Below are 48,788 nucleotides of genomic sequence, written 5' to 3'. Positions count from 1 at the left end.
GATCAAATAAAGCTCTATTTTTTGCACAACTTCCTCTCCTATAGAGCCTGTCCCGATTAATATCGGGAAGAGGATTGAGGTGAGGTGATATGGTAAAGAAAACACTTTATTCTAACTTGTCTTCAAGCCAGACGGGCTCTTACTTTTTATTCATTTATAATTTTCACGGGCATTCATGAGCTCCCTTCGGTCGGTTCCATTGATGAGAAAGTAAGCCAAGAATCTACGGCGCATCTCCTCAGTGACCCATCACGGCTCAAAAGCGAATAGAAATAGATAGTCTCACTCATTCTTCGTTCGACAGCATTTCTATTTGCCGCTTTCTCTGCCTATGGGGCCCCACTTGCGTAGCTGATGCCGATCGCTACAAATATTGAGGTTGGGAGTTTTGCCTGAAGGGCAAAGATCATTCTAGCCCAGGTGAAGTGAGTGCAAGAGACTACTGCCTTGACTTAATGGGTTTTTAGCCTAATTGTGGCATGTGGGATAGTTATTGGTATCCCTAAAATGCTTGACTTGTTGGCTTGTGATTTGTTAACATATGCTTGTCTTTTTGAGGATGTGTTTATGTTGCATCAATAGTGATACAGCCATAGCGAAGGAGAAGTATAGGAGGAGTATAGGAGGAGTATAGGAGAAGTATAGGTGTAAATGGGATGATTTACATGGTATTATTGTTTAGTTTGTTTGCTGTTTTTAGATCTGAATTTTCATCAAGAACTTTATTCTGTGCTTGTGCCTGTTTGTGATGTAAATGGGAATTTAATTATGATTGGTTTTCGATTTTCCGGGAAATGTAAGGGAAAAGGAGTTTGTACTGAAGTAATATTAGCATTGGTTTAAAATTGGATGCAGTAGGGAAACCAGTAATGGCTTACAAACCGTAGCGAATTTTACTTTTTTTATTGTATTGAGTCTTCAGGCGATTAGAGGCTTTTGTATTTTCAATCAATATCTATAATGGATTGATAAATTCTATTGATCTTTATTGGGATAAATATTTTGTTTGGTAATAATTGTTGTTAAATTCGGAATTGCATTTTACAAGAGATATGAACTTGTATGAGTGAAAAATTTCTTGCAAAAATTAAAAGTCCTTTAGATATTATGTTGCAATAACTAGAGCTCGACATAGCGTTGCTATTGTTTATGATTATTCAGATACTGAAGAAATAGAGGGAATTAAAAAATGGAAGTCAATTGATCAATTGTGTCTCATGTTTTAATACCTAGATAGGGTAAGCTTGCAGCTACTGCTCTGCAAATGTTGAAGCCCCACTGCTAGTGCGAGATTTTATTGCTATCAATTTCTAAAAAGAATCGCACGAGAATATTCTTGAGGTATGAGAGAAATAAAGAGAGAATACCAAAGGGATAACAATTAGTGCCAACAAGTTATAAAGAGATAACAATTAATAAACTATTAATATGAGAGAAGTAAAAGTAACATGTAGTAAATGCAATGGTTCAGGAACATCATTATATGGGTATTGTTTGGAATGTAATGGCGTTGGGTTTAGTATAGAATATGTATACAGTGATGATGATAGACGCTATGGAATAAAGCCTACCTACAAATACGAATGTCCATGTTGTTATGGATCTGGAAAATTAAATAACGGAGCGACCTGTCACTTTTGTAAAGGAAGAGGTGGGCATAATTAATATTTGTAGGGCTATTACAAGTTTTCAAATCAATACCAATGAAATGTTTTCTATTTATTTTCCTTTTTTCGTTTGCCATTTTGGGTGAGGTTCTGAAGCAAGAACCTGAAGCTAGAGAACCAGATATAAGATGGAAGAGAATTGAACTCGGATCTTATAAAGATTCGATATCATCTAATATTGTGGAATATAAATTCTTTGATGGATTAACACATAATGGTGGAACTCTTTTGGAACTTCTTGATCAGGATTATCTGTTATCTCATTATTCAAATGATTTTAAACACTTAATAGTGCTTGAAGAACTGTTTTCCAATGGAGATGGAACAAATAAATCAAAAATCATTGATATGATTGAGATCAATGGTTTAGAAAAGAATCAGTATATCTCATACGGCTTTTGTAGCATTGATAATGTTAATGATTCAGGTGTGTTTGCTGTGTATGAATATGAAAATACAGAGGAGTTTACAAAGATTTATAAAGCCTGGAAAGCCATTCCTAAAGAGCGAATGATAAAAGAAATTAATACAAAAGGAGTAAGTTGTATTAATGAAGGATATAGTGTTTAAATCCTCTAGTATAAAAGGCTATAATTAATGGCTAATGATGCTTATAACTTGATAATGCAACAAAAACAATAAACGCATACGGTTTTGATAAGGTAGCGGTAATAAATAGCCCACAAAATTTTAGCAAAACCGTTACCATTAATTAAAACACGTAAATGAAAATTTTATTAAAAATGAAAAAATATGTATTTGTAATTGCTTTATCTTTAATTAGTTCACTGGGTTCTATTGCTCAGGAATATAACTATGGAGTTATGTTTGGTGTTAATTCATCTAACAAAAGATTATCCAAAAAAGAATTGGGTAAAGAAATATACGACTCAAAAACAACATTAAATCTAAATGCATTTATTGAATATAAAAGTAAAGGTTTTTGGGGGATTTCAATTGAACCAGGTTTTATACAAAAAGGAAGTAAAGAAAGTTTTTATTCTTTGGAAGAAGGTGAATTTGACTATTCACAACTTAATTACATTCAAGTTCCTCTTTTAGCTGAGCTATTTGCTACTGAAAAGTTATATTTTTCTATCGGTCCTGAATTTTCATACCTTTTGAGTGCAAAAATGAAATCAGATGATTCAAAAATAGACATAACAGACATTTACGACAAACGGTTTGAATTATCTGGAATTATCGGGCTGAATTACAAAATTCTTAAAAAGTTTGACATTGGAATTCGTTATAGTCACGGCTTGACTCGCATTTTAGAATTAGGCTCTACACATAATGGCCGAGTTAAAGAATATAACAAATATTTTCAATTCTTAATCAAGTACAGAATTTGAAAAACTAATGGTAACATCTAAGTGTCCGTGAGGCAAGAACTGCCCAACATGTACCCCTGCTGCAGCACGAAACGAAGTTTGATAAATCAATCCTTTCGTGTGGCTTTGTAGTTTGTTAAATGGGTTGGAATTACCTGTAATTTAGGGTAAAACAAATAATTACAATGAAAAAGTACAGATGTTGTTTAAACACACTTGTGTTAATGTTTTATTTTTGGTGAGAAGAGCGTGTATTGCATGATAGTGTAAGCATAAAGGAAAATGCCTAATTTTACCACCAATTATAACAGTTTAGTTTTAGTAGGGTTGTAATATATTACAGAAGAAAACAGATATCACATGAACGAAATAATTTGCCCCAATTGTAAGAAAGCCTTTAAAGTAGATGAAGCCGGATTTGCGGATATTCTAAAGCAAGTTCGAGACAGTCAGTTTGAGGAGGAGTTGAAGAAGAGGTTGTTGTTGGCAGATCAGGAAAAAGAGAATGCCATAAAGTTGGCGGAGGCAAACATTAAGAATGCCTTGCAAAAAGAGCTGGCCGAAAAGGATAGGAAGTTAGCCGAACTGAAGGCGCAAAGCGATTCGCAACTTTCGGAGAAGTTGGCTGAGAAGGAGAGTGAAATTTCTGCAATGAAATCGAAGATTGAAAAGGCAGAAAGTGAGAAGATGTTGGCGGTATCGGAGGCTACCAAGCAAATTGAAAAAGAACGGGATGATTTGGCTGGCAGCTTAAAAAGCAAGGAAGCTGAAAAGGAAAATGCGGTGAAACTGGCTGAGGCGAATGTGAAAAGTCTGTTGGAAAAAGAGTTGGCAGAAAAGGACAGGAAACTGACAGAGCAAAAGGCCCAAAGTGAAACGGAATTATCCCAGAAATTGGCTACCAAAGAAGGTGAAATTGCTGAGATGAAATCGAAGATAGAGCAGGCAGAGACGGAGAAGAAATTGGCCGTAACAGAGGCAACCAGGTTGATTGAAAAGCAGAGAGATGATTTGGTGAATGATCTGAAAATAAAGGAGACTGAAAAGGAACTGCTTGAAAAATCGATAAAGGAACAATTTACCAACCAGTTGATTGCCAAGGATGAAACCATTAAAATGAAGGATGATGAGATTGTTCGTTTGAAGGACTTTAAGCAGAAGCTTTCTACCAAGATGGTGGGTGAAACTTTGGAGCAGCATTGCGAATCGGAATTTAACAAGTTGCGTGCAACCGCTTTCCAGCGTGCTTATTTCGAGAAGGATAACGATGCACGAGGGGGAAGTAAAGGTGACTTTATTTACCGCGAAACGGATGAGGCAGGAAATGAGGTGATCTCTATCATGTTCGAAATGAAGAATGAGAACGATGAAACAGCTACCAAAAAGAGAAATGAGGATTTCTTTGCCAAGCTGGATAAGGATCGTAAGGATAAGGAGTGTGAATATGCTGTACTGGTCTCGCTTTTGGAGTCGGATAATGAGTTCTACAATACGGGTATTGTTGATGTATCGCACAAGTACGAAAAAATGTATGTGGTGCGTCCGCAATTTTTCATTCCTATGATTACTTTGCTTCGAAATGCTGCCATGAATTCAATGCAATACAAGGCGGAGCTGAATATGATGAGGAATCAGAATGTGGATATCACCAAGTTCGAAGAAAAGATTGATGCTTTTAGAAAAGGTTTTGCCTACAATTACGAACTGGCCAGCAGGAAATTTAAAACGGCAATTGACGAGATTGATAAAACCATTACTCATCTTCAGAAAACAAAGGATGCGCTTTTGTCATCAGAGAATAATTTGCGTTTGGCCAATAACAAGGCCGATGATTTGACCATTAAAAAGTTGACCTATGGTAATCCTACCATGAAGGCGAAGTTTGATGATTTGAAATAAACCATAGAACACATCTGTTTAAACCACAGATTGCACAAATTTTCACGAATTGTTGTGTTATGCATTGTGAGGTGAAAGTTTTGACCACAGAGGTCACAGAGTGGCACAGAGATGAGAAATGCTTGTTCCTCAGTGCGTCTTCGTGTTCTCTGTGGTTAATTTTTATGGTTTTGTTTGTTAAACGACTCAGGTGGAAAGTGAATGATAAAAGAAATAAATACAAAAGGAGTAAGTTGTATTAATGAAGGATATGGTGTTTAAATCACCGTCAAAATATCGCAAGAACCTTGGTTCACTCCCGACAAGAGCAGTAATTAATAATATCATCTATAGCAATATTATAATTTGGGAATGAAGAGAATAAGTAATAATATTAAATACTAGTTGATTTTTCCATTTTTTCAAAACGCTGATAATGTGTGGATTGATTTTGAGTGTCGTGTAAATGTCGTGCTTTTGTAGTTGGAAAGTTACCTTAATCAGTCAGACATTTGACTCAAAATCAAAAACGAAATGAAAATGGAAACAGGAAAACTTATCAAAGAACTAAGGGTAAAAAAAGGTTTAACTCAGGAAGACTTGGCTGAGAAGACTGAGCTTAGTGCAAGAACCATACAGCGAATTGAGAATGGTGAGGTTGACCCACGGGCTTATACACTTCAGATGATTGCAAAAGCATTGGATGTTGATTTCAGCTTATTTTTAGAGGAGACGAATGATGATAAGAAGGATCAGGAAGTAAATCACAGCACTTGGCTTGGATTTTTGCATTTAAGTGGATTGTTGCCTCTCTTCTTTCCAAGCTTGATTCTTTGGCGTCAGAGAAAAGATAAAACGAAAGATATGACACACCATTTTCATGCTGTCCTTAGTATGCAGGTGTGTATTTTGGGAATCAGTTTGGGAGGCTTGTGGGTTTATTGGAAAGTGAATCAGTTGACTCCATTTATGATAGGATTACTTATTGGTGCTTTGGTGTCAATCTTTAATGCAATTAATGTAATGAATGGAAAAGGCTTTATCAATCCATTTGTCAAGAGCGAAGAAAGATCATTCATGTGAAATACTGTTGACTAGAATATGAGAACATACCTAATATTAATTTTTGCACTAATGCTAGTTGGTTGTAAAAATGAATCTGGAAAGAACACGAATAATGTTGAAAGAGGTTTAAACTACAGCGAGAACATTGGTGTCGATTCAACTTTAATAAAAAAAAGACAAATTGATTCTTTGGCGAATTTGATGTCTGTTAAATCAAATTTAAGAATCAAATCTTTTGAAATAATTGAATATAAAAAGGTGCCGTATGCTTTTAAAAAGATTGTGGTAACACTTGATTCGGTATCTGTTATAGAAAAACCTTCTAGATTGTTAGATTCATTGAAAGGTTTAGTTTACAAGGTAAGTGATCCTTATTTGTTATCAAGTGTATCTGCTATTATTGAAAATAAATTTGAGGAAAGTATAGATTTTTGTGAAGAGCAAAGTTATTATTCTGAAAGTCGATCTTCGTTTATGAGGCTGAATGTTGATTTTAAAAATGGTCTTAAAACCAAATTGTCATTTGAAAATTGTAAGACTAAATCGCTTAAGGAAGTTGTGGACATCATAAATGGTGTCTTACCTAAAAAGCATGCCATAAAATTACCTGTTAAGACGATTGTTGACCTGACATTGCCTCCTGATAGTTTGAAGACATGGAATAAGTTAAAAGAAGTTGCTAGGTATAATGATAAGACTAGCTTTAAGTTATCTGAATTTGATAGAAGTAAATTAATTCGATTGGATTCTACCATATTTGGGAAGAAAATACACGAAACATATGCTTTAAAATCTAGCTATGTTATAGCTGTAAAACCTAATATAGGTGTGTTTTATCCTTGTGTTATTTATGGGCAACAATATGATTGTGGTGAAATAACAAATTTTATTGCAATATGTACTTTAGATTCTCTATTGGAGAAAAGAGGTGCATTTGAATTTATGGCAGGAGGTTGGTCTGACTATGAAGGAGATTGTTATTATTCGGGAGAATTTTCTGATTCGATTGTAAATATAAGTTCTTCGTATTCTTTTGAAAATTTGAATGAAGAGTTTGCAAGGCCAGATAGCTTAAAGTCGTTTGAAATTGCGAAGAAAATGTTGGTTCGAAAAAATGGAGATATCGTAACGGTTAAGAAGGATACTTTGAATTTAAAGTACTTTGCTAAGCCGTGATGATAGTTCTCTGCTTAAGGCCGCTGTTGCAAGAACAGAATTTCTAAGAATTAAAATCTTTCGTATCATATTGGTTTTGAAACATAGAATTATTCCAAATAGATATCTGAAAACTAAATCTTTAAGGAAAGTGTAAAGGAAAGGGAAAATATATCATAAATTTATAAGACGGTAAAATACTACTTGGTGTAAGGGAAAGTATATATTTTGTAGGATGTGTAGAAGGAATAGGGGTGTAAATGTATTTATCCGTATTGGGCCTGAATACTAACTACAAAAACTATAAGAATGAAGAAAAGATTATTCCTAAGCATTTTCCTAATGGTAGCTGTGTTTCTCTCAGCTCATGCACAATCCGACAATCTCCCTTTTTTTAAGGCAGCCAAGACCAATGACATTGGCACACTTGCCAAGTTGATTGAAGAGGGCACCGATGTAAATACAAAATCGAAATATGGAGCCACGGCCTTAACTTTTGCGGTGGAGAAAAATAGCCTTGAGGCAGTAAAGTTCTTGTTGGAACATGGTGCTGATCCAAACAACAGGGATCGTTTTTATCAATCTACTCCCTTTGAATGGGCTTTTTATGAAACCAACTTCGAAATGATAAAGCTGATGGTGGAGCATGGTGCTGATTTGAGTACCAAATGGTTGTTGCCTTTTAGTGTAAGAGAGGGGAAGCTTGAAATCGTGAAGCTATTGCTGGATAAAAACGTAGCTGGTGCCAATGATGCCATTGTGCTTGCCGTGCGCAATGAACATGTTGAGATTGTAAAACTATTGTTGGATAAAGCGAAAATTGAGAGCGATAAATTGAATTCAGCCCTGGTAACGGCTACCGGGATGAATCATACCGAGCTGTGTAAATTGCTGAAGGATGCAGGGGCTGTATTGCCTAAGATTAAGAATAATAATCCGGATAAAGACATCAAATTTGTTGGTTTGTATTCTGATAATGAAGGTCAGTTGAGAATCAAAAATAAGGAGAATAAGCTGCTGGCCAGTTTTGATGATGATAAGTTTTACGAATTGCAATACGATTCGATTAATATTTTTTCGTTTGTGAAGTATCAGAATATCAAGTTGACTTTTAAAACGGTTGAAAATATAGCTGTATCCGTACTGTTTCGCAATGGCGATTACCAAAATGAATTTGCAAGAATAGAGGAAGAAAAGAAAGAGGAAGTAAAAGCGGAGTATACCGAAGAAACGGGCGAAGTGAAGGAAGTGCTGAACTGGACTGCTTTTAGAGGTGTAAACTGCCAGGGAAATGGCGATGGTCAGTATCCACCGGTTAGATGGGATGCCGAAAAGGGTTTAAATCTGAAATGGAAAACCAGGATTCCGGGGCTTTCTCATGCCTGTCCGGTAGTTTGGGAGGACAAGATATATGTGATAACGGCCATAGGTGAAGATCCAACGGCAGAATATCGAGTGGGTTTATATGGTGATGTAAAGCCTGTTAATGACAATTCGAATCATGTATGGAAAATCTTTTGTTTGAATAAGAGCAAGGGGGAAATTCTTTGGGAACATACCGCCTATAAGGGTGTGCCTAAGGTGAAGCGACATCCAAAAGCTACACAGGCCAATTCCACTCCGGTTACCAACGGGAAATACCTGGTAGCCCTTTATGGATCTGAGGGATTGGTATGTTACGATATGGATGGAAATGAGATTTGGCGAAAGGATATGGGAATTCTTGACGCGGGTTGGTTTTTCGAGTCGGAAACCCAGTGGGGGCATGCTGCTTCTCCATTGATCTACAAGAATACCGTGATCATTCAGGCTGACAGATCCAAGGATTCTTATGTTGCTGCTTTTGATTTGGCAACGGGCAAGGAGGTTTGGAAAAACAATCGGGAAGAGATCTCTTCCTGGGGAACTCCGGTTGTGTATTACGGCAAAGATCATAATGAGCTGATTACAAATGGAACCGAATACATAAAGGCCTATAATCCGGATACTGGTGAGGAGCTGTGGAAACTGGGACCAAATTCGGAGGTTACCGTGGGTACACCTGTTGTGTATAATGATTTGATTTACGTAACGGGAGGATATCCACCTGTTCGTCCGGTTTATGCCATCATTCCCGGAGGGCATGGGGATATTTCTATTCCGGATAGTTTGTCTTCAGGAGAATTTATCAAGTGGCGATACTTAAAAGGAGGGACTTATATGCCATCACCAATTGCCTATGATGGTTATTTGTATACCATGGCCAATAACGGATTGCTTACTTGTTATGATGCCCAAACGGGAGAGAAGATCTACCGAAAAAACTTAAAATGTAGTGCGGTAACAGCATCGCTGGTGGCGGCTGATGGAAAGTTGTATTGTACCAGTGAAAGCAAAGGTGTGGTCGTGGTGAAGGCAGGACCTGAATTTGAAATCATCGCACGAAATCCAGTAGGGGAAACCTGTATGGCTACTCCTGCCATTTCTGACAAGTTGTTCATCATCCGTGCCCAGGATTACATATACAGTTTTGGGAAAAACTAGTGTGAGTAATTCTAATGGATGATTCTGCATAGAGCAGAAGAATTGTTTTTGGGAATCATCATGATAATGAATTAATAATCAATAAGCTATGTTTAAGAGTTGTATAATGTTTATGTTCCTGCTTGGAATGGTATCTGCAGGGCTTGCACAAAATGATAATAAATTAAAAGGCATTGAAAAAGAGTTCGAAAAAATACTGGAAGTAACACAGGCACCTGGTTTTGCTGTAGCCGTTGTGCATGGAGACAAAACCATTTATGCCAAAGGCTTTGGCTATCAGGATTTGGAAAATAAAATTCCCATGAATGAAAATACACTCTTGGCCATTGGTTCTACATCAAAGGCTTTTACCTGTGCACTTTTAGGACAATTAAAAGATGAGGGGAAGTTATCGTTCGAAGATAGTCCCATTAAGTATGTTAAAGAACTAAAATTCTACAACAATGAATTGGATCATGGGATTAATATACGTGACCTCATGAGTCATCAAACAGGAATTCCAAGGCATGATGTTTCATGGTATTTATTTCCAAGCTATAGCAAGGATAGTTTAATTCAAAGAATTCAGTATCATGAACCTTTTACTGGTTTACGACAAAAATGGCATTACAACAATTTCATGTTTCTTCTTCAAGGGGTGATTGCCGAGCGCATTACGGGAAAAAGCTGGGAAGAGAATGTTAGGGAGCGTTTTTTTAATCCCCTGGGAATGGAACGATCCAATTTATCGATTGAGGAGCTGGAGCAAAGTACGAATAAAGCAATTGGTTATGAGCTTTACAAGGACAGTGTAAATCGTAAAATGGATTATTATCGTATTGCAGGTATGGCTCCTGCAGGAAGCATTAACAGTAGTGTACATGAGATGGCAAACTGGTTGAAGCTTTGGATAAATAATGGAAAATTTAATGGAGAACAAATTTTGCCAGAGTCATATGTTAAGGCAGCAATGAGTTCGCAGGCAGTAATTTCCGGTGGTTTACCTGATAAAGAAAATCCTGATCTTCATATGTCTAATTATGGGTATGGCTGGATGATATCTTCCTATAGAGGTCATTACAGGGTAGAGCATGGAGGGAATATAGATGGTTTTTCGGCCAATGTAGCATTTTTCCCTTCGGATAGCATTGGAATTGTTGTACTGGCAAATCAAAATGCTTCATTTGTTCCAAGAATGGTTCGAAATATGATTTCGGATTATTTGTTGGCTGAGAAAAAGTTTGACTGGCTTGCTCACTACTCCGAAATAAAAGAGAAACGAAAAGAAGCCAGGGAAAAAAAGGAATCCAACTCGCAAAGAGCACAAAACACCAAGCCATCGCATAAGAACATTTCTTACAAGGGAGATTACTTTCATCCTGGCTACGGAACAATCAATGTATCGGTAAAAGGAGATTCACTCTTCGCCAATGTTAAAAGGAATAGTTATTACCTAAAACATCATCACTATGATGTATTTGATCCAATTGAAGTAACAGAGCATGGTATTGATACAAGCGAAACTGGACCCTTGAAGTTTAATTTTAGTACGAATGATGCTGGTGAAATCTCAGCCTTGAATTTAAAGCTAGAAGCAAGCCTGGATCCTATTGAGTTTATTCATAAACCGGAAGTCATAGATGTAGATATATCGAAACTTAAGGCATATGAAGGAGAATATGAAGTTGCCGGTATGCTTATAAAGGTTTATACAAAAAAAGATAAGGGATTGTATCTATTTGTTACGGGGCAACCGGAATATCAATTGTTGGCATCAGATAAGAATTTGTTTCTTCTGAAGGGGGTGGATGGTTATAAGGTGAAATTTGCTGAAGACAATACAGAACTTAGCCTGATTCAACCCAATGGAACTTTTAAAGCAATAAAGAAATAATTGTAGTGGTAAATCTCAGCTAGCCATGTAGAGGCCATTCTTAATGTGAGCTCTTCATGTGGAAAATTATACTTTAAATGGTAAAATAGAAAGTCTCCGAGTAATTGGGGACTTTTTTTCTGAAAGACTTGAAATGGTAAAAATGTAGAAAAGTTGATAAATTCTATGTTAATTTATTAGGATATAGATTTTGTTTAAAATGTATTCTTGTTAAATTGGGGTTCGCTAATATATTAGATGTGTAATTATTAATTTTTATAAAATCGAGCTAATAAATTACTCTTAAAATGAAAAGTAGAATCTTCGTAAGTATATTGATTACGCTTATGCTAGTTGGTTGTAATCTGAATTCAAAAGAAAGATATCAAAATCAATATGATATAGATATCAATTACAATCATTACAAAAAAGTCAAGCGGTATGCACGTAAATATATGGATGAAAGATATCAAAGAAATGGTAATGTATACCTGTTTTTTGAAACAAGCTTTGAAAATGATACAGTTCGTGTTACGGTAAATAATAAATTAAAGTATCAAGATGTTATAGCTACAGAGGCATCAACAGGAATTGCAAACTCTTATGAAATAGAGAATATTAATGAAGTTTTTAATATTGGTATTAGGGTAAATAATGGAAAGGAGGCTCTTATCGAAATTGACACGATGAATTTGTTCACAATTGAATTTAGAGATAGTATACTTAGAGTTGATGTTTTAAACCATGTGCCGGTTTATGATTAAAAATCCTTTATAAAAAGAGTAGCGAATAAAATATAACACAATGAAAATACCTAAGGTTTTAATATTTAATTTTTTTACGAAACAATCATTTGATAAACTAAACTCTTTGAATTTTTTTGGACGTCGATTAAATTCAGTTTTACTTGACTTTTCTTTTATGTTAGGCCTTGTATTTCCAATATTTATTGTCCTTTTTATTCCTATGTTTTTGCTTATTACGAATGCAAATGAAGTAAATATTTTATTGCCAATGTGGATTGGGTTTATCCCTTTTTCATTTATTACATTTCTAATATTAAATAAGGATTTTTTTAAAGGTAAAAGTATTGCCAAACGATATTTTGGATATCAGGTAGTTGATTCAAGAACAAATGAACCTGCTAGTGAATTGCAATGTGTAATTCGAAATTCCACAATAATAATCTGGCCTCTTGAGGTAATTATTTCAATGTTTAATGTTACAAGAAGATTAGGAGATATAATTGCTGGAACAAAATTGGTTGATTCTAAAAAAGAAGATCCTGAATTGATTGTGGATGAAATTAATGAGAAGAAAGAGGTTGAGAACAGGGCAAAACTTATATTGATTTCTGTTTTGATTGCATTAACATTAAATATATTATCTATTTTGCCAACCTTAGTAATAATGTTGTAGATAGATATAAAAAAGACTAGTTGTGGTACGAAACAAAGTTTGATAAAATCATCCTTTGGTTTGACAGTACAGGAAACATTATTCCAACAGAAAATAAATGAATCACTAAAACCCAAAAACTAAAACCCAAAATCATGAATCTATTTAAATCTAAAACCATCTTATTCGCCTTTGAAGCCCCGGAAGGATCAAAAGTTGAAATAGCGGGGGATTTCACCAATTGGTTAGAGGCTCCTTTGAAGCTACATGATAAGGGCGATGGAGTTTACGAGCGAAAAATTAGTTTTAAGCGATCGGGTACATTCCAGTACAAGTATCGGATAAATGAGGAGTGGGTGGAAACAATGGAGGAGTTGCAACCTCAAAGCAATAGCATACCCAATGCTTTTGGCACAAGGAATTTTTTCATTGATATTGACTTATCGAAACGAGAAGGTGCTGAAATGCCTGCAGCAAAAAAAGATAAAATTGATGCCAAAGTAGATAAGAAAGCCTACGAATTGCTGATTGCTTGTAGCGATAAGGGTGATTTTGGAGAATGGGATAGATGGAGAGAGCAGAATCATTACGAGAGAATCTATTTACAGGGCGTTAATTTTAGCAGCAGGAACTTTGAAAAGGTAAATCTGAGTAATATAAATTTTTATTGTGCTGATTTTAGTTATGCTTTTCTTTCGCTGGTAAATTTTGATGCTTGTGATTTACGCGATACGGATTTTCGAAAGGCATGGTTTAGCAATGGATCAGCAAAAAAGACAAACTTTACTATGGCCGACATGAGAGGTGCTACCATTAATGGTACAGAATTTTTGAAAAGCCGAATGATTGGTACCGATTTGAGAGGGGCAAGTGCAAAATATGTACACATTGAGGGAACTGACCTGCATCACGCGAAAATTGAAAGTGCCAATTTTTCCTTTGCAATTGTAGATGGTGAAACCTTGATTGATACCATTGATGTAGACAAGCGTACGCTTTTTACAAGTGTAGGTTTGAGCTCGGCACGATTACGATCGGGTCTTATGGATACCTTAAATTACAACATTAGAAGAAACCGATGGGAAGAGTGGTTTAAAACAGGCAGCTTCATGAAAAGGTTGTATAAGAATATGTTTATTCATCTGTTTTGGAAGATTTCGGATTATGGACGCTCTACAAGGAGAATCTTGTACATTTTTACGACACTAGCTTTGGTATTTGGTTGTATTTATTGGTTCAACCCAGAAATTATTACCAACATGAACAGCAATGATACCATTATTAAAGCATTACATACCGTTTCGTTTTCGGTGGTTACCATGATTACCTTGGGCTTTGGATCGATGAATGCTGCCCCTGCCAGTTTATTGGGGCACATTACGGTTGCTTTGCAGATTATTGCCGGATATATGATATTGGCCGCATTGGTATCTCGTATTGCCATCATGTTTGATTCCGAAGGTCCGGATGTGGAGCACAAACCCTTGTATCGACCTTATAAGGATGATTCAAAGAAGTAATTAATTTTGGTCACTCAGGTAAGGAAATACTTGATCATCTTAAAAAAAATCCCGATCTAATTAAAGACCGGGATTCGTTATAGTTGAAAGCATGATATTTTATTCTTGTATCACAATCTGAGTTGATTCCGATTGTTCAAGAGCTTCGTTGTCAATCCATTTTATCAAAAGGGTGAAACTTAAACTAACATCCGGATTTTCTTTTAAGAAAGGGCTGTAATCCAAAATCAAAGAATGATCATCACCAAGCTCGATCACTTTTGAAGGATCGATATACTGTCCTCGCTCCATCTTAACCCCATCAATAGTCCAATTGATACGTATTTCTTTCATCGAAGAAATCTTTCCCATTTTTGCCCAACGCGGACCAACTTTTTTCACATTTGTTTCGATAGCTGCCATGATGTTAAAAACCTCACTGGCATCAACAGCGGTTCTAAACTGGATGGTATTGCTGCGGCTTACTTTTCCGAGAGGATCCCTTGCTTCAATATAAAAGCTGTAGTCTGTATCTGACTCCAGGTGTGTTAATAAAATTACATTATCATTTGTATTTACGCCGCTCTCAATCTGGCCGGTACCTCTTGTGTTTCCACCATAATTAATATTCATCTGAAGAGGAGTTCCATTCACGTAGTAGGTATAAAGCAAATTCGAATTTTCAGCATCAGTTGCAAAATTATTCTCCAACTCTAAGAAACTAAAGCCTGTTTGTTTTATTCTCAAATCGCTATTCCAAACAGGAGCCTGATTTTCAGGTGTTGTAAAATCAGCTCTTTTTTCCAGGGCAATGCTTCCATCAGCATATTTTATAATTAGTTGAAAATTGTAATGCGTTTGTTCCTCCAAATTCCTTACAATTTTAGATGTTATCCCTTTTCCCCAGGATTCTTTTGCTCCATCCCAATAGGCTTCGTAGGTCATTTCACTGAAATCCTCAAATCGATCTCTGTTCTTTTCTCGAAAATCATTTAAATTGATCTCAACTCTATTGTAGGATTTTGGCTTAATTACCATATCGAAATCCAAGGCTTCAGGATAGGCTAAAGTTTTTACTTCGATTTCTTTCTGATAGGTTTTGCCCGCACGTTTGCCAAGAACTTTTAGCTTATAGCTGGTGTTCGATTGCAGATTGCTGAAGGTATAAGTTAGAAAATACCCTGCTTTTATCGACTTGCCATCCAGAAAAAGTTCATAGTTGTCGTAAGATGGACTTTCCGTTAGCTTCCAGTTTAATTCAAATGATCGAATCCCAACATTTGCTACATCAAGTTGTACTTCAGGAACAGCTTCCGCTTTTGTAGTAAAATGAATCGTCTGTTCATTGGTCGTATTGTTTTGAGATTTAGCTACAATTCTGGCTGTATAATTGGTTTCGGCTTTCAAATTCTTAAAAACAAAAGCATTCCCACTTGCATTGTACGTGTAAGGCATGTCATTTAGGTATGCTTCGTAGGTAATTTCACCTCCCGATGGCAATTCAGAATTGGTCCAGCTCACTTTTGCCTGGGATGTTGTAATATCCTGAACCTTTAATTCAAAATCGCCAGGTACTTCATATGCCTTGGTCGTAAATGAGATGGTTTGAGTACGTGGCAATAATACCTTCTCACTGCGAGCTTCAATCTTATAGGTATGCTCCTGACCAGCCCGAAGTCCAGTGGCTTTGTACTGTCTTTCCTCCAATCCTCTTTTGGCGATGGATCCACTTCCATAATATACATCATAGGTCACCTTACTGCCATCGCTGGCAACACATTCGGTCCAGCTTAAAAGTGCTGAAGTCTGTTCTATTTCCTGCGAACTGATAGTAAAATCAGACAAGATTACTGCTTCAAGAGTCTTGAACTCGGTGGTCTTTTCCAATGTTTTATTGTAGGCATTTTTGGCTTCTATTTTTAGCTGGTAAAGTTTCCCAGCTTCCAATCGATCTAACAAAACCTGATTGTCCTTAAAAGCTTCGCCCTTAAAATATCCATTGACAAATACTTTATAAGCGATTACCTCCTCTTTGTTACCTGTTGTTTCCCAACGAATAAGTGCCGATTCCTGACTAATATTTTCAATAAAGATCATGAAATCAGCAGGTCCACCAGCTTCCAAAGTTGTAAATTCAATTTGCTTACTTTTGGTTTTGCCATGCTCATTTGTAGCCTCAATTGTTGCAGTATATTGCGTATTGTAAGTCAAAGATGTGAATTCATATTCCAAAATCTCAATGCCTTTAGCATGTTCAACTGTATTCAAGAGAACCCGGTAAGTCAACTTTTCAGATTCTGAAGATCCCCAGACTATTTTTGCTCCATTGCCTGTAACACTTTCTACTGAAAGGGTAAAATCACTGGGCTCTGCATAGTCATTTGTAGTAATATCAAGTTTACTTTCAACTGTTTTATTAAACTCATTTGTTCCAATCAGCTTAATATGATACAACTTGTTCCCTTCCAAGTTGGAAAAGGTAAAAGTCGACACGGTTAAATTTTCGGCTCTTAAGACATCGTCCAGGTAGATTGCATAAGACAAATTTTGAGTTGGATCAGAGTTCACCCATGAAATTTGTATTTGATCGGTTGATAATTCGTCTATTTTCAGTGCCATTACTCCTGGATTTGGGGTATCCTTTGTCGTTAAAGCATACGAAACCACAACTTGAGTTTCATAAGTACTTTTTGCAATTACCTCTATATCGTAAGTAGTTACGGCTTCCAATTCTTCAAGTCGATAGCTTAAATTCTCCAAATTCTTAGCTTTCAGCTCATCATTTAGGTAAACATCGTATACAATTTTTGATTCATCTGCAATTAGAGAAGCTGTCCACTGAATTTCAGCAGAATTGTAGGTAAGGTCCTTTACTGAGATATTAAAGTTCGATGGATTTAATTTAATTTCTACTTCAGGATTCGTCTCATCCTTACTACAACTTAAAACCAAGGCCATTACCATTAGCCATGCAAACATCAATTTTACTCGCATAATTCAATCTTTTTTATTCTATAGTATACAGGACAAGTCAACTTGTACAAACACGTACAAATACATGGTTTTAATAAAGTATTGTTTGATTAAGATGACTTCTGTTTAACAATTCTTTCGAATTATTTTTAAAAAAAAAGGGGGATGCAAAGGAAGGTAAATTTCGATTAATAGCAAAGTGTTAAATGTAATGATGTTGTATTTTTTATAAAAACTTAAAGTAGAATTAGTCTAAATAAAAGGTTTTTTAATATATTTGAATTAATATTTAAGTATGCTTAAATCTTTTATTCAAATGTCGGCATCAACAGAGAATTTTTTAAAAACCATTTACTGCTTTCAGAAGTTAGAGGCAAGGGATACCAAACCTGGCTCTATAGCAAAGGCTTTGGGCATCAGTAATGCTGCTGCTACCGACATGGCTCGTAAGTTATCGGAGAAGGATTTGCTTGAATATAGAAAGTACCAGGCTTTACAATTAACTCCAAAAGGAGAAAGGTTGGCGCTTCAGGTTATTCGAAAGCATCGTTTGTGGGAGACATTTCTGTATCGAACTTTTAACATGAGTTTGCTGGAGATACATAACGAAGCTGAATTGTTAGAGCATGCTACATCGGATAGAATGTCTGAGATTTTATGGAATTATTTGGAGAAGCCAAGTTTCGATCCTCATGGGGATCCCATTCCCAATGGATATGGCTTTGTTGATTTTGAAAAAGACAGTACAGTGCTTTTTAAGGCAGAGGAAAAACAGGAGTATCGAATTATTAGGCTGGTGAGCAATGATGAAGAATTTTACAATTTCTGTTGTGATAACAAGATTGAAATTGGCAATGATATTAAAGTGGCCAAACAGTATAGTAAAAATCAATTGACTGAAATTTTGATTCATGAAAGGCAAATTGTTATTCCGAAAGAATTTTCGAACAATATATATGTGACAAAGGTCAATGATCAATGAACAGTTATCTGTTAACAATGATCAATTAATAATGAATAATAAAGAAAATAATAATATAATGAAGATGATAAGACACTTATTTGTAATCCTCTGTTTGTTGGGGATTAGTGAAACTCTATTGGCGCAGAAAACGGATGCGAATGTTTTTGGAGATGTAAAATCGGAACAGAGTGGTGAACACATTCCTTTTGTAAGTATTTATTTGGAAGGTACAACATTGGGAATTACTACCGATCATACGGGACACTATTTAATGGTAAACTTGCCGGTAGGGGAGCATACCCTTGTAGCCAAATCGATGGGGTATGAAATTGCCAAACAAAAGATAAAAGTAGAAAGTGGCAAAACCATAGAAGTGAATTTTGTATTGAAAGAGCAGGTGATGTCGCTTGATGATGTTGTGGTTACCGGTACAAAAACATTCAAGAGAAAGACCGAATCGCCGGTAATTGTGAATGTTTTGGAGAGTAAGGCCTTGGATCAGGTGCAAGCTTGTAATATTTCTGAGGGATTGCGTTTTCAGCCAGGATTACGTGTAGAAACCGATTGCCAGACTTGTAATTATACACAGCTTAGAATGAATGGTCTGGGCGGTGGCTACTCCCAAATTTTGATCAATGGTCGTCCTATTTTTAGTCCATTAACCGGACTGTATGGAATGGAGCAGATTCCTGCCAATATGGTGGAAAGAATAGAGGTAGTTCGTGGTGGTGGTTCTGCTCTGTATGGCTCAAGTGCCATTGGTGGAACCGTGAACGTAATTACCAAAATTCCAAGTCAACCAAGCTACGATTTTGGTGTGACTACGCAATTTATTGATGGAAAAGAATCGGATGTGATTATGAATGGAAACATTAGCATGCTGAATCAGAAAAGAAATGCAGGTGCGTCTATTTATGTGAATCGCAGAACGCGCAATGCCTACGATGCCAATGGGGATAATTATTCGGAACTGCCTGAATTGAAGAACAATTCTTTTGGTGCCAACCTATTTTATAAACCGAGCGAGAACCAGAAATTGGAATTGAGCTTTACCAGTTTGCATGAGTATCGATATGGGGGCGAAATGGAGGAAAGAGCAGCTCATTTGGCGAAACAATCAGAGGAAAGAACCCATGATGTATTAATGGCGGGTTTGGATTACCAGATCAATTTTAATGAGGACAATTCTTCCTTTATTGCTTATGCGGCAGGTCAGTATACCGAAAGAGATCATTATACAGGTATCTATCCTGATGATCAGGATGAGATAGATTTACATTTAAGCAATCCTCCTTATGGAGATACTGAGAATACGACTTTACAGTTTGGAACTCAGATCAACCATAGATTGAATGATTTCCTGGGAGGCAAAAATGTATTGACTGTTGGAACGGAGTATGTGTATGATGATGTTTTGGATTCGATTCCACGCTACAGTTATGGCACAGATCAGACCACAAAAAACTTTGGTGGATTTTTTCAGTCGGATTGGGAAGTGAGTAAAAAATTAAATTTCCTTGCTGGTTTGCGTGTGGATAAGCACAATTTGGTGGATAAGGCCATTTTGAGTCCGCGTTTGTCATTGTTATACAAGTACAAAACCAATACACAGTTGCGATTGACATGGGGTACAGGTTTTAGAGCTCCTCAGGCTTTCGATTCTGATATGCATATTGCCTTTGCTGGCGGAGGAATTTCCAGAATTGTTTTGCCTGATGATTTGAAAGAAGAGAGATCGAAATCCTTGAGTGGATCGATTAATTACGATAAGGCAACAGAAAAGTGGATCGCAGGATTTACACTGGAAGGATTTTATACCAAGTTGGATGATGCTTTTTATTTGGAGCCATTGGCAGCTGATGAATTTGGAGAGAGATTCGAAAAGAGAAATGGATCGGGGGCGAAAGTACAAGGAGCCACTTTGGAGTTAAGAGCAAATTACAATAGAATCGCACAGTTCGAAGCGGGTTTCACTTTGCAATCAAGCAAGTTCGATGAGGCGGTAGAGAACATTGAAGGTTTGGAAGCCAAGCGTGAATTCCTGAGAACTCCGGAAAAATATGGTTATGCGAGCTTGTCCTTTATGCCATCGCCTAAGTTTAATACAAGCATTAGTAGTGTTTATACAGGACCTATGTTGTTGGCTCATTTTGGAGGAGCTCCAGAACAATCCATTGATGAGTATAAGAAATCCGATTCGTTTACTGAATTGAACTTGAAGCTATCCTATGCCTTTAAGTTGAAGCAGGTAGATTCCGGTTTGGAGCTATTCGGGGGAATTAAAAATATAACAAATGCTTACCAGGATGATTTTGACAGTGGAAAGAATCGTGATAGCAACTATGTTTATGGGCCAGGATCGCCAAGAACATTTTATATTGGAGTAAGACTGAAAAGCTGGTAAGAGCAGAAATTTATAAGAGAAATGGCAATGATTCCTGGTGTATCATTGCCATTTCTTTTTTAGCCGTAATTATGCTAGCAATTGTATAATTATTATTAATTTTGATTATACCTATCTAAATAAACTAAAACTCCTATGAAACAGAAACTGGATCAGCACATATTGGATGAAATGCATAAAGATCTGGGAAATTGGCATGGTCCATTTTATTGCAACCGAAAGGATCCCAGGTTAATTGTTCCCAAGTATGATCCAATGTTAGGATATACTTTTAATTTCGCCAGTAAGTATTCTGTATTGGCAGCAGTGTTCATTATACTGTTGATTATAGGGTACAAATTTTTCCTTTAGTAAAATATTGAGGGGGATACATCAAAGCTTAAATAAAAATTAAATTCAAATCCTAATTTTGTATTGGGTATCATTCATTCTGATCTGACTCAAATGAAATTCTTAATCGTTATGCCATATGCTGTATAAACGACCGATTGTTGCGTGCGTGTTATTCTTCTCAGCCATCCTGATCTGTTTTAGTCAGTCGGATGGTAAAACTGTGGATCAATTGTTCACAGAAAAGAGTGTTAGGGAAGAAATACAAGGCCTGGCCGATGAATGTTGGAGGCTAAGAGTAAGTGATTCCGATTCCGCATTGGTTTTGGGAAAGCGTGCATTGGAACTTTCTATCCAATATGATATTAAGGAAGCATTGCCTAAGGTGTATGGCTTTGTTGGCGTGATACAGCTTCATTACCTTTACCGGACCAAGGAATCGATTCCTAATTTACACAGTGCCTTAAGACATAGTTTGGTGCAGAGAGATTCTGTGCAAATCGCTTATTCCTATAATAATTTAGGTGATTTGTATCTGATAACGGGCAATCTGCCTCTTTCCATGAGATACTCGGAATATGCCGTTAATATGTTTGAAAAGTTAAATCATCCATCTGGAAGATCTTATTCTTACGTTAATATCGGTTTGGTGTATCGGGAGCAGGAGCAATTTGATCTTGCCTTGCAATATTTTCATAAGGCAATAGAAATATGGAGAAAATTGGGAAATGAAGTTGGTATTGGTGCGATTTACCGGGAAATTGCTCGAACTTATGAGGTAAAAGGGGACAAGGATTCTGCGATGAAATATTATCAGAGATCCTATGCCATGAGTGTTGGTGTGGAAAGAGTGAGATATGCTGCTTTTTGTTTGAATGGGATGGCAAATATTTACTATCAAAGGGGGCAGTTCGATAAGGCTTTTGAATATTATCAAAATGCATTGGAATTAAACCTTAAGCAGGATCATGACTTTGGCCTTGTAGATAATTATATAGGGATGGCTCTGGTTTATGCCCAAAAAAAGAAGAGGGCTGAAGGTGAAAAATCACTGGAGCTTGCAATGAAAATTGCCTTAAAACTTGGTATCAATGCAAAAATAATTGAGGCATCGCATTCATATATTGATTTTTATAAAATTTTAGGAGATTACAAGTATGCAACCTTGAGTTTCGAAAAATTTAATGTGCAATATGATTCTGTACTATCGGTTCAACAGTTCGAGATTATGAATGAAATGGATCGAAATTTTGAAATGCAGAATGATTTGCTTCTTACTGAGCAGAAGTTGAAAACCAATGAGTTGATGGAGCAAAATTTGGTCATGGTCATTTTCTTTATGATAGTGCTTATTGCTATTCTAATTTGGCGATTTAGGACGAACCAAAGAATGAATAAGAAGCTTGAAGAGATGAACCAAACCAAAGACAAATTGTTTTCGGTGATCTCTCATGACTTAAGAAATCCATTTAATTCATTAATTGGTTTTAGTGAGCTTCTTATTACAGAGATAGAGCGAAAAGATTGCGATAAATCCAGAAAATATGCAAGCTTCATTAACCAGTCGGCTATTGAAGGCTTGAAGCTGCTAACCAGCTTGTTGCATTGGTCCATGTCGCAGTCTGGTAAAATTCACTTTCACCCAGAAAATGTACATTTTGATGAAATTATCAGTGAACTAAAAGAGTTTTACACTACGGATTTGAATAAAAGTCAAATTGATTTTAAGATAGAAAATGAAATAGATCAGGCTTTTATTGATCCAAATATTGTAAGGATTGTACTGATGAATCTCATTTCAAATGCATTGAAATATTCGGAAAGCAATGGTACTATATTTTTAAGCGCTGTCAAGAATTTTTCTACAATTCATATTAAGGTAAAAGATTCAGGAATTGGGATGTCTGAATCCTTAATTAACCAGCTGTTTAATGAGAAGAGCTATACGCAAAGTAGGGCAGGATTGCGTGGAGAAAGAGGAACAGGATTAGGTCTGAGTGTAGTTCAGGAGCTGGTTCAGATCCATAAAGGCAAGATTAAGGTGGAAAGCCAAGAAGGACAGGGAACCACTTTTGAGATAGAGTTCCCCTGTAATCATTTGGTCGAATAGAATTTTATTGCATAATTGTTGAATAGAACTCCGGAGCTCTTCTGTGCATGGTGTTTTGTTCGTAAGAGTATGCCAGTTGAATCAATTTTTCTTCGGAGAAGGCTTCAGCAAAAAATGATACTCCAATTGGAAGACTATGTACAAATCCTGTGGGAACAGTAATGTTTGGATAACCTGAAACTGCTGCAGGTTGACTGCTTCCTCCGCCGTAGTGATCACCATTTACAAGATCGATATTCCAGGCAGGACCATTGGTAGGAGCCATTAGCGCATCTACATTGTATTTTTTTAGTGTGTAATCAATGCCTAATTCACCCGATAACTTTTTACTTTTTGCCAATGCTTCCAGGTACTCTTTTTCATTCAAATCACCCTTTTGATTGGCCATTTCCAGTATTTCCTGACCAAACCAAGGCATTTCACGATCCTTATATTGCTCATTAAATTTGATAATGTCATCCAGGCTTTTTACAATAGGGAATTTACATTTGCTCAGATATTCGTTTAAATCATGTTTGAATTCGTAAAGCAATACCTCATATTCCTCATTGCTATATTGGTTGAGATTTTCCAGTTCAACATCAATTACTTCAGCTCCTGCTGATTTGATGTCTTCAATGGCTTGTTCTATGATTTTATCTACTTCTGAGTGGAATCCCATCATTGCTCGAACAATCCCGATTCGTTTTCCTTTTAAGGCATCCTTTTTCAGGTTTGCACTGTAATTTAAAGCTTTGTTTTTCTTATTTAGTGTGATTTTGTCATTCTGATCTGCTCCACTCATAACTTCCAGGAGAATAGCTGCATCCCTAACAGATTTCGCCATTGGTCCGGCAGTATCTTGCGAATGAGCAATAGGAATAATACCAGTTCTGCTTACCACTCCTAAAGTGGGTTTGATACCAACAATTCCATTATGTCCGGATGGACAGACAACAGAACCATCGGTTTCTGTTCCTACGGCTGCAACGCATAAATTGGCTGCAACGGCAACTCCCGATCCAGAGCTTGAACCACAAGGTGATCGATCGATGACATAAGGATTGTGAGTTTGTCCCCCTCGTCCACTCCACCCACTCGATGAACGTGTACTTCTAAAGTTGGCCCATTCGCTTAAATTGGTTTTGCCCAATATTAATGCACCTGATTTTCTCAGTTGTTTTACAATGAAGGCATCCTCTGATGCAAAATTCCCCTCTAAAGCAAATGAACCTGCAGTTGTCATCATTTTATCTGCTGTGTCTATATTATCTTTTAATAGAATTGGGATTCCATGTAATGCACCCCGTAAATCACCGCTTTTTCTTTCTTCATCAAGCTGTCTGGCTAGAGGTAAAGCATCATGATTGATATCGATAACCGAATTTAAGCCGGGACCATTTTTATCTATTTTTTCAATCCTATCCAGGTATTCAATTACCAATTCTTCACAAGTTAATTTACCTTCAGCCATCAGTTGTTGAAGTTCTGAGATGCTTTTCTCATTGTATTTAAAATCGTTAAAATTTGGATGTTCTGCTACTTCGTTACCCGAAGTGGCAGTATTACAGGAAGAAATTCCTAGTCCCGCTAGCATTGGTGCGGCTAATGCTGATAGTGATATAAAGTGGCGACGTTTCATAGTTAAATAGGCCTTAGGTGCTTACAAGTATAAAGAATCATCAATGGGCGAAAAGGATCATTCAATTTGTTGCTCGCTTGGTGTGTTGTTTCTTGATTAGAACAATAAATGTATTAAAAAAAGAATAATTTCAAGATTTGTGAGATTAAAATCTTTATGAATAAAAATGAATGTTTGTCATGAGATTATTGCCCTATTATTAGGTCGTTAAGAGGGAGATTTGGGTAAACAGAACAAAAGAATATTTAATTCATAGAAGTGCTAAAAGCCTAAAAAAGATAGCTCGAATGATATTTTTTATAACTTGCATGGGAGCAAATCATTAAAAAAGCCTATACACAGTGCTGGAAATTGCTCAAATCTTAAGACCAGAAAAATGGAAAACAATAATAAATTTACATTTCCTTCTCTTTTTGAAAATACAGTTCAAAAGTTTGGTGATTGCAATGCAATGGCTTTAGTCGGACAAAAACCATTTACTTATAAAGAGGTTGATGCTACGATTAAATCATTAATGGCATTTTATGAGAAACTCGGAATAAAGCCGGGAGATAAAGTAGCACTTTTAAGTACCAATATGCCCAATTGGGGAATGGCCTATTACGCAACGGTTTTTATGGGAGCTGTTGTTGTGCCAATGTTGCCCGATTTTAGTATTGGTGAAATTGAAAATATCCTTAAACACTCAGAAGCAAAAGTTGTATTGGTTTCCAAAGGACTACTTCCAAAATTGGGAAAAATAGAAGCAGAGAATCTACAATATAAAATTGCAATTGAGGATTACTCATTGATTGGGGAAGATGCAGCAGATTTTAAATTTGATGCTAATGTTCAAATTGAAAGAAAATATGCAGTTGAAGAAAATGATTTGGCTGCCATTATTTATACTTCGGGAACAACAGGAAATTCAAAAGGGGTAATGTTATCGCATAAGAACATTTGTTCGAATGCCATTCGATCTAAAACCATTCATCCTATCGACGAAACAGACCGATTCTTGTCTATACTTCCTTTATCGCATACCTACGAAAATACTTTGGGCTATGTTATTCCAATGATTGCTGGAGCATGTATCTACTATTTGGGGAAAACTCCTGTTCCTTCCTTGTTAATTTCGGCATTTAAGGAGGTTAAGCCTACTGTGATGTTTTCAGTTCCTTTGATTATTGAAAAGATTTACCAGGGGAAAGTACTCCCATCCATCAATTCGAAAGCCATTACAAGAGTTCTGTATAAGCTTCCTTTCTTTAGAAAGAGATTAAATGCCATAGCAGGTAAAAAGCTAATGCAAACTTTTGGTGGTGAATTAACCTTCTTTGGAATTGGTGGAGCCAAGTTGAATTCGAATGTGGAAAGATTCTTGCGTGAGGCTAAATTTCCTTATGCAATTGGTTATGGATTAACGGAAACAGCACCTTTGTTGGCGGGGATTGGTCCGTCGAAGACCAAATATCAATCTACAGGACCAGCATTAATGGGGGTTGAGCTGAAAATTCACAATCCTGATCCTGTAACTCAAATTGGTGAAGTTTGGGCTAAAGGTGATAATGTAATGATGGGATATTACAAAGAGCCGGAGAAAACCAAGGAGGTTTTAACCGAAGATGGTTGGTTTAAAACTGGTGATTTGGCCAAAATGGATAAGGACAACTACTTGTACATAGAAGGTAGATTAAAGAATATGATTGTTGGGGCAAGTGGGGAAAACATTTACCCGGAAGAGATTGAATCAGTAATCAACAACTTTAAGCATGTTGTTGAGTCGATTGTAGTGGAGAAAAAAGGCAAGTTGGTGGCAATGGTTCATTTTAACTACGAAGAGCTTGAGCAACAATACAAATATCTGAAAAAAGAGGTGGAAGGTTATGTGGATCAAACCGTTGATGAGCTGATACAAGAATTGCAGGTTTATGTGAATTCTCGTGTCAACAAGTTCTCACAGGTTCAGATGGTGATTGCACATGTTGATCCATTTCAAAAAACAGCAACGCATAAGATCAAACGATTTTTATACCATTAAATAAAAAGCCACAGAGCTTAGGCCGAACTTTCAACAAGCTTTTGAAGATAAAATTGATCTTTGGTATTCTCTCTTCGAGTGAGGATATAAATATGAAAATAGGGTTCAAATCTAAACAGATAAGAACCCTATTATTACGTTTACACAAGCTGGGATAGTGTGTTATTTTTTCTTTATTAAAATGTACTGTTTTCCATCGAAATCGGTTGCTTGCTCCATGATGTATTCCTGGCTGTTAATCAAACTTGCCGCTTTCATCATGTCCAGTTTTTCTCCTTTTTCGTTTCTGATGTCACTATCAGGAGTAAGCATAATTTGTTGTTTAGGAGTAACATTTTTAAGAGCTTTCCCTGGTTTTTCGTCAATTGCTTTTTGCAGTTCGTTCTTTATGTTTTCCGATGCACCTAATATTTTGCTTACAATCAGCCCGTTTTTTATTACAAAATGAGTGGGAAAGGCACCTACCTTATATTTTTTAGCCAGATCTGTGGAATTGGCGATAACATGGTAAGCAAAAGGATGCTTTTGTAAAAACGTATCGACTCTCTTTTTTTTATCTGTAGCCAAAGCCAGGAAAATAACATCCTTGTTGCTGTTGTTATCGCTTACCAATTGGCTTAGAACTGGAATTTCGGCCACACAGGGCTTACAGCTTGTAAACCAAAAATTAAGGACTATGGTTTTATCTTTCAAATCCGATAATTTGTAGTGATTGCCGTAGATGTCCTCTACTTCAAAATCTGGTGCAGGTTTGTTAAGTCCTTTGTTGTCACTCATTATATTTTTAATCATCTCCAATTGTTCCGGCGAAGCTTTCTGTAACTTTGCTTCTACAACTTTTCCATCCTTTACGATGGGGTTGAGTACATATTTTCCGGTTGCCATGTAGGTCGAGAACTCTTTGTTGGATATGACCTTCCCGTTCCAGTCTTTTTTTATTGCTTCTTCTGTAATTGAAAAGCTCTGCATTTTATCGGCAGGTATTTTACCGGTGGATACTTTGTTTTCTGTTGCAACTGCTGTTTTTTGTAACTGTTTTTCGTTTTGTTCCTTTTTTTGGGAATTACAGGCATAACAACAGATAAGTAACGAAATAATAATGGTAAATTTTTTCATATCTATGTTTTTTAAATTACAAGATGGTAACAACTGTTTTACCTCTTTACAGTTATTTAATTGTAATGGTTGAACAGTTAAGCATTACAATCCAAATGTAATAGCTGTACTTAATATACATGGTTAATGCTCTGTTATTTAGTGTTAATCTGTGTTAATGGCGTGTAAATATTTTGCAGTTTAATTCATTTTATTCTGTAGATTACTGTAGCACAAGGGGGCTACTCCTCTTTTAACAGATTCCAGACAAACTTCTCCACATTTTTAAAGTGCGAAACTTGTAGTTTTATTAGCAACTGTCTGTTTGTTGGTAATGCAACTTGTAAGCTGCAACACAGTTTACACACACTGTTTAATGCATCTCGCAATATGTAGGAAACTTTCAAAACGATCAAACATATATGTTGATCCATTTCAAAAAACAGCAACGCATAAGATCAAACGATTTTTATACCATTAATTGGCTTTACGCTAAAGAAGCGAAGAAATAATACAAAAAGAACGCAAAGGGATAATTACTTTGCGTTCTTTTTGTATTTCTGACTAGGTAGAGAAAATCTCTTTCTTCGAACGTTAAAATGCGTAAAGCGATTTAAATTTTTTTCAATTGATTGTAAATATTCAGAAGGTTTTGGGTTTGATTCGCGATATTGAATTCATTTTCCACACCACTTCTGCAATCTAAGGAGAGTTGTTTCAGTTGATCCTGATCTCTCAATAAGATTTTTAAAGCATCGCAAAGATTTTCTTTGCTATTGTGCCCGTAAATGATTCCACCTTTCGATTTGTCAACGATTTCAGGGAATGCCCCCAGTTTGGGTTGAACCACTGGTACACCTGATGCCATACTTTCCAGGAGATACAAACCAAAAGCTTCACCATTGCGTACGGGTACAGAAATCATTTGTACTTTGCTAAAGAAATTGTGGCGTCCGCTTCCATCGAAATCTTCATGGAATTCTACATCATTCCAAAGCTTAGTATTTTTAAGCTTTTTTTCTGTTTCTTTCAATATGCCTTTGTCATCGCCGGTAGATCCACCCGTTAGAATGAGTTGAACATCTTCAAACTCTTTGTCTTGTTTCAGAAGAATGAATGCATCTATCATGATATCGAAGCCATTGGCTTCACACATTCTGGAGATGTATCCTATGTTTCTTGCTTTTTCTTCGAATGCTTTTACCTGGTAATCGTTTGGTTCAACCCCCAGGTGATTAATGAAAACTTTGCTTTCAGGGATGTCCATCTTCTCCAATGAAACTTTTGCGTAAAAATCTGAAACCGCAATAAAACCATCAACGGCTTCAGCTTTCTCGCTCATTAATTTCCAGATTTTGTTTCTGAACGAATCGTTCATGGCATCCACCCAAACATCTTCATCCTGTAAGGAACAAACAATAACAGCATCGGGAAATACTTCTCGAAGCTTTGGAGCCAAACCTAACAACAAAGCATTCGATAAATGCAGTACATCTGGTTGCAGGTGTTCTGCCATCCAACTTACCATTCGATGTAGCTCTTCTTTCTGCTTGCCTTCTTCACCCATTAGCATGGATATTGTCATCTCTTCCAATCCTTTCGCACTGGTAGAGCCCGCCATGCTCGCAGCCAATTTAAGCATGGGTTTCGAGTTGAGAAGTTTGTCTACCCAGGCAGGAGCTTTCTGGAAAATAGGGTAGAGTTGTTTCAAATAAATACTGATGGCTCCATAAAAAACAGGAATTTCATTCAGATCATGTTCATCGGAAAACAGGGGAAGGTACATGGGCAATTTGGTTACCTGATGTCCTTGTTTTTTCATTGCCAAATAGAATTTGTCATCGCGCAAGCAATTGCCGCAATAAAAGCTGCCACCCGAACCCGGTATGATTTGAAGAATGTTCATAGAGAAAGTTAAAAGTGTTGAAGTCTAAAGTTAAAAGTTTTAAAACAAAAAACAGCGCTAAATTGTTAATTCAATTCAGCGCTGTTTTTTTTGTATCTTATACTTGAAGCTCTTATTTATCAAACTGCTTTGCCTCTTCCCAAATCTCATCCATTTCTTCCAGATTCATTTCTTTTAGGTTTCGGCCCTGTTTAAGAGTCTTGCTTTCCAGGTAATTGAATCGTTTCATGAACTTCTGATTGGTTCTTTCCAAAGCATTCTCAGGATTAACGCCATACAAACGCGCTGCATTGATTAGAGAGAAGAACAAATCGCCAAATTCTTGCTCCATCTTATCCTGATCACCTTTACGGATTTCGATTTCCACCTCGTTTACTTCCTCTTTCACCTTTTCCCAAACCTGTTCTTTTTCATCCCAATCGAAACCAACACCGCGTACTTTATCCTGAATACGGTTTGCTTTTACCAAGGCAGGCAGAGACTGAGGAACTCCTTCGAGTACCGATTTGTTACCACCTTTTTCTTTTAGTTTTAACTGTTCCCAGTTTTCTTCCACTTCTTTGGCATCGGCAACTTTGGTGTCGCTAAAAATGTGAGGATGACGATAAATCAGCTTTTCACTTATGCCATCGCAAACATCGGCAATGTCGAAATCATTGGTTTCCGAACCAATTTTTGCGTAAAACACGATGTGTAGCAAAATGTCACCCAATTCCTTTTTAATTTCTTGCTTGTCTCCTTTAAGAATGGAGTCGGCCAACTCGTAGGTTTCTTCAATGGTAAGGGTTCTAAGAGTTTCGAATGTTTGTTTTTTATCCCAGGGACAACCTTCACGAAGTTGATCCATTATATCCAATAAGCGCTCAAAGGCTTGTAGTTTTCTGTTCATACTTGTGTATTTGATAATCGGAATCAAAGGTAAAAAATATAAATACTTTAAAGTAGATATTTTACCACGAAGTACACACTAAGGAGTTTCACAAAGTAACACAAAGCTGTTAGCCTTAAATACTCTGATTGAGTTGTGTGATGATGTTAATTTTTAGTTTTATTCTCTTTGTGTGCCTTTGTGAAACTCCTTTGTTCTCCTTTGTGGTTAACCCTTCGGAAATTTCAATTCCAGTTCCAATTCCACTGCAATTTCTTTTGCCATAGGTTCCAATTTTTCCTGTGTATCCGATAGCAGAACAATTCTTTCGTGTGGCATCATAAGCAGAAGTTTTTGCACCACATTGGTTTCGTTTCGGGCTATGGAAAGTACTGCCATTCCTTTGGTTTCACGTGTGTGAATAATTTGCAGATGTGTGGCTCTCGATAAATCGCACCAAGAACCAAGACGAAGGCCTAACAAGCCCGTGTATTTTTTGAATCGCTTATTTTCTGCATCTATCAGTAAACCCGAATGGGTAAACAAGAAAGGGATAGAGAGAATAATGGCTGCGATTCCTTGGTAGCTTTTGCTAATGATTAAGGCAATTCCAATTAAAAGTAAGCTAATGCCCAGCATAAAAAAGTTAAGGGGAAGGCGTTCGGTTTTGTAGGTTAGTATCATTTCGTAAGTTTAAATTCAGGTTTTCTAGATAATAAAATTCGATCACCTTAATAAGATTGTATTAAGATTGTTATAAATATCTTACACTTTAAACTGTAATTTTTGTTGTTGGCCTTGTTCTGAATCAACATTTTGTAGTGGAATCCAGAAGGAGAATTTACTGCCTTTATTTACTTCCGATTCAACTTCTATTTGTCCGTTTAAAAGGAGTAGAATTCCTTTTACAATGGATAAACCCAAGCCTGTTCCATCATGAGTACGTGTGGTTTCCTGATCTACCTGGGTGAAACGGTTGAACACATTCTCTAATTCTTTTCCAGGGATTCCAATGCCCGTGTCTTCAACCTGAAAGTATATTTTGTTGGCCGAACGATGGTAGTTAATGGTAATGCTTCCTTCTTGTGTAAATTTAAAAGCATTGCTAATTAAATTGGCAAATATCTGCTTTAGTCTTCCTTTATCGCTACAAAGAACAATGTTTTCGCTATCGAAGTTTATTGGGAATTTTACATTAATGTGGTGTTTTCCGAACCTGCTTTGCAGGGCTAAAGCAACAGATTGTACTTCTATTAATAGAGAGTTTAAATCAAACTGTTCGAGATGTAATTCTACTTTTTCTGATTCAATTTTTGAAATGTCAAGGAGGTCATTTAAAATGCAAAGAAGGTCATTTCCTCTTTGATTAATGATACTGGTGTACTCAATTAGTTTGTTTCTATTGTCAAATTCATCAGGAATTAATGATGAAAAACCAAGAATGGCATTCATTGGTGTCCTGATTTCGTGACTCATATTTTGAAGGAAAATGGTTTTTAAGCGATCGCTTTCCTCGGCTTTATCTTTTGCAATGATCAGCTCTCTGTTTTTTTCCCTTAACAAGGCTTCGTTAACAGCTATTTTATGTTGTGATTCGTTTTTCTCTTTTACCGAATGCAAAGTTCTTCTATAGGCTAGCCATCCTAAAAATAATCCCATTAGGGCAATCAAAACATGCGAATAGGCATAATCTTGTATTTTTGAATTTAATATGGCATCATACCTTTCCATTGGAATGGCTACACTAATTCCACCGTGAATGTCTCCCAATTGATAATTTTCCTCGGTATGACATTTCAAACATCCTTTTTCTACATAAAGAGGTTTTATAAAACGCAAATACTCCTTGTTGTCTATTTTTTCAACGCTACTGTACTCCTTAGCTCCGGTTTCGAACAATTTTAATGCTTTAATTTCCCATTCGTCTGGCTTGTTTTTAGGATGTATTGGATTTAAGCTGGTTATGTGTCCTTTTTCTCCTGATTCAGCTTCACTGATTTCAAATGCAAGCCTGGTCATATAGGCTGGATTGATTAAAGTTAGTTTTTTACCGCTTGTGCTTGTAATGTCTCTGTCGGGAACAAAATTTAAGTATTCATTCGGAGTAATTTTCTCGGTAATCGGAATATAAACACCACCATGCATTGCTGCCCATCGTCGGAAGGTTAAATCTTTATTATGATTTCCTTTTGCTTCAACTTTAGCTAACTCATATGTTGTCTTTTTTTCTTCTTGTATGTTCCAGATAAGGGAACTGGCAAGCAGAAAAATAAAACCAATACTAGTCGCGAAAAAGAATTGTTTAATGTGGCTAACATCTTTAGTCATAAGTAATAAAAATGATTTTGCAGTTGTGGTGTTAATTGTAGGTCTTGTTTTCCTATAGCTAAATAAAAACAATCTTATGATTTCTGCAAATTACTTTACGGATATTTTTTATTAAAATTTATGGAGGAGTGCTTAAATTTATTGTATAGTAATTACTGTAAGTGTAATTTAAGTTGAAGTGAAACAGGATTGAAAAATGGTTTTGAGAAGAAAAGAAGCCGGTATTAGGCAAGACTCCAAGCTTGTGGTTTGTTGGCAAACCATTGTTTTACCTGGCTCCAGTTGCCACGGAAAAAATCTGATTTGCGATAGATGTTTAATGCCGATTCCGACTTCCAATGACTTACAGTAAAGAAGACGGAAGGATTGTTTTGATCTTGTAAAACTTGCAGGTAAGAACATCCTTCGAAGGCCAAAATATCAGTTTTTTCATTCTTTGTCAAGATTTTAAAATCTTCAATATGTTCTTTTCGAATTTCAAGTTTTACAAATCGGATAATCATTGGAATTTTATTTAATAATTTTCACTTGTTATACCATTTAAAATATCATATAAATTCTTGGTATAATGCCGATATATTAATGATAAGTGGTAAAGAGAAATCGAATTTAACACTACTGTCATTAAATAATCGGTACATTGAGTTCACAAATCAGAATTAATAACTAATTTGTGGGCTCAAATGTAATGAATATTGAAAAAACTATATGATAGAAAAGAGTATATCTTTAGGGGTAATTGACCCTCTTGAATTTTATGGAATTAACAATGCAAAACTTGAAGTGGTAAAGGAGTTGTTTCCGAAGCTAAAAATTGTGGGCAGAGGAAATGAAATTATTGCAAGTGGAGAGGAGAAAATACTTGAAGTATTCGAGGATAAAATCAATTTGTTGATTCAACACTACAACCAGTACAATGTTCTTACTCTTTCCAATATAAAAAGAATCATTCTTGAAAATACGCCAGGTATTCAAGATCCTGATGATCCTGAAAGTGTAATTATTTTTGGGAACAATGGGAAAATTATTCGTGCCAAAACAGCCAATCAGCGCAAGCTGGTAGAAAAATCAGCTAAAAACGATATGGTGTTTGCTGTAGGACCTGCAGGATCGGGAAAAACCTACACGGCAATTGCCTTGGCAGTTAAAGCATTGCGCAACCAGGAAGTAAAACGTATTATATTGAGTCGTCCGGCTGTTGAGGCAGGAGAAAATCTTGGATTCCTTCCTGGCGATTTAAAGGAAAAGATTGATCCCTATTTGCAACCGCTTTACGATGCTTTGCTGGATATGATTCCACCAAGAAAACTGGCTGATTATTTGGAAGCTGAGGTCATTCAAATTGCACCGTTGGCCTACATGCGTGGTAGAACCTTAAATGATGCTTTTGTAATATTAGATGAGGCTCAAAATACAACGACCAAGCAGTTGAAAATGTTCTTAACTCGTATGGGAACCAGTGGTAAGTTTATGATTACCGGTGATATTACCCAAATTGATTTGCCACGCAAGCAACAATCAGGTTTGATTCAGGCATTCCGAATTCTTCGAAAGATTAAGGGAATTGCAATGGTTGAATTCGATAGTTCGGATATCATTCGCCATCGCTTGGTAAAGGAAATTGTTGCTGCTTACGAAAAAGAAGACGATAGGATAGAACAAAAGATAAAAGAGAAGAAACTGGAAGAGAAGAAGAATGACAGAGATCAGTAACCAGTGAACAATTATCAATTCAGATTGGATTGTGTTTTTGCATTAACTTATTGAATAATTAGGGTTTTCCCTGTAGGATAAATTCAAGGTGAATTTTCTGTAACAAATTCCATATTTGTTCTTTTTTACAATTTTACTTTTATCTATCTTCGCAACTAAATGAAATATCTATTGGCTAATGGCTAACAACTTTTGGCTTTTAGCTTAATTTAAACCGTTTTATAAATTATTTGAATTTTTTGGAGCAATGAAAGAAGCTATTGTTAAAACAGATTTTAATTTTCCGAATCAGAAAAATGTTTACAAGGGCAAGGTAAGAGACGTTTATAATATCAACGACGAATATCTTGCAATGGTTGTTTCTGATCGTATTTCGGCATTTGACGTTGTATTGCCTAAGGGAATTCCTTTTAAAGGTCAGGTTTTGAACCAAATTGCAGAGCGCTTCCTGGATGCAACTGCAGATATTGTTCCAAACTGGAAAATTGCTACTCCAGATCCAATGGTAACTGTTGGTCATTTGGCTGAGCCATTCATGGTTGAAATGGTAATTCGTGGCTACCTAACAGGACACGCCTGGAGAGAATACAAAGCTGGAAAAAGAACATTATGTGGTGTACCACTTCCTGAGGGAATGGTTGAAAACCAAAAGTTCGAAAAACCAATTATTACACCTACAACCAAAGCTTTAGAAGGGCACGATGAGGATATCTCAAGAGAAGAGATCTTAGAACAAGGTATCGTAAGCAAAGAAGATTACGAAGCTCTTGAAAAGTACACAATGGAATTGTTCCAGAGAGGTACTGAAATTGCTGCTGAAAAAGGTTTGATTTTGGTGGATACCAAATATGAGTTCGGTAAGAAAGATGGTAAGATTTACCTGATCGACGAAATTCATACTCCTGATTCATCTCGTTATTTCTACATTGAAGGTTATGAAGAGCGTTTGGCAAATGGCGAAGCTCAAAAGCAATTGTCGAAAGAGTTTGTTCGTGAGTGGTTAATGGAAAATGGATTCCAGGGTAAGGAAGGACAAGAAGTTCCTGAAATGGATGAGGCAAGAATTAACCAAATTTCTGAGCGTTACATTGAGTTGTACGAGCAAATTATTGGTGAGAAATTTGTTAAAGCCGAAGCAACAGCTGTTAAGGATAGAATTGAAAAGAACATTGAAGCTTGTTTGAAAGAAATTTAAGCTTTATACGCTGACATAAGAAAACCCCGAAATCCTTGGATTTCGGGGTTTTTATATTTGTATGATGTACAGACACACGGCCGTGTGTCTCTATAACAATCATTGAAATCATCCACCAACGCGTTTTACCTGGTAACCCTCTGCTTTAAGGATATCCATAATCTTATCTCGGTGATCGCCTTGAATCAAGATTTCTCCATCTTTAGCAGATCCTCCGCCACCACATTTCGATTTTAGCATTTTTCCTAAATCCTTTAAATCATCAGGACTGCCAATAAAGCCTTCAATTAAAGTAACAACTTTACCCTTGCGCTGTTTTTTATCTAGTAAAACCTTTAGTTTTTGCTGATTAGGGGGAAGTGTTTCTTCTACAAAATCTTCTTCGTATTCGTAGTTGTAATCTGGATTGGTTGAGTATACGATATTTTTTTTCTTTTTTGCCATAATATTTTAAAGTTTCAAGTGAAAAAGGATAAAGTAATTAATTGTAAAGTTTGTAGGAGTTTGATTATCTCCGAACTTTGTAACAGCTAACAGCTAACAGCTAACAGCTAACAGCTAACAGCAAAGATACCTATTTTCTCTTTCGATGTTTTATGCGGTCGTAAAAATAGATAATGGAGCCAATAATCGGTAGAAAGATTACCAGTAGAATCCAAATCAATTTATCGATTCCCAGTAATTTTCTTTTGAGGATATCTACTATTGCAACAATTGGCAGAAGAATGGCTACTATTTTAAGAAGTAGCCAAATGTTAAATAGAATTGAGGTAATCATGCTTTATTTTCTAGTCTTTTGTTTCAGTCCAAATATAAAATAAAGAATTGGACCAAGAAATGGAAAGAATAATACTATCAATATCCAAATCAATTTGTTTGTATTGGTGAATTCGTTTCTTACAATATCAATTAAAGCAAATAGTGGTAGAAGCAAGATTAATCCCAATATAACAAGTTGCCATGGGCCTATCATACCGCATAATGTAAACATGGTAGACTAATAATTAAGTTTTTAAAATAATTTATTCTAGTAAAAATATTATCTACTTGCACAGCGAACACACTTTTTACTTTCGGGCATGATCATGATTCTTCCGATAGGAATTTCTGTACCACACTTTATGCATTTTCCAAAATTAGGGTCATCCAGGTTTTTCACTGTTTCTTTTAAAGCAATTAATTGGACTTGTTTTTTGCGTAATGCGGCCTCGTTTACACTTTTGTTATTAATGGCATCCATTCGGCTAACTCGTCCAATGGCAGAATCCGGAGAAATGGGTTGGGTTAAATCTTTTAGTGTAACAATTTCAACTTCCAGTTTTTCAATCTTTTCTTTTATTTGGTTTTCAATATGGTCTTTCTTGTCTTGTATCATTATGAGTTGCTTAAGGTTTGGGTCTTTCAAAGATAGCATAAAATGTAGATTGCACTTTATTGTTGAATACTTATGAGAAAATGAATTACTTTTGTCTCAGATTCTTTATTTAATCGAGTGAACATGTCGGTAGCAAATATTCCTGAAATATATATTCAATCGGATAGTCGAGAGCAAGATTTATTTGTTTATGATTTTAAAATGACCAGTGATGTAGTTAAAAGCAAGGTCAATTTAAGCATGAACATGTTTAGTTTTTTGCAGGTAGGTAAAAAACAAGTTCATTTTGCCGATGCATCAGTAATGGTGAATAAAGAACAATCCTTATTAATCCGTGAGGGAAATTGGCTATGGACTGAGCTTCTGGACAATGATGATATCTATTATTGTAAGCTTTTTTTCTTTTCAGAAGATAGATTAAAGGAATTCCTGAAGAAATATCCTATTCAAGAAGGGAAGTTAAAAGGGGAAGTACCATTTTTTGTGATAGAGAATGATGAATATATCGCTTCGTATATCGGTACGCTCTCCAGAATGGCAGCCATGCCTTCAACTTTTAACGAAAACCTGCTTTCCATTAAGTTCGAAGAAATCATGTTATATCTTATTGGAAAATATGGAGAGAAGTTCGAATTGTACCTTCATTCATTGATATCTAAAGAAAATTCCCCGTTTAAAAGGGTGATAGAGAGCAATGCTTATTCGAATTTAAAGTTAGAGGAAATTGCCTTTTTGTGTAATATGAGCCTTTCGACATTCAAGCGTAATTTTATTGCAGAATATGGAGTTTCGCCAGGAAAGTGGTTGCAGGATAAGCGATTACAAAAGGCAAAAGATCTTTTGCTGCAAGGCGATGTTACAGCTTCGGATATTTACCTTGATTTTGGTTACAGCAACCTATCTAACTTTAGTATTGCATTCAAGAATAAGTTTGGAATTAGTCCAATTGAAATTCTCAAGCAATAAAGAATCCTTTATTTATTAGGCTTTTGGAGAGAGTTAATTCTTTAAAAAGTTATTAATTTTTCATTTTGACCTTTTTTAATAATCGAATGAACTTTTTCAGTAAGCATGCTGAAAGAGACTTGCCATACTTTTGTCAGCGTAATCATTAACAATGCTTCAAGACTGAAAAGAGCTTTCAGTTGAATTATTGTTTTGAACTGATAAAAACCAAATTAAATAAAAAGTTATGGCAAAATTTATCGTACCAAAAGAGATCTTCCACGGATTGGGAAGTCTTGAAAATTTAAAAGAATTAAAAGGAAAAAAAGCAGTTATCGTAATTGGTGGTAACTCGGTAAGAGCAAATGGTTCATTAAAAAGAACTGAAGACTTTTTGAAAGAAGCAGGAATTTCTTCAGTAGTATTCTCGGGTGTTGAAGCAGATCCATCTATCGATACCGTGAAAAGAGGTGCTGATTTCTTTACGCAAGAGCAACCGGATGTTATTGTAGGTTTGGGTGGTTGTTCAGCTATTGATGCAGCAAAAGCGATGTGGGTATACTACGAGTATCCTGAATCAACTTTAGAAGAGTTGGCAGCTCCATTTGCAGTGAAGAAAATGCGTAACAAAGCTTACTTTGTAGCGGTTCCTTCAACTAGTGGTACTGGTACCGAAATTACTGGTCTTTCTGTTATTACTGACAAAGAAAAAGGAACCAAATATCCAATCGTTTCTCACGAGTTAACTCCTGATGTTGCAATTGTTGATGGTGAACTTTGTGAAAGTATGCCAGCTCATGTAACTGCAAACACTGGTTTAGATGCTTTAAGTCACGGTGTTGAAGCTTACGTTTCAAATATTGCTGATCGTTACAACGATTCTTTGGCAAAAGGTGCAATTGAATTGGTGTTCGAAAACTTACCAACAGCTTATGCTGAGCCAAACAACAAAGAAGCTCGTCAGGCAATGCACGATGCATCATGTATGGCAGGTATGGCATTTACTAATGTATGGTTGGGAATTGTTCACTCCATGTCTCACCAAATAGGTGGTACTTTTGGTATTCCTCATGGATGTGGTAATGCCATCTTAATGCCTAATGTAGCTCGTTTCAATTCAAAAGTTACTGACAAGTATGAAGATTTGGCTGCTTTGTTCGGAAAATCAACATCTGATGATTTTGCACAGGAAATCGAAGCTTTACGCTCAAAAGTAGGTGTTGTTGGTTCAATTAAAGAGTACGGTATCAGTCAGGAAGAGTGGGATGCGAAGTTAGATACGCTTACGCAGAATGCTATGGATGATCCTTGTACATTATTCAACCCTCGTAAACCAAAATTTGAAGAAATTAAGGCAATTTTCCAAGCTTGTTACGAAGGAACAACAATTGATTTCTAATTGAAGTTAATGTGTAACGAAAACAAAGGGTGTCCTTATAATATGGATGCCCTTTTTATATAAAAATACTTTTGCACTTAAATCCAGAAAGAAGTTCATTCCTTTATAAAGGAAAAGAATAGTGCTTTTTTTATCAAAGATTTCTATGGTTTGTTTCAGTTTGAGGCAAAGCAAATGAACTATTTTTGTTATAAAATCTTTTGGCAAATAAAATGATAAAGAGGCTGGTTTGTTTTGCTTTCTAATCTCGACTTATTCTTGATAGGAGATGAGAAATGTAATTGGCTCTTTATTTTTTGCATAAGTAGTTGTAATGCTATATTTTACAGATTCATTAGATGCAATAAGAGGTGATTATCGAAACCGCTGAGAATCTAAGGGTTTAATTAGATTTATCCTAAACTAAAAAACTGTTTAAAAATACATTTTTGTTGTAGGTAGGTATGCCACTTCTTTTTACATTTGGAATAGAAATAAGTACTGATTATTAAGATTGGAAACGATTGCGAATAAGCTAGTTCCATTTATTAATAAATCAGTTTTTGTTTTGTTTTTTCATTCATTTATTAAAAAACGTAATGAACAAGATCGTTGAAAAAGAAAATTTTTCAGAAAAAGTAGTAAAACTTGTAGTTGAAGCTCCTTTAATTGCTAAAGCACGCAAACCAGGTAACTTTGTTATTGTAAGAGTTGGCGAAAAAGGAGAACGAATCCCTCTGACCATTGCAGGTGCAGATATTAAGAAAGGAACCATTACCATGATCGTACAGAAAATGGGAGTTTCTTCGAAAAAGTTATGTGCTCTTGAAGTAGGTGACTGCGTAACGGATTTAGTTGGTCCACTAGGTAAACCAACCGAGATTCACAATGTAGGTACTGTGCTTTGTTGTGGTGGTGGTGTAGGAGTTGCTCCACTATTACCAATTGTAGAAGGATATAAGAAAGCGGGAAATAAGGTAATTACTGTTCTTGCTGCGCGTAATAAAGATCTTTTGATTTTAGAAGATGAAATGCGCAAACATTCCGATGAGGTTATCATTATGACTGATGACGGATCATACGGAAACAAAGGTTTGATTACAGAAGGTATGGAAGAAGTAATACAACGTGAAAAAATTAACGAGTGTATTACAATTGGTCCAGCTATTATGATGAAATTCTGTTCGCTTCTTACCAAAAAGTACGAAATTCCAACTATGGCAAGTTTAAATAGTATTATGGTTGATGGTACAGGAATGTGCGGTGCATGTCGTGTTACTGTTGATGGTAAAACCAAATTTACTTGTGTAGATGGGCCTGAGTTCGACGCTCATAAAATCGATTTTGATGAAATGATGTCGAGACTTGGTGGATACAAGTCTGAAGAGCAGGATAAAATGGATCACTTTCAGGAATAATCAAATAACAACAACAAAATCAGGACAATGGAAAGGTCTGAAGAGTATATAAAAAACGAACGCAAAAAAGAGTGGAGAGTTGAGCTCCAAAAGAAAACAAAAGCCAAAGATCGTATGGCTATTGAAAGGGTCGAAATGTCAGAACAAGATCCTAATGAGCGTATCAAATCACAAAGAATTGAAGTAAATAATGGACTGACTAAGGAACAGGCAGTTAAGGAAGCTATGCGTTGTATGGACTGTGTAAATCCTACATGTATGGAAGGTTGTCCGGTAAGCATTAACATTCCTAAGTTCATTAAAAATATTGAAAGAGGCGAGTTTGGAAAGGCCGCTTCTGTATTAAAAGAAACAAGTGCATTGCCTGCAGTTTGTGGTCGTGTTTGTCCACAGGAAGTTCAGTGTGAGCAGAAATGTTTCTATGTTGAGAAATTGAATCAACCATCAGTAGCTATTGGCCACTTGGAGCGTTTTGCTGCCGATTGGGAGAGAGAGTCTGGTGAAATTGCAGTTCCTGATTGTGCAGAATCAAACGGTGTTAAAGTTGCTGTTATTGGTTCGGGTCCATCAGGATTGTCATTTGCAGGCGATATGGCAAAATTAGGATATGATGTTACTGTATTCGAGGCATTACACGAAATTGGTGGGGTGTTGAAATATGGTATTCCTGAATTCCGTTTGCCAAATGCTGTTGTTGACGTTGAAATTGACAACCTACGCAATATGGGTGTGAAGTTCATCACAAACTTTATTGTAGGACAGACTGCTTCATTGGAAGACCTAAAAGAAGACGGCTACAAAGCATTCTATGTAGGTTCAGGAGCTGGTTTACCAAGATTCATGAACATCCCTGGAGAGAATGCCAATGGTATCCTTTCATCAAACGAGTACCTTACTCGTGTGAACTTGATGGGAGCAGATGCTGAGGATTCAGATACTCCGGTTCTACGTGGTAAAAACGTAGTAGTAGTTGGTGGTGGTAACACTGCAATGGACTCGGTACGTACAGCCAAGCGTTTGGGTGCAGAAAATGCTATGATTGTTTACCGACGTTCTGAAGAAGAAATGCCTGCGCGTGTTGAAGAGGTTCACCATGCAAAACAAGAAGGTGTTGAATTCTTAACGCTTACTAATCCTATTGAGTACATTGCTGACGAAAACGGTCGTGTAAAACAAGTTAAAGTTCAGAAAATGGAATTGGGAGAGCCTGATGCTTCAGGACGTAGAAGACCTATTCCAATGGAAGGTTCGGAATATACTATTGATGCAACTGTTGTAGTTGTAGCAGTGGGTGTATCACCAAATCCATTAATTCCAAACTCTGTTGATGGATTGGAAGTATCGAAGTGGGGAACCATTGAGGTAGTGAAGGATAAGATGCAGTCTTCTATTCCGGAAGTATTTGCAGGTGGCGATATCGTGCGCGGTGGTGCTACAGTAATCCTTGCAATGGGTGACGGTCGTAAGGCTGCTGCCAATATGGATGTATATTTGAAAGAAAAATATTTGTCTCAAAAAGTAGAACAATAGGTATTGGCAAACAGCTTTTAGCGGACAGTTAAAAGCTTAAAAGATGCTCTCTGCTATATGCTGAAAACCGATAACTATATCAAATTATTCATTATCTTTCATTAAAAAGGATTTTGAAATAATAAGATTGCGATACTTTAAAATTGAAATAAGATATGAAGGAATTTAATTCACTTGAGGATATTCTAGATTTTGCTATCAACGAAGAGCAAATGGCTGCTGATTTCTATACTGCTTTGGCAGCGAAAATGGATCACCAGGAAATGAAAGATACTTTTGAGCAATACGCTTTGGAAGAGATCGGACACCGTGCGAAGTTGGAGTCTATTAAAAATGGTAAGGAGTATAAGGTATCAGAAGAAAAGGTAGCTGATTTAAAGATTGGTGATTACCTTGTTGATGTTGATACTGAAAAAACAAACATTACCTACCAGGAAGCTTTAACCATTGCGATGAAAAAAGAGAAAGCTGCATTTAAATTGTATAACGATTTGGCTGCTGCTGCATCTGATGAAGTTTCACGTGATATGTTTTTGATGTTAGCTCAGGAAGAAGCAAAACACAAATTGAGATTCGAAGTTGAATATGACAACAACATCTTAACTGAGAACTAAAATTTGTTTGATAATACAGAAGAGCCGTAGCATTGCTACGGCTTTTTTATTGCTTGAAATTCAATTGATCTTAATTGAAAAGACAAAATAAAAATCCCTAAAGCTCAGGAAACTTTAGGGATTTTAGATGTCAAATATTATTTTGTAATTAGCCTTAGTTTTTGTGTTGGTTGCTAACCACATCAGCTCCAACCATAGCTTCCATCATTTTTCCTTTCATACCTAGGTCGGAAGTCATAAAAATCACATTTTTATTCTTTTCTCCCATACTGATTAGTGTCTCTTGGTCGATTAGTTTTATCACTAATTCGGTAGCGTCTTTAATTTCCATGTTGGTTCCTACAGTTAAATCTTTAATGGCTTTTTCACGTCCTTTTAAAACGGCCATTTGTTGTAAAGCAACACCTTCACCCTGTAATTTTTTACTTTCTTTCTCTGCTTCAGCTGCTTTAATAATCAGAATTTTTTCAGCTTCTCCTTTTTCTTCAGCAGCTTGACGAAGTCTTTTCTGTTCGTTAATCGCATTCATTGCATCTACAACTTTAGCATCGGGTAAAATGTCTACTACCAATGTCTTTTTAATGTCAAAACCATAGCTAGACAATAATGAATTCAGACCTTCCATAACCGTGTTTGCAATGTTGTCTTTATTCTCATAAACCATATCCAACTCCATTTTTGGTACTTCTGCTCTTACGGCATCGAAAACAAAAGATTCTATCTGTGCTGTTGAATCTGCAAGCTCGTAAAATGAGTTTTTAATGCTCTCCATATCAGCCTTAATAAGATATTGTATCGCAACTTCAATCTTTAAAGTAACCTTATCCTGAGTAATGGTTTCAACCGGAACACGCAATTCCTGAATTTGTAAATTTTGAACACCAACTACCTGATCTATTAACGGAATCCTTAAGCTAATACCAGCTTTTCGCACAGATTGAAATTTACCCAATCGTTGAATGATTTTGGCTTGTTTTTGATTAACGATAACAATTGAGAAGAGCAATAATATTACTGCAAGAACACTAAAAATAATGATAGCTAAATTTTCCATTGTTTAGTTTTTTTTATGAATTAATATTGATTTTGTTAATGATATGTTTTGTGACTAACTTTTAATTTTTGTTTTAATGGATTACATTGAGAATATCATATAGTTATCCTTGTCTTCAGAAGAATTAGAACAGCCTAAAAAGTTGGCAGTGATGGTCCAGGAGGCGTGTCCTAATAATTGAGAAATCCATCTCTTGGCATCAGTAGAGAAGTTTTTAGCTTGTAAGAATTTCATGCAAAAAGTCTTTAAAAAACTATCTGAGGATAAATTCTGATAAGGTATTTCGTATTTGGTAAAAAGCAATTTGATTTGCTTGTTAACATACTGAGAGGATAAAACTTGTTTACCACTATTGTTAAGAAATATGGGCTGTTCTATATCTGGCGTATCCATTTTGTAATAGATTCTACGAATCAGGTTATTAATATCATCAATGATATAAATGGTTCTTAATTTATTTTTATCCATAATTTCAAAAGAAGTTTTATTTAAAACATCTTCCCATCTAATTGTTAAAATGTTTTTTAATCTAAGACCAAAAAAACATCCAAAAGCAACAATTAAAGCAATTTTATACTGTTTGTTCAACTCAAGTTTTTGAATGGTAAGAGGAATGAATTTCCATTCAATATGTTCAGATTTTGATATGTCTCCTTGTATATCCATTTCGATTGGTAATTGTGAATTCTTAAGTGAAAATAGATAAAAAGTTTCAAAAAACAAATTAAATTCATAAAGATGAAACTAAAAAAAAGAGTATTGTTTTAATAATTATTCAACAGAAATTATATTTTAACTATTATAACGACTTAATTGAAATAGAGTTATGTATTGTTTTTATGAGTAAAATGGAGATTGTGAATAGATCAAAAAAAGTTTGTTGAAAGTGTATAATACTGCTGATATTCGGTTTTTGAATACATATGTTTCATCTAAATACAATTTTAATTAAGGAATAAATAAGTGTAGAATGATAGATTTTCGGTTCATGGTTTCTTAAAAGCAAATAATCTTTTTGACATCGAATCAATTGTTTTGTAACTTATTGATTTGATACTTTTTAAAGTAATGTGCTTGGTTGAGTTAATGTGGTTGTAAACGTCAAAATAGTAGGTTAGATGAAAATTTTTAGAACTTTTGAGGAAATTATCGATTATGCGATTGATAGTGAAATGAACGAAATTGAGTTTTACTCGGATTTGGCAGAGAGAATGGATCGGAAGAATGTAAAGCAATTGTTCATGAATATTGCCCTTGAGAAAACTGCCAGAATGTTAAGGCTCGAAAAGATGAAGGATCTTAAAATAGAGTTCGATGTGGATGAAGTACAGGATATGAAAATTGCAGGTTCGCTTGATGATATAGATTGTACAAAAACAGATCTATCATATCAGGAAGCATTGATTCTTGCCATGAAAAAAGAGAAGGATAAGTTCAAATTCTATTCAGAGATGTCAGAGGTGGCATTAAATAAAGAGTGTAGAGATACATTTTTGGCTTTGGCAAATGAAGAAGCTCGACAAAAGCTAAAGTTTGAGATTGAATATGACGAGTTTGTTCTGGTAGAAAACTAATTTACAGATACTTTATGTGTTGATTTGATAATCGGAGCTGAGGTGTTCAGCTTCGATTTTGTTTTTTTCTGTGGCGCAATTCTTGTATATATTTTGTTTTCAAAGCATACTTTAGTATTTTTGCTTTCAATTTGAATAATCTATAAACGTTTGAAAAACAAATATTTAATGAATTGTTTTCTTCGCATTTTTCTCTTGATTGGTCTTTTCTTAGGGACTGTTAATTTTGCTCATTCTCAGAATGCTACAATTGAAATATCTAAAAATAAGGTAGTTGTTGGTGGTAAAACTTATCTTTTGCATGTAGTAAAAGAAAAACAAACTTTATTTTCCATTTCAAAAGCCTATGGAGTGTCACTTGGTGAGCTTATGAGAGCCAATGGTAAAAGTCAGGCTACAGTAAGCATAAATGAAGTGTTGCGAGTTCCTTTTGTTGAAGGAAAAAAGGCCATTTCGCCTGTTATTGTCAAAAAAGAGGATGATAGATATGTCTATCATGTTGTAAAGAAGGACGATACGGTTTATTCACTTTCGAAAAAGTATAGTGTATCAATGGCTTCTATAGAGAAGGAAAACCCTGGAAGTGATCAGTCCTTGCCATTGAATTCTGTGGTGAAAATCCCCAAAAATCAACAGCAAAAAGAAGTGAAGGAATTAAGCGTTCCAAAGCACGATAAAAAATATTACTACTATGTAATTAAAGCTGGTGATACACAGTATTCAATTGCAAACGAGTTTAGGATGAAGCAAAAAAAGCTTCGAAAATTAAATCCGAAATTAAAGAATAAAATTTTACAGCCTGGTGATTGGGTGAGAATTCCACGCTATTTGGTACCACTTGAGTATTTTGAGGTAAAAGAAACACCAAAGGATACAATTAAAGAAGAGTTGGTTGTTTTGGATACCATACAACAGGTTGATGAAGTGGTAGCGGAGGTTGCCAAGAAAAAGGTGAGTGTTGGTTTATTTTTACCATTGTATCTGGAAGCCAACGATACTATTAATCAGATCGTAACTTATAAAGATTCCATTGAAATTGTTACAGATAGAGAATCACGTGTAATTTATCGCAAGTCGCGCGAATTTATTCGTTTTTATCAAGGAGTATTGCTGGCTGTTGATTCTTTGCAAAAGGAAGGATTGTCGGTAGATTTGCATGTTTTTGATACTGAGCGAAATCCTGAGAAATTACAAAGAACTTTATCGCAAATTCAATTTATTGATTTCGATTATTGGATTGGTCCTGTGTATCCACGAACATTCGCAGTAGCTGCTAATTTTGCCAGAACAAAGAAAATTCCAATCATTTCGCCTTTGTCAGCAAAGAATCCTCAAATCGATTCTAATCCTTTTGTGATACAATTGAATACTTCATTAAACTCAATTTGTCGACAAATTTCAAACTATGTAAGTGAAGATTTTGAGTACAAGAATATTGTTGTTGTGCATCCTGAAAGATACAAGCATTTAAATGAAGCAAAATTGATTAAGGATATCGAACATCAGCTGTTCGAAAAAGGATTGTATTGGCAAACCGATGAAGTATCATATAAGAAAATTTCGTTTGATGAATATGGTAGATATGGTTTAGAGGCTACCATGTGCGATTCATGTGAAAACATAGTGATTTTGCCATCGAATGATCAACCTTTGGTGGAGAATATCATTACCAATTTAAATGTCTTGAGCCAAAGATATGCGATACGTTTGGTGGGATTCTCGAAATGGCAAAGATATACTAGTTTGGAGGCTGACTATTATTATAATTTAAATTTCTCATTGTTTAGTCCATATTTTATCGATTATAAAGAAGTAAAAATCGAAAAGTTTGTAAATACATTTAGAAATAGGTTTATGAGTGAACCAAGTGACTTTAGCTTTAGAGCATATGATATTTGTAGGTTCTTTTCGTTGGCAGCAAGTAAGTTTGGAACCGATTTTCCAGAAAAGATGAATGAAATGGAGGTGGAGCTATTACAATCTGCTTATCATTTTGAGCGAATGTCAGCATTTGGAGGTTTGGAGAATAGAGGAACTCATTTGATAAACTATTCTAGAGATTTCAAAATCAGGCACAAAGAAATGAAGTTGAAAGAAGAAGAAAAAGAGAAAGGGTTGGATTTATTGCAAAAATCATTTGAATATTAAATAACGTAAGTTCGATGTAAAATATAAAGAGGCTTCTCTTGCTTTATAGCATAGAAGTCTTTTTTTTGTATTGTAATAACCGATTTTTTTAAAAAAAAGTTAATACAAAGTGAGGCTTTACCCACCTCTTTAATTTAAAATTTTGAATTGGAGTTCAAGTAATTATTGGGAATTAATTCTTTGTTTGTAGATGAAAATAGATTTGGTTTAGCGCTTTTTCTTATCCAAAATCGGATAATTCTTCCAAAAAAGGAATTTGTTAAGAAATCTTAAAAGAAAATAGAGAATTCAATGCTTTCAGAATTAATGTGTCTTATTTTCTCCAAAAACGTAGATGAAGCACATGAATGAGTAAAAACACTTAAGTGGCACTAGAATAGTAATATAGGAGGTTTGGTATGTGCTTTGGTTTATTCAAGCTGTTAGTTATCAAAAGTCCTATGCTATGAAAAAATATTTACTCCTGGGATACCTATGGGTATTTACTTCGTTTACCCTTTTTGCTCAAGTTCCAACTGATATTACTGCAGACCCTAATGCAACAGTAGATGAACTATTTGAAATAACGTTTACTGATGGAGAGACCTGGCGTCTGGGAATTACACAAATTTCATTTGGAGATGATGTTTTAGATCCTGGCAGTTATGATTTTGATTCTGCCAATAAAATTGTTTTTGATCCATCGGCATCTGCTTTTTTGCGGGTGGATACTACTCTTACAATGACCATACAATCTAGTGAAGGAAATGGTACTGTTTCACAAACCATTGGTCATGGAGCGGCCACAAAATTCACCATTACCACTCAGCCAGCGGCGCCTGCTACAAATGGTGCAGCACTGGCAGCACAGCCTG

General features: G+C 35.8%; 39 protein-coding genes. 25 read left to right on the top strand and 14 right to left on the bottom strand.

What is annotated here, in order from left to right; genetic code table 11:
- The first annotated feature begins 1,703 nt into the window (after positions 1–1,703).
- The 10 genes from NQ163_RS16325 to NQ163_RS16280 all read left to right on the top strand — a co-directional run bounded on the left by NQ163_RS16325 (position 1,704) and on the right by NQ163_RS16280 (position 14,392).
- Positions 1,704–2,237 carry a hypothetical protein gene (locus tag NQ163_RS16325; RefSeq protein WP_268191403.1) on the top strand — a complete coding sequence of 178 codons (534 nt, stop codon included), beginning with the start codon at positions 1,704–1,706 and terminating at the stop codon, positions 2,235–2,237.
- 155 nt (positions 2,238–2,392) lie between these two features.
- Positions 2,393–3,022, top strand: a complete 630-nt coding sequence (locus NQ163_RS16320; RefSeq protein WP_268191402.1) for a porin family protein — start codon at positions 2,393–2,395, stop codon at positions 3,020–3,022.
- Between the two features lie 339 nt (positions 3,023–3,361).
- Positions 3,362–4,900, top strand: a complete 1,539-nt coding sequence (locus tag NQ163_RS16315) for a DUF2130 domain-containing protein (RefSeq protein WP_268191401.1) — start codon at positions 3,362–3,364, stop codon at positions 4,898–4,900.
- Positions 4,901–5,413: 513 nt separating this feature from the next.
- On the top strand, positions 5,414–5,962 hold the full coding sequence (locus NQ163_RS16310) for a helix-turn-helix domain-containing protein (protein WP_268191400.1): 549 nt from the start codon (positions 5,414–5,416) through the stop codon (positions 5,960–5,962).
- Positions 5,963–5,980: 18 nt separating this feature from the next.
- On the top strand, positions 5,981–7,120 hold the full coding sequence (locus tag NQ163_RS16305; protein WP_268191399.1) for a hypothetical protein: 1,140 nt from the start codon (positions 5,981–5,983) through the stop codon (positions 7,118–7,120).
- A 288-nt stretch (positions 7,121–7,408) separates the two neighbouring features.
- Positions 7,409–9,622, top strand: coding sequence for an ankyrin repeat domain-containing protein (locus tag NQ163_RS16300; protein ID WP_268191398.1), 2,214 nt, complete (start codon positions 7,409–7,411; stop codon positions 9,620–9,622).
- Positions 9,623–9,734: 112 nt separating this feature from the next.
- The gene (locus NQ163_RS16295) at positions 9,735–11,495 is read left to right on the top strand and encodes a serine hydrolase (protein ID WP_268191397.1); all 1,761 of its coding nucleotides are present in this window, start codon (positions 9,735–9,737) and stop codon (positions 11,493–11,495) included.
- Positions 11,496–11,782: 287 nt separating this feature from the next.
- The gene (locus NQ163_RS16290) at positions 11,783–12,238 is read left to right on the top strand and encodes a hypothetical protein (protein ID WP_268191396.1); all 456 of its coding nucleotides are present in this window, start codon (positions 11,783–11,785) and stop codon (positions 12,236–12,238) included.
- 40 nt (positions 12,239–12,278) lie between these two features.
- Entirely contained in the window at positions 12,279–12,893 is a 615-nt protein-coding gene (locus tag NQ163_RS16285; RefSeq protein WP_268191395.1) for an RDD family protein, read from the top strand.
- A 134-nt stretch (positions 12,894–13,027) separates the two neighbouring features.
- Positions 13,028–14,392, top strand: a complete 1,365-nt coding sequence (locus tag NQ163_RS16280; RefSeq protein WP_268191394.1) for a pentapeptide repeat-containing protein — start codon at positions 13,028–13,030, stop codon at positions 14,390–14,392.
- Between the two features lie 99 nt (positions 14,393–14,491).
- Here the strand turns inward: NQ163_RS16280 and NQ163_RS16275 are convergent, their stop codons facing one another.
- Complete coding sequence (locus NQ163_RS16275; RefSeq protein WP_268191392.1) at positions 14,492–17,365, bottom strand: fibronectin type III domain-containing protein; 2,874 nt, start codon at positions 17,363–17,365, stop codon at positions 14,492–14,494.
- Positions 17,366–17,660: 295 nt separating this feature from the next.
- On the opposite strand from NQ163_RS16275, the gene NQ163_RS16270 reads away from it, so the two are divergent.
- The 4 genes from NQ163_RS16270 to NQ163_RS16255 all read left to right on the top strand — a co-directional run bounded on the left by NQ163_RS16270 (position 17,661) and on the right by NQ163_RS16255 (position 23,152).
- Positions 17,661–18,326 carry a metal-dependent transcriptional regulator gene (locus NQ163_RS16270; RefSeq protein ID WP_268191391.1) on the top strand — a complete coding sequence of 222 codons (666 nt, stop codon included), beginning with the start codon at positions 17,661–17,663 and terminating at the stop codon, positions 18,324–18,326.
- A gap of 58 nt (positions 18,327–18,384) precedes the next feature.
- Complete coding sequence (locus NQ163_RS16265; RefSeq protein ID WP_268191390.1) at positions 18,385–20,712, top strand: TonB-dependent receptor; 2,328 nt, start codon at positions 18,385–18,387, stop codon at positions 20,710–20,712.
- 135 nt (positions 20,713–20,847) lie between these two features.
- On the top strand, positions 20,848–21,063 hold the full coding sequence (locus NQ163_RS16260; protein ID WP_268191389.1) for a hypothetical protein: 216 nt from the start codon (positions 20,848–20,850) through the stop codon (positions 21,061–21,063).
- A gap of 118 nt (positions 21,064–21,181) precedes the next feature.
- Positions 21,182–23,152, top strand: coding sequence for a tetratricopeptide repeat-containing sensor histidine kinase (locus NQ163_RS16255; RefSeq protein ID WP_268191388.1), 1,971 nt, complete (start codon positions 21,182–21,184; stop codon positions 23,150–23,152).
- Positions 23,153–23,156: 4 nt separating this feature from the next.
- Here the strand turns inward: NQ163_RS16255 and NQ163_RS16250 are convergent, their stop codons facing one another.
- Positions 23,157–24,773: an amidase gene (locus NQ163_RS16250; protein WP_268191387.1), complete on the bottom strand. Its 1,617-nt coding sequence runs from the start codon at positions 24,771–24,773 to the stop codon at positions 23,157–23,159.
- Between the two features lie 376 nt (positions 24,774–25,149).
- On the opposite strand from NQ163_RS16250, the gene NQ163_RS16245 reads away from it, so the two are divergent.
- Complete coding sequence (locus tag NQ163_RS16245; protein ID WP_268191386.1) at positions 25,150–26,793, top strand: AMP-binding protein; 1,644 nt, start codon at positions 25,150–25,152, stop codon at positions 26,791–26,793.
- A 162-nt stretch (positions 26,794–26,955) separates the two neighbouring features.
- Here NQ163_RS16245 and NQ163_RS16240 read toward each other — a convergent pair whose 3' ends face one another.
- The 6 genes from NQ163_RS16240 to NQ163_RS16215 all read right to left on the bottom strand — a co-directional run bounded on the left by NQ163_RS16240 (position 26,956) and on the right by NQ163_RS16215 (position 33,493).
- Positions 26,956–27,909, bottom strand: a complete 954-nt coding sequence (locus tag NQ163_RS16240; RefSeq protein ID WP_268191385.1) for a TlpA family protein disulfide reductase — start codon at positions 27,907–27,909, stop codon at positions 26,956–26,958.
- A 592-nt stretch (positions 27,910–28,501) separates the two neighbouring features.
- Complete coding sequence (locus tag NQ163_RS16235; RefSeq protein ID WP_268191384.1) at positions 28,502–29,794, bottom strand: glycosyltransferase family 4 protein; 1,293 nt, start codon at positions 29,792–29,794, stop codon at positions 28,502–28,504.
- Positions 29,795–29,906: 112 nt separating this feature from the next.
- Entirely contained in the window at positions 29,907–30,683 is a 777-nt protein-coding gene (gene mazG / locus NQ163_RS16230; protein WP_268191382.1) for a nucleoside triphosphate pyrophosphohydrolase, read from the bottom strand.
- 207 nt (positions 30,684–30,890) lie between these two features.
- Positions 30,891–31,346, bottom strand: coding sequence for a hypothetical protein (locus NQ163_RS16225; protein WP_268191381.1), 456 nt, complete (start codon positions 31,344–31,346; stop codon positions 30,891–30,893).
- An 81-nt stretch (positions 31,347–31,427) separates the two neighbouring features.
- Positions 31,428–32,990, bottom strand: coding sequence for an ATP-binding protein (locus NQ163_RS16220; RefSeq protein ID WP_268191380.1), 1,563 nt, complete (start codon positions 32,988–32,990; stop codon positions 31,428–31,430).
- Positions 32,991–33,214: 224 nt separating this feature from the next.
- The gene (locus tag NQ163_RS16215; protein WP_268191379.1) at positions 33,215–33,493 is read right to left on the bottom strand and encodes a putative quinol monooxygenase; all 279 of its coding nucleotides are present in this window, start codon (positions 33,491–33,493) and stop codon (positions 33,215–33,217) included.
- A 205-nt stretch (positions 33,494–33,698) separates the two neighbouring features.
- On the opposite strand from NQ163_RS16215, the gene NQ163_RS16210 reads away from it, so the two are divergent.
- On the top strand, positions 33,699–34,703 hold the full coding sequence (locus NQ163_RS16210; RefSeq protein ID WP_268191378.1) for a PhoH family protein: 1,005 nt from the start codon (positions 33,699–33,701) through the stop codon (positions 34,701–34,703).
- A gap of 247 nt (positions 34,704–34,950) precedes the next feature.
- Positions 34,951–35,898 (top strand): phosphoribosylaminoimidazolesuccinocarboxamide synthase, encoded by a 948-nt coding sequence (locus tag NQ163_RS16205; protein ID WP_268191377.1) that lies wholly within the window; start codon positions 34,951–34,953, stop codon positions 35,896–35,898.
- 108 nt (positions 35,899–36,006) lie between these two features.
- Here NQ163_RS16205 and NQ163_RS16200 read toward each other — a convergent pair whose 3' ends face one another.
- The 4 genes from NQ163_RS16200 to NQ163_RS16195 all read right to left on the bottom strand — a co-directional run bounded on the left by NQ163_RS16200 (position 36,007) and on the right by NQ163_RS16195 (position 37,273).
- Positions 36,007–36,342 carry a translation initiation factor gene (locus tag NQ163_RS16200; RefSeq protein ID WP_268191376.1) on the bottom strand — a complete coding sequence of 112 codons (336 nt, stop codon included), beginning with the start codon at positions 36,340–36,342 and terminating at the stop codon, positions 36,007–36,009.
- A 130-nt stretch (positions 36,343–36,472) separates the two neighbouring features.
- Positions 36,473–36,676, bottom strand: a complete 204-nt coding sequence (locus NQ163_RS20830) for a PLDc N-terminal domain-containing protein (protein WP_442786030.1) — start codon at positions 36,674–36,676, stop codon at positions 36,473–36,475.
- Between the two features lie 3 nt (positions 36,677–36,679).
- Entirely contained in the window at positions 36,680–36,871 is a 192-nt protein-coding gene (locus tag NQ163_RS20825) for a PLD nuclease N-terminal domain-containing protein (RefSeq protein WP_407944223.1), read from the bottom strand.
- A 66-nt stretch (positions 36,872–36,937) separates the two neighbouring features.
- Complete coding sequence (locus tag NQ163_RS16195) at positions 36,938–37,273, bottom strand: TraR/DksA family transcriptional regulator (RefSeq protein ID WP_268191375.1); 336 nt, start codon at positions 37,271–37,273, stop codon at positions 36,938–36,940.
- A gap of 123 nt (positions 37,274–37,396) precedes the next feature.
- Here NQ163_RS16195 and NQ163_RS16190 point away from each other — a divergent pair, with 123 nt between their 5' ends.
- The 5 genes from NQ163_RS16190 (at position 37,397) to NQ163_RS16170 (ending at position 43,158) form a co-directional block, all read left to right on the top strand.
- The gene (locus NQ163_RS16190) at positions 37,397–38,239 is read left to right on the top strand and encodes a helix-turn-helix domain-containing protein (RefSeq protein ID WP_268191374.1); all 843 of its coding nucleotides are present in this window, start codon (positions 37,397–37,399) and stop codon (positions 38,237–38,239) included.
- A 226-nt stretch (positions 38,240–38,465) separates the two neighbouring features.
- Positions 38,466–39,617, top strand: a complete 1,152-nt coding sequence (locus tag NQ163_RS16185; RefSeq protein WP_268191373.1) for an iron-containing alcohol dehydrogenase — start codon at positions 38,466–38,468, stop codon at positions 39,615–39,617.
- Positions 39,618–40,195: 578 nt separating this feature from the next.
- Entirely contained in the window at positions 40,196–41,014 is an 819-nt protein-coding gene (locus tag NQ163_RS16180) for a sulfide/dihydroorotate dehydrogenase-like FAD/NAD-binding protein (RefSeq protein ID WP_268191372.1), read from the top strand.
- A 27-nt stretch (positions 41,015–41,041) separates the two neighbouring features.
- The gene (gene gltA / locus NQ163_RS16175) at positions 41,042–42,544 is read left to right on the top strand and encodes an NADPH-dependent glutamate synthase (protein ID WP_268191371.1); all 1,503 of its coding nucleotides are present in this window, start codon (positions 41,042–41,044) and stop codon (positions 42,542–42,544) included.
- Positions 42,545–42,699: 155 nt separating this feature from the next.
- Positions 42,700–43,158, top strand: coding sequence for a ferritin family protein (locus NQ163_RS16170; RefSeq protein WP_120239905.1), 459 nt, complete (start codon positions 42,700–42,702; stop codon positions 43,156–43,158).
- A gap of 154 nt (positions 43,159–43,312) precedes the next feature.
- Here NQ163_RS16170 and NQ163_RS16165 read toward each other — a convergent pair whose 3' ends face one another.
- Both NQ163_RS16165 and NQ163_RS16160 read right to left on the bottom strand, forming a co-directional pair.
- Positions 43,313–44,212 (bottom strand): SPFH domain-containing protein, encoded by a 900-nt coding sequence (locus NQ163_RS16165; protein WP_268191370.1) that lies wholly within the window; start codon positions 44,210–44,212, stop codon positions 43,313–43,315.
- 81 nt (positions 44,213–44,293) lie between these two features.
- Entirely contained in the window at positions 44,294–44,878 is a 585-nt protein-coding gene (locus NQ163_RS16160) for a tyrosine-type recombinase/integrase (RefSeq protein ID WP_268191369.1), read from the bottom strand.
- A 452-nt stretch (positions 44,879–45,330) separates the two neighbouring features.
- Here NQ163_RS16160 and NQ163_RS16155 point away from each other — a divergent pair, with 452 nt between their 5' ends.
- The 3 genes from NQ163_RS16155 to NQ163_RS16145 all read left to right on the top strand — a co-directional run.
- Entirely contained in the window at positions 45,331–45,786 is a 456-nt protein-coding gene (locus NQ163_RS16155) for a ferritin family protein (RefSeq protein ID WP_268191368.1), read from the top strand.
- A 168-nt stretch (positions 45,787–45,954) separates the two neighbouring features.
- On the top strand, positions 45,955–47,934 hold the full coding sequence (locus NQ163_RS16150; RefSeq protein WP_268191367.1) for a PBP1 and LysM peptidoglycan-binding domain-containing protein: 1,980 nt from the start codon (positions 45,955–45,957) through the stop codon (positions 47,932–47,934).
- A gap of 445 nt (positions 47,935–48,379) precedes the next feature.
- Positions 48,380–48,788, top strand: a 409-nt coding sequence (locus tag NQ163_RS16145) for a hemoblobin-interacting domain-containing protein (RefSeq protein WP_268191366.1), incomplete at its 3' end; no start/stop codon positions are given.

The organism is Marinifilum sp. D737 (genome assembly GCF_026672275.1).
Lineage (GTDB): Bacteria > Bacteroidota > Bacteroidia > Bacteroidales > Marinifilaceae > Marinifilum.
This window is presented reverse-complemented; position numbering and strand designations above follow the sequence as displayed.

Coding starts and splice junctions, on each gene's coding strand:
- NQ163_RS16315 (WP_268191401.1), top strand. CDS start 3,362: ATGAACGAAATAATTTGCCCCAATTGTAAGAAAGCCTTTAAAGTAGAT.
- NQ163_RS16195 (WP_268191375.1), bottom strand. CDS start 37,273: ATGATACAAGACAAGAAAGACCATATTGAAAACCAAATAAAAGAAAAG.
- NQ163_RS16190 (WP_268191374.1), top strand. CDS start 37,397: ATGTCGGTAGCAAATATTCCTGAAATATATATTCAATCGGATAGTCGA.
- NQ163_RS16280 (WP_268191394.1), top strand. CDS start 13,028: ATGAATCTATTTAAATCTAAAACCATCTTATTCGCCTTTGAAGCCCCG.
- NQ163_RS16260 (WP_268191389.1), top strand. CDS start 20,848: ATGAAACAGAAACTGGATCAGCACATATTGGATGAAATGCATAAAGAT.
- NQ163_RS16215 (WP_268191379.1), bottom strand. CDS start 33,493: ATGATTATCCGATTTGTAAAACTTGAAATTCGAAAAGAACATATTGAA.
- NQ163_RS16255 (WP_268191388.1), top strand. CDS start 21,182: ATGCTGTATAAACGACCGATTGTTGCGTGCGTGTTATTCTTCTCAGCC.
- NQ163_RS20830 (WP_442786030.1), bottom strand. CDS start 36,676: ATGATTACCTCAATTCTATTTAACATTTGGCTACTTCTTAAAATAGTA.
- NQ163_RS16265 (WP_268191390.1), top strand. CDS start 18,385: ATGAAGATGATAAGACACTTATTTGTAATCCTCTGTTTGTTGGGGATT.
- NQ163_RS16275 (WP_268191392.1), bottom strand. CDS start 17,365: ATGCGAGTAAAATTGATGTTTGCATGGCTAATGGTAATGGCCTTGGTT.
- NQ163_RS16320 (WP_268191402.1), top strand. CDS start 2,393: ATGAAAATTTTATTAAAAATGAAAAAATATGTATTTGTAATTGCTTTA.
- NQ163_RS16170 (WP_120239905.1), top strand. CDS start 42,700: ATGAAGGAATTTAATTCACTTGAGGATATTCTAGATTTTGCTATCAAC.
- NQ163_RS20825 (WP_407944223.1), bottom strand. CDS start 36,871: ATGATAGGCCCATGGCAACTTGTTATATTGGGATTAATCTTGCTTCTA.
- NQ163_RS16200 (WP_268191376.1), bottom strand. CDS start 36,342: ATGGCAAAAAAGAAAAAAAATATCGTATACTCAACCAATCCAGATTAC.
- NQ163_RS16150 (WP_268191367.1), top strand. CDS start 45,955: ATGAATTGTTTTCTTCGCATTTTTCTCTTGATTGGTCTTTTCTTAGGG.
- NQ163_RS16165 (WP_268191370.1), bottom strand. CDS start 44,212: ATGGAAAATTTAGCTATCATTATTTTTAGTGTTCTTGCAGTAATATTA.
- NQ163_RS16300 (WP_268191398.1), top strand. CDS start 7,409: ATGAAGAAAAGATTATTCCTAAGCATTTTCCTAATGGTAGCTGTGTTT.
- NQ163_RS16270 (WP_268191391.1), top strand. CDS start 17,661: ATGTCGGCATCAACAGAGAATTTTTTAAAAACCATTTACTGCTTTCAG.
- NQ163_RS16290 (WP_268191396.1), top strand. CDS start 11,783: ATGAAAAGTAGAATCTTCGTAAGTATATTGATTACGCTTATGCTAGTT.
- NQ163_RS16210 (WP_268191378.1), top strand. CDS start 33,699: ATGATAGAAAAGAGTATATCTTTAGGGGTAATTGACCCTCTTGAATTT.
- NQ163_RS16250 (WP_268191387.1), bottom strand. CDS start 24,773: ATGAAACGTCGCCACTTTATATCACTATCAGCATTAGCCGCACCAATG.
- NQ163_RS16325 (WP_268191403.1), top strand. CDS start 1,704: ATGAAATGTTTTCTATTTATTTTCCTTTTTTCGTTTGCCATTTTGGGT.
- NQ163_RS16155 (WP_268191368.1), top strand. CDS start 45,331: ATGAAAATTTTTAGAACTTTTGAGGAAATTATCGATTATGCGATTGAT.
- NQ163_RS16245 (WP_268191386.1), top strand. CDS start 25,150: ATGGAAAACAATAATAAATTTACATTTCCTTCTCTTTTTGAAAATACA.
- NQ163_RS16185 (WP_268191373.1), top strand. CDS start 38,466: ATGGCAAAATTTATCGTACCAAAAGAGATCTTCCACGGATTGGGAAGT.
- NQ163_RS16235 (WP_268191384.1), bottom strand. CDS start 29,794: ATGAACATTCTTCAAATCATACCGGGTTCGGGTGGCAGCTTTTATTGC.
- NQ163_RS16220 (WP_268191380.1), bottom strand. CDS start 32,990: ATGACTAAAGATGTTAGCCACATTAAACAATTCTTTTTCGCGACTAGT.
- NQ163_RS16310 (WP_268191400.1), top strand. CDS start 5,414: ATGAAAATGGAAACAGGAAAACTTATCAAAGAACTAAGGGTAAAAAAA.
- NQ163_RS16160 (WP_268191369.1), bottom strand. CDS start 44,878: ATGGATATACAAGGAGACATATCAAAATCTGAACATATTGAATGGAAA.
- NQ163_RS16180 (WP_268191372.1), top strand. CDS start 40,196: ATGAACAAGATCGTTGAAAAAGAAAATTTTTCAGAAAAAGTAGTAAAA.
- mazG (WP_268191382.1), bottom strand. CDS start 30,683: ATGAACAGAAAACTACAAGCCTTTGAGCGCTTATTGGATATAATGGAT.
- NQ163_RS16205 (WP_268191377.1), top strand. CDS start 34,951: ATGAAAGAAGCTATTGTTAAAACAGATTTTAATTTTCCGAATCAGAAA.
- gltA (WP_268191371.1), top strand. CDS start 41,042: ATGGAAAGGTCTGAAGAGTATATAAAAAACGAACGCAAAAAAGAGTGG.
- NQ163_RS16305 (WP_268191399.1), top strand. CDS start 5,981: ATGAGAACATACCTAATATTAATTTTTGCACTAATGCTAGTTGGTTGT.
- NQ163_RS16225 (WP_268191381.1), bottom strand. CDS start 31,346: ATGATACTAACCTACAAAACCGAACGCCTTCCCCTTAACTTTTTTATG.
- NQ163_RS16240 (WP_268191385.1), bottom strand. CDS start 27,909: ATGAAAAAATTTACCATTATTATTTCGTTACTTATCTGTTGTTATGCC.
- NQ163_RS16295 (WP_268191397.1), top strand. CDS start 9,735: ATGTTCCTGCTTGGAATGGTATCTGCAGGGCTTGCACAAAATGATAAT.
- NQ163_RS16285 (WP_268191395.1), top strand. CDS start 12,279: ATGAAAATACCTAAGGTTTTAATATTTAATTTTTTTACGAAACAATCA.